Origin of the sequence: Lentzea sp. NPDC058436 (assembly GCF_042721515.1) — a bacterium.
In the GTDB taxonomy this organism is placed as follows: Bacteria; Actinomycetota; Actinomycetes; order Mycobacteriales; family Pseudonocardiaceae; genus Lentzea.
Map to the genome: position 1 here is coordinate 110206 of NZ_JBHXLF010000010.1, position 55865 is coordinate 166070.

Here is a 55865-nt window from a genome sequence, read left to right on the forward strand (position 1 = left end):
TACGTCCCGAGCACGCCGAACGCGGCGACGACAACGCCGACGACAGCCCCGGTTGCGAGCCGTGCAGGTCCACTCATCGCCGCGAACACTCGGATTGAGTATCTCGTTCACTCGATCGGGTCAAGCAAACCCGTGTTTTTCTACTCGTTCACACCTTTGTCACGGTGACGCCGACTACGCCCTGTGACAGGGTCGCGATCGTCTTGAACGCCTTGGGAGTCAGGTCGACGCACCGGCCGGAGATGAACGGGCCGCGGTCGTTGATCCGCACGGTCACGGTCTTGCCGTTGGACCGGTTCTTCACCTTGACCTTCGTGCCGAACGGGAGCGTCTTGTGCGCGGCCGTCAGCTTGTTCGGGTCGAAGCGCTCGCCGCTGGCCGTCGTGCCGCCGCCGGAGTAGTAGGAAGCCTTGCAGGTCTCGGCAGAAGCCACGGGGGAGAAGAACACGGCGGTGGTGAGGAGCGACGCGAGCGTGAGGCCGGCGGCCGCGAGGGTCTTTGTCATGTTGCAAGCAACTCACCCCGCGGCAAAGAGGCGCCTAACGCTCGCCTAACCGGGGAACTGCTCGGCCGCGGACACGAGCAGCTGCCAGTCGCCGTCCGGCAGGGTCCGCAGCCGGTCCAGCAAAGCGGACATCCTGGACAGCAACTGAGGGTGATCGGTCCAGAAGGAGTGATCTACTCTCAGTAGAGCCGCGAGCAGGTCGCCGGGGTACAGCGCGAACGACCGCAGCGGGTCGCCCTCCACGTGTTCCAGGGCCAGCAGCGCTGTCACGTCCAGCCCCACCTGGTGCGTCACGAGCAGGTGCAGCGACGTCGGCGTCAGCTGTCCCACCGGCAGGTCGCGCAACGCGCACAGGTCCCGGTAGAGCTGGGTCGACGACGAGTCGGGGCTGCCCCAGTCGTCCTCGCTGAGGTGCGCCAGCGTTCTGTCGCGGTCCACGCACCCATGGTCCCCGCAAACCGTCGCGCTAGCGGGCCGACGGAGGCAACGGTTCGGCATTGGGCGACTGCCAGCCCACCCGGACGAGCACCTCGCCCTCGTGCACCAGTGCCTGGGACGCGAGGCCCCACACGGTCGAGGCCAGCAGCACGGCGCTCACGGCCTCGCCCGCGCTCAGCCAGTCAGGCCCCAGCACCCGCAGCAGGACCCCGTTGCGCCGCGCCACGAGCTCCAGCTCGCAGTTCTCGGCGCGGGCCGCGTGCAGCAGCCACGTCAGCGCCGAGTCCGGCACCTCGCCGGGCAGGTAGGGCCGCGGATCGGCCCTGCGCAACGAGATCGCGGCCGCCGAGGCCACCTCGCAGCGGAACGCGTCGAGCTCCCAGCGCGGGTGCACCGACGCGACCTGGCCGTCCGGCTGGGGCGTGCGCAGCACGTGGCAGTCCCAGCCCATCGCCGACAACGCGACCCGCACGTGGTGAAGCACCGCACCACACGCGAGCAACGCCGTCTGGTCCGTGCGTGTGGTCACGAGCTCAAGGCACTCGTTGCCGTTGCGCCATCGCCACGGCGGAACGATGTCGAACGACGGTGCCCTGGCGGCGAGCTTCAGGACTTCTTCCACGGTTCCCGCGTCTGGTGTGCGCACGCTGGTCCTCATCCGGCCAGCCTGTTCCCGCCCGGTTGCACGGCGCCTGCGTCACGACTGCGCCGCGGCGATCACCGAGGCCACGGGCATCGCCGCACCGCGCGAGAAGTGCTCCTCGTACTCCTCGGGGCTCAGAGCCTGACGGCACAAGGCCACGCATTGGTCGTGCGACGCCGCGAAGTTCGCCGACCCGAACAACGGCAACCCGACCGACTGCCACACCCGGTCCGCGCCGCCCAGCAGCAGCGCGGCGTGCGACGCGGAACCGGTGATCACCGAGATCAACGCCAGCAGTTCGACGGACACGGCGATGCCCAGCAGGTCGTGGAACTGCTCCTTGATGCGCAACGCGGTGGTGGCGAGCTCGCGGGCCTCGGCGACGTCACCGCGTCCCATCGCGACGAAAGCCAGTACGTACAACGCGAACGCGCGCGCCCACAGCTCACCGTTCTCCTCACACACGACCCGCGCCTCGGTGCAGATCTCCGCCGCACGGTCCAGTTCGCCGCCGAACGCCACGGTGATCGCCAACGCCACCCGCGCCATGACCACGTTGCTGTCCAGGTGTCCGAGCTCGGCGTGCCGGCGGTCGGCCTCGGCCAGCAGCCGCGCGCCCAGCGGCAGGTCGTCGTCGAACACGGCCGCCGCGCCCTGCACGTAGGTCGCGTAGACGTCGGCGTCCTCGTCCTCCAGCGCCGCGGCCTCGGTGCGGCACGTCTCCAGCAGTGCCGGCACCGCGGACGTGTTGCCCTGCAACGTCGCCAGGTACCCGGTGACCCACAACGCCTTGCAGCGCGCCCGTGACGGCTCGGTCTCCAGCGACAGCGCCCAGTTCAGCCAGTGCCGTCCCTCGGCGAACCGCCCGCAGCCGACCCAGTAGAACCACAGCGTCGACGCCAGTCGCAGGCCCGAGTCGGCCTCGCCCGGCGTTGTCAGCGAGTGCTCCAGCGCAGCTCGCAGGTTGCCGCGTTCGGCCGCCATCGCGCCGACGGTCGCCGCCTGCCGCGGCGTGAACCAGGCCCGTTCCCCTTGCAGGGCAACACCTGCGTACCAGTCACGATGGCGCGTCTTCAGCCGTGACTCGTCATCGCTCGCACGCAACCGCGTCTGCCCGAACTGGCGCATGGTCTCCAGCAACCGATAGCGCGCCACGCCCGCGTGTTCTTCGCGCTGCAGAACGGACTTGTCGACCAGTCCGTCGACCGCGTCGAACATGTAGTCCGCGGTCAGCGCGTCGTCCGAGCACACCGCCTCGGCCGCCGCGAGGTCGAAGCCCCCGGCGAAGACCGACGCGCGCGCCCACAGCAGTTGTTCACGCGGCGAGCAGAGGTCGAAGCTCCACTCCATGGTCGCGAGCAGCGTCTGGTGCTGCGGCAACGCGGTGCGCCCGCCGTCGGTCAGCACGCGGAACCGGTCGTCCAGCCGTTCCAGCAGCTGCGCCGGGGTCAGGGCGCGCACCCGCAACGCCGCCATCTCGATGGCCAGCGGAATCCCGTCCAGGCGGCGGCACAGGTCCGTGACGGCCTGCTCGTTCGCCGTCGTGATGACGAACGAACCGGGAATTGCCGCATCAGCGCGTTGGGCGAACAACGTCGCCGCCGGATACGGCACGGACAAGGGAGACACGGACAGGACCTGTTCGCCGTAGACGCGGAGCGCGCGCCGGGACGTGGCGATGACACGGAGATCCGGCGCCATCCGCAGCAGCGTGTCCACCAGGACCGCGCAGTGGTCCACGACGTGCTCGCAGTTGTCCAGCACCAGCAACGCGTCCTTGCCGGCCAGGAAGTCCGTGAGCACGCTCAGCTGCCCGCGGCCCGTCTGGTCGACCACGCCCAGCGCCTCGGCGACGGCGTGCGGCACGAGGGCCTTGTCGCGCAACGCCGCCAGCTCCACCAGCCACACGCCGTCCGGTGGCTGCTCACCGCGCGCCACGTGCATCGCGAGCCGCGTCTTGCCCACACCGCCGACGCCGATGAGCGTGACCAGCCGGTGCCGCCCGATCAGGTCGGTGACGTGCTCGGTCTCCGGGCGGTCCACGAAGCTCGACCGGTCGGCCGGCAGGTTGCCGCGCACCGGCACCGGCACCCGTTCGGGCAGGTCGAGGCGGGGGTCGGCGGTCAGCACGGCCTGTTCGAGGTCTTTGAGCCGCGGCCCGGGGTCGATGCCCAGCTCGTCGACCAGGACGCCGCGCGCCCGTTGGAACGCGGCCAGCGACTCGGCCTGCCTGCCGCAGCGGTAGAGCGCGATCATCAGCTGCTCCCACAGCCGTTCGCGGAACGGGTGCTGCTCGACCAGCGCGTTGACCAGCGGCGCCACCGCGGCGTGCTCGCCCAGCGCGAGCGAGCACTCCATCAAGTCCTCGGTCGCGTCCATCCGCAGGTCCGTGAGCCGCGCGGACTCCTGACGGGTCCAGTCACCCGGACGGCAGTCCGCGAAAGCGTCGCCCGTCCACAACGCGAGGGCCTCGCGCAGCATCTTCGCGGACTCCAGCGGTTCGTTGCTGTGCCGTGCTGCTGCGACCAGCGCCTCGAACCGTGCGACGTCAACGGTGTCCGCGGAGGCGTTCAGGACGTAGCCCGGCTCGCGGGTCGTGATCAGCTCACCCAGTCCGGCGTCGCGGATCTGGCCGCGCAGCCGCGCGAGCAGGCTGTGCAGGGTCTTCGTGGCGGTCGCCGGCACCTCGTCCGACCAGAGCGCGTCCACGAGCGCACTCCTCGGCACCGTCTCTCCCGGCTTCAGGGCCAGCCGCGCGACGAGAGTCCTCTGTCCCGCACTGCTGAGCTGCACTGCTCCGTTCGGACCGGTGAGTTCGAGCGGTCCGAGCAGCCGGATGATCACGTATTTGGTCCTGTCGTCAGCCCCCGACAAAGGCCATAACCGCGCCAAGATAGCGCAATGGAATTCGACCCGAGAATCAACGCCCAGCGAGTCACCGCCTATGCCGAGCTGCGTGCGGTGCTGGCTGATCCGGTGACGTTCTCCTCCCGGAACATGGCTGGTCCGCAGGTCGCGGCCGTAGCGGCGCTGTTGCCGCCGGAACAGCGACGATTACTCGAATTGATGTCGTCGTTGAACGCGGCGGACGGCACCAGGCACGCCCGAATTCGTGCGGCAGCGAATCAGAAATTCACTCCAACGGCCGTGCGCCGAATGGCTGACTCAATTAGGGAACGTGCACGTCTTCTGCTGGACGAACTGCCGGAGGAGGCCGACTTCGTCAGCGGGTTCGCCGCCCCGTTCGCACTGGGCGTCGTCGGGGACGTGCTCGGCGTGCCGGAGGCGGACTTCCCGCTGTTCCGCGAGTTCACCGCGCCGGTGCTCGAACTGACCAGCGGCGAGGAGGTCAGCGAGCGCGTGCTCGGCTCGTACTTCGCCGCGATGAACGAGTTCTGCGCCTACTTCGGGCGCTCGGACGCGTTCCGCGGCGGGCAGCTGTCCGAGCAGGAACGGCTGTCGCTGTGCCTGGCGGTCGTCGTGGCCGGCACCGACTCGACCACGAACCTCCTGTCCAGCACGCTGCTGAGGCTCGATCCCCGCGAACGCAGGCTGGGCGGCGTGGTCGAGGAGGTCGTGCGGCTCGACGCGCCGTTCATCGGCTTCTTCCGGACCACGACGTGCCCGGTGACCACGGGCGGCGTGAAGATCGCCGAGGGCGAGCACCTGTTCCTCGACTACGCGGCGGGCAACCGCGACCCGAAGGTGTTCACCGAGGACTTCGACCCCGGCAGGCCGTCCGTGCCGGGCCACCTGGGCTTCGGCCACGGGCCGCACTACTGCCTGGGCGCCCAGCTGGCGCGCCTGGAGGGCACGATCGTCGCCGAGGAGCTGCTCGACCGCTCAGCGGAGCCGGTCGAGCAGCCCGTGCGCCTCCGCAGGCACCTGATCAGTCACGGGCCCGCGGAGCTGCGGTTCAGACCAGGGAGGCGTCGAGCGTGATGTTCTCGACGGCCGCGAGAGCCTTGGAGACGGGGCAGTTCGCCTTGGCGCCCTCGGCGGCCGCGACGAAGTCCTCCTGCGACAGACCCGGCACGTTGGCGCGGACCGTGATGTGGATGCCGGTGATGCCGACGCCCGCCTGGAAGCTCACCTCGGCCTTGGTGTCGATCGAGGTGGGCGGCGTGCCCGCACCGGTCAGGCCGTGCGAGAGCGCCATCGAGTAGCAGGACGAGTGCGCGGCGGCGATGAGCTCCTCGGGGCTGGTCTTGCCGCCCGCCTCCTCGGCACGCGCCTTCCAGTCGATGTCGAAGCTGCCGGCGTTGGAGGTGGCGAGGCTGACGTTCCCCTTGCCCTCGACGAGGGAGCCTTCCCAGTGAGCGTTTGCCGTCTGCTTGATGGCCATGATCTCGAGGTCCTTAGGTCGAAGCGAGCTGTCCCGACCACCTTTTCACGGGTGGGCCCGGAGATCACCCCGAGAACCACGTGCCGGGACTGCGAGAGTCTGTCGTGTGAACGTCTTGCTGCCCCCATGTGTCGTTGCCGGAGATCGGGTTCGCCTCGTGTCACCCGCGAGCTTCCCGGAACAGGAGGACCTCGCCGAGTCCGTGCGGGTGCTGGAGAGCTGGGGACTCGTCGTCGAGATCGGCGAGCACGCCCTCGACCGGCGCGGGTACATGGCGGGCCGCGACGCCGACCGGCTGGCCGACCTGAACGACGCCTATCGCGATCCCGGAGTGCGAGCGCTGTTCGCCACCCGAGGAGGCGCGGGCGCCTACCGCATCGCCCACGACCTGGACTTCGACGCCGTGCGAGCAGACCCCAAGCCGTTGGTGGGGTTCAGCGACATCACCAGCCTGCACCTGGCGCTGTGGAAGCACTGCCGGGTCACCGGGATCCACGGCTTCCTGTCCGGCGCCCGCTCGGCCGCTTCGACGCGGTCGTTGCTGATGGAGACCGAACCCGCCGTGCTGCACCGGGATCCCTCCGCGTTCACCGCAGCCGTCCGGGTGGGCGGAGCGGCCACGGGCAACGTCGTCGGCGGACATCTCGGCACGCTCGCCTGGTCCGTGGGCACCGGACTGCTCGATCTGGACGGCACGATCCTGTTCGTGGAGGCACCGCGGGCGGTCGGACTGGGCCACGTCGACCGGCAGCTGACGCAACTCATCCGCTCAGGCTCGTTGCGCGGCGTGCGAGGGGTGGCGCTCGGCCGGTTCCCGGGGTTCGAGGACTACACCGACCGCGACTGGTCCGTGCTCGACGTGCTGCGGGACCGGCTGGAGGCGCTGGACGTGCCCGTGGCCGGTGGCATCGACGTAGGCCATGGGGACCAGCCGCTGTCGCTCGCTCTCGGACCAGTCGCCGAGTTGGACGCGGACGCGGGCACGCTCACCATCGACCAAGCGGTCACGTGACTGCGGGGGGTTTGGGGGGTCGTCCCCCCAAAAATCATGGCGAAACGAGAAAGGCCCATGCTCTCCATGAGCATGGGCCTTCCCGAGTGGAGCGGATGACGAGACTCGAACTCGCGACCCTCACCTTGGCAAGGTGATGCGCTACCAACTGCGCTACATCCGCACTGCCTTACGGGGAGAACTATACAACAGGGGCTAAACGGCATCTTGCGAGGGGGGCTGTAAACCGGCCAGCAGTTGATCTACCTCGTCCAACTGCTCCTTCGGCCACCGCCACTCCCACAGCGCCCGCACCTTGGGCAGCACGTCGACCGGCAGCCACGCGGCCACCTCCTCGCGGAGGTTCCAGTCGTCGAACACGTGCTCGTAGAAGCTGATCAACGCCGCGTTCTCCAGGAACTGCTCCGGCTGGTGGAAGCACCAGTGCGCGAAGCCGTACACGCGCCGCAGCACGTCGTCGTCCTGCTCGCGGTGCGCTTCCTGGGCCAGCTGGTACAGCTCGGAGAAGAAGACGTGGCAGGACCATTCCTCGGTCTCGGCGACAGCCTGAAGTTCCGGCACGAGGGCCGAAGCGCGTTCTCGCCAGTCCACCACGTGCGTGACGATAGTCGCTCGATCTTGTCCGGCCGACCGTCCGACGCCCACCTGTGACCGTCCTGTCACCGATCACGTTGCGCTGATCAGCCCACTACTAACGGATGGTCTTGTATATCGACCTGTACTCATCCAGCGGCAGGTCTGGCCCCTTGTGGCATGTTGAGGCCTGTGATGGTCGACGAGAACGAGGTCGACCGGGACCTGCTCGCCAGGGTGCGCGAGGGAGACGACTCGGCCTACGGCGAACTGTTCTCCCGGCATGCGGACGCGATCCGCCGCTTTTCCCTCAGGCACGTCCGCGAGGCGGCCGAAGCTGACGATCTCACCGCTGAGGCGTTCTTCCGCATGCTCCAGGCCATCCGGCGTGGCAGCGGGCCCACGGACCACGTCCGCACGTACCTGCTGACCGTCGCCCGCCGCGTCGCGTGGGAGTGGAGCGGACGGCGCCGGGACGTGCCGGTGGAGGACGAGGAGCTGGGCCGTCGCGTCGAGCCGGTGAGCGACAACGCGAACCGCCGGGTCGAGCACAACCTCATCACCAGGGCTTTCTCCAGCCTGCCCGAACGCTGGCGGGTCGTGCTGTGGCGCGTCGAGGTGGAGGGCGAACGCCCCGCCACCGTGGCACCGCACTTCGGACTCTCGCCGAACGCCATGTCGGCGTTGGCCCGCCGCGCGCGCGAGGGGTTGCGTGCGGCGTACCTGCAGGCTCATCTCGCGGCCGACGACGGGCGTTCGTCGTGCGCGGCGATCCGGTCGAAGCTCGGCACCTACACCGCCGGCGGGGTGCAGGGGGTCGAGGAACGCCGCATCGGTGCCCACCTCGACACCTGTTCGTCCTGCTCACAGCTCTACACCGAGCTGAACGAGGTCTGCGCGACGCTGCGCGCCAACGCCGGGTTCCTGGTCGTGCCGGCCACGCTCGGGCTCGCGTTCGCCGGGAAGGTGTTCTTCACGAAGGCCAAGCTGGCGTTCGCGGCGGCGAGCGTGGCGACGGTCGGCCTGTTCGGGACGATGGCCGCGGTGTTCAACGGCGGCGCGGGCGTCGCGGTGGTGCAGCCGGACCAGAACCCGGTGATCGCCATGGAGACGTCCGGCTCGGCGAGCTCCCAGCACAGCCAGGAGCTGGTGGCGGCCCCGCCGCCCGCCGACGGGCAGCGCCAGGTGAAGCCGCAGGAGAACGTGGTCAACCCCGGTGCGGCACGGCACCAGGAGACCGTGCGCAGGACGGAGTCGTCCGTGCCGCCGCCCAGCAGCAAGCAGGACAAGGCGCCTCCGGCTGAGCGGGCAGAGGAGGTCACTGCGTCGTCTGGCCAGTCCGACCAGGTGAGCACGGCGCAGACCACGTCCCGCGACATCAGCTCGCTCGACGTGCAGTCGACCACGTCCGAACCGCCGACCTCGCAGCCGTGCTCGTCGCCGCAGACCACGGCCACGACGATCACGCTCTACCCGAAGCCGGCCTACGAGAACTGACGGTGACGATCAAGCCCGGCCGAGTTCACCCACAAGGCTCGGCCCGCGCCAGGTACGGTTTGTCCAAGACCGACCGAGCGTGGGAGACGGGTACATGACGCGGCTGGTGCGCGGTGCGGACGGGCGGATGTGGACGGTCCACAGCCGCATCGAGTGGCGCAACCCGGTGGAGTCCGACGACTTCGAGCACGACGTGAGCGGTGGAGCGCTGCCGGGGATCATGATGGCGGGCATGCTCGCCGTGATGGTGGTCGTGCTGATCGCCTGGACGCCGGAGCAGGTCGTCGTGCCAGCGTGGCTGATCCTCGCGCTGATCTTCCTGTTCGCCTTCTTCCCGGTCCGCTGGGCGCTGCGCCGCCCGCACACGCTGGTCGCGGAGAGCAAGGCCACGGCCGACGAGCTGCCGCCCGAGCGGTGGATCGGCTCGGTCCGCGGCCCGATGGCCGTGCGTCAGGAGGCCTCCAGGGTCGCCCGCACGATCGAGATGCACTCGCTGCCGGACGTCGAAGGCCCGTTGCAACCCGTCGACTGATGCGACACTGGACCGGTGCCCGAGCTACCCGAGGTAGAAGCGCTGGTCCACCACCTGCGTGAGAACGCGGTGGGCCGGACCGTGCACCGCGTCGACGTGGCGTCGCTCCAGGTCCTCAAGACGTTCGACCCGCCGTGGACCGCGCTGCACGGCCAGGAGGTCGTGGCCGCGCACCGGCACGGCAAGCACCTCGACCTGGAGGTCGCGGACGGCCTGCACCTGGTCGTCCACCTCGCCCGCGCCGGCTGGCTGCGCTGGGCCGACAACATGTCCGCACCGCCGCCCAAGCAGGGCCGCGGACCACTCGCGTTGCGCGTGCACCTCGGTCCGCCCGGTCAGGGTCCGGGCTTCGACCTGACGGAAGCGGGCACGAAGAAGGGCCTCGCGGCGTGGATCGTGCGCGATCCGCAGACGATCGCGAGCATCGCGAGGCTGGGTCCCGACGCGTTGGGGATCACCCGCACGCAGCTGGAGGACCTGTTCGCCAAGCGCACCGAACGGCTCAAGACGTCGCTGACGGACCAGAGCCTGATCGCGGGCATCGGCAACGCCTACTCCGACGAGATCATGCACATGGCGCGCCTCTCGCCGTACGCGACGACGGGCAAGCTCAACGACGAGCAACTCGACCACCTGCACGAGGCGATGCTCACGACTCTGACGGATGCGGTCGCACGGTCCGTGGGCCAGGACGCGGCTCGGTTGAAGGGCGAGAAGCGGTCGGGGCTGCGGGTGCACGCGCGTACCGGGCTGCCGTGTCCCGTGTGCGGCGACACGGTTCGTGAGGTGTCGTTCGCGGACAAGGCGTTCCAGTACTGCCCGACGTGCCAGACCGGTGGCAAGCCGCTGGCCGACCGCCGGCTGTCCAGGTTGCTGAAATAACCACTGCTTAACCGGGCCGGACCACCCTGGGCGACATGACTCGTCTGGGCAAAGCCATTGCCGTTCTCTCCATCGCCGCGGCCGCCTCCGTGATCGCGCCGATGAACGCCAACGCCGCCGAGTACGGGTGCTCCGGTTCGCTGATCGACACCTACAAGGTGAAGTCCAACGTGGGCAACCACCTGAGCACCATCCGGCTCTACTACAACGCCAGTTCCGGCTACAACTGCGCGGCCAACGTGAAGACGGCCTACTACTCGCAGTTCAAGCACGACGCCTCGATCCAGCTGCTGAACTCGGACTGGGCCGAGGACAACCACCGTCCCGGCTACAACATCGACACGGACAGCGGGAAGTTCCAGTACTACGCGGGGCCCGTGAAGGTGTACGGCAAGGGCAAGTGCATGTCCGTCACCGCCCACACCTGGTACTACGACGAGGTCGGTTACGGCCACGGCAGCGGCCACTGCGGCTAAGCCTCAGCCGACTATCAGCACCTCCAGGGTGCGCGGGCCGTGGACGCCCTCCACCCGGTTGAGCTCGATGTCGCTCGTCGCCGACGGGCCGCTGATGAACGTCAGCGGCCGCGTCGGTTCCAGTCGCCGCAACGCTTCCGGCACCGACGCCGCGATCTGGTCCACCCGCACGACGCACAGGTGGTAGTCGGGCAGCAGGGTGAGCGCGCGGCGGCCCTGGGCCTCGCCGCCGTCCAGCACGATCGTGCCGGTGTCCGCGATCGCGACCGCGCACCCGGTCAGCACGCCGTCGGACTGGTCCAGCTCGTCGATCGTGAGCGGCTCGTGCAGCCACGTGACGCCGTCGATCAGCCACTCGGGCGGAACGTCCTGGGGCACAACGATTCTCTTGCCCATCAGGCGTTCCAGCGCTGCGGGCACGTCGGTGACGGTGTGCACGATCGCGCGGTAGTCGGCGACCCGTTCGGCGAACAGGTCGACGCCGCCGGTGCCCTTCTCGTTGTAGCCGCGGACGACGGGTCGCGCCTTGGGCACCTGGGCGTTGCGGATGCGGTTGAGGATCTCTTCTTTGGCGCTAGCCACGGTTCTTCCTCCACCAGGCGCGGAACGACTCGGACGGCGGTGCGGGCACGTCGCGGGAGGCCGTCCACTTCGAGCCCGGCCACGGCAGCGACGAGATCCTGCCGTCGCGCGCCAGGAAACGGGCCAGGGAACCGGCTTTCTGCGCCTTCTCGTAGCGGGAGGCCTCCTTGAACATCCACGCTGCCGCCGCCATCGCGACGGACTCCGCCGTGCGTCCCTTGGCCTCCACGGCCTCGGCGCGCAGGTGCGTGAGCACGGACGGGATGTCGATCCGCACCGGGCAGACCTCGAAGCAGGCGCCGCACAGCGAGGACGCGTAGGGGAGCGAGGCCGCCTGCGGGTCGTGCATGTCGCCGACCAGTTGCGGCGTCAGGATCGCGCCGATCGGACCGGGGTAGACCGAGCCGTACGACTGGCCGCCTGTGCGTTCGTAGACCGGGCACACGTTGAGGCACGCGCTGCACCGGATGCACCGAAGTGCCTGGCGCCCCACGGAGTCCTCCAGCGTGGCCGTGCGACCGTTGTCGAGCAGCACGAGGTGGAACCGCTGCGGCCCGTCGCCTTCGGTGACCCCGGTCCACACGCTCGTGTACGGGTTCATGCGCTCCGCCGTGGACGAGCGGGGCAGCAGCTGCAGGAAGACCTCCAGGTCCTGCCACGACGGCACGAGCTTCTCGACGCCCATCACGGTGATCAGGGTCTCCGGCAGCGTCAGGCACATCCGGCCGTTGCCCTCGGACTCCAGCACCACGATCGACCCGGTGTCGGCGACGGCGAAGTTCGCGCCCGAGACGGCGACCTTGGTGGTGAGGAACTTCTCGCGCAGGTGGACTCGTGCGGCCTCGGCGAGGTCCGCCGGTTCGTCGGAGACCTCGACCCCCATGCGGCGCTGGAAGATCTCGCGGATCTCCGAGCGGTTGCGGTGGATCGCGGGCACCAGGATGTGCGACGGCCGGTCGTCGCCGAGCTGCACGATCAGTTCGGCGAGGTCGGTCTCGATCGCGTGCACGCCACCGGCTTCGAGCGCCTCGTTGAGCCCGATCTCGGCCGTGGCCATGGACTTGACCTTGACGACCTCGTCCGCGCCCTCGGCCCGGCACAGGTCGAGCACGATCCGGTTGGCCTCCTCGGCGTCCCGCGCCCAGTGGACGACGCCGCCGCGGGCCGTGACCGACTCCTCCAGTTGCAGCAGGAGCTCGTCGAGGCGGGACAGGACATCGTCCTTGATCTGCTCGCCGGCGACCCTGAGCTGCTCCCAGTCGGTCATCTCCCCGACCGCGGCCGCCCTGCGTCCGCGGATCGTTCCGGTGGCCTTGCGCAGGTTCTGCCGCAGCTGGGTGTCGGCCAGGGCCTTGTGCGCGGCCTTGGGGAACGTCGGGCTGCCCAGCCACGTCACCGGGTTGCGAGCCACGGGTCCTCCTCCGTCGAAGCCAGGATCTCCGCCAGGTGCACCGGTCGCACGCCCGCGCGCAGCCGCGAGAGCCCACCGCCGATGTGCATGAGGCAGGAGTTGTCGCCCGCGCTGAGCACCTCGGCGCCGGTCGAGAGCACGCAGGTCATCTTGTCCGCGAGCATCGCCGTGGACGTCTCGGCGTTCTTCACCGCGAACGTGCCGCCGAAGCCGCAGCAGTGCGTCGAGTCGGGCAGCTCCACCAGATCGAGTGCCTTCACCGCCCTGAGCAGCGCCAAGGGCTTGTCACCGACGCCCAGCATGCGCAACGAGTGGCAGGTGGGGTGGTAGGTGACCCGGTGGGGGAACCAGGCGCCGACGTTCGTCACGCCCAGCACGTCGACGAGGAACTCGGCGAGCTCGAAGGTGCGCGGCGGGGACACGCCCAGAGTGGGGTGGACCTCCCGCACCATGCCCGCGCATGACCCGGATGGAGCAACCACGTAGTCGTAACCGCCGAAGACGTCGGTGTACTTGCGCGCCAACGGCTTCGAGTGCTCGCGGTAGCCGGTGTTGAAGTGCATCTGGCCGCAGCACGTCTGATCCAGCGGGAACTCGACCGAACAGCCGAGCCGCTCCAGCAGTCGCACCACGGCACGGGCGGTCTCGGGGAAGAACGTGTCCGTCAGGCAGGTCGCGAACAGTGCCACTCTCACCCGCACACCCTCTCCCTGAAATCATCGGATGTCTACCCGGATCGGTGGACCGTACGGGGGTACGCCGGGCGCGCCTCTTGCTATAGGGGTGCCCCACAGCACAGCATGTGCACCGTGGGCGACCTGTTGACCGAGCGCGCCGTGCTCGGTGTCATCGCGACCCTGGCCGTTCTGGGCCTCTTCGTGATGCTCTGCCGCGCTCGACGAGTCAGCACCTCCGTCGAGGATGCTGTGATGGACATGCTCGACCGCATGTCCAGGGCGTCGAGCGACCTCCGCGCGGGCCTGACGGAGGACGCCGCGAACAAGGCGACACCCCACCTGCGAGAGATGCTGCGGTGCGTCGCGGTCGCCATCACCGACGAAGAGGGCACCGTCCTCTCGTGGGACGGCGGCGCCAACGACCACTACGAGTACCTCCGCGACACCGTGGCCCGAGCCATCAACAACTGCCACAAGGAACACGTCGACCACCGCAAGCTCGGCTGCGAGCTCCAAGGCCCGTGCTCCCTGCACAGCGTCGTCGTGGTCCCCCTGGTGGTCGAGGGCGACGTGGCCGGCACGTTGATCGTGGTCTCCGGCGTCGCCTCGAAGCGCCAGATCCGCATGGCCGAGGAGACGGCCCGCTTCGTCTCGACCCAGCTGGAGCTGGAGGTCGTCCAGAAGCAACGGCAGGCACTCGCCCAGGCCGAGGTGAAGGCGCTGCGAGCCCAGATCTCGCCGCACTTCGTCTACAACGCCCTGAACACCATTTCGTCGCTGATCCGCACCGACCCCTCGCACGCCCGAGAGCTGCTGCAGGAGTTCGCGGAGTTCACGCGCTACTCGTTCCGCACCGACGGCCTGTTCACGACCCTCGCCGACGAGCTGACCAACATCCACCGCTACCTGACCATCGAACAGGCCCGCTACGGCGCCCGCCTGAGCGTGCGCCTGCGCATCGCACCCGAGGTCCTGCAGGTGGTCCTGCCGTTCCTCGTCCTGCAGCCGCTGGTCGAGAACGCGGTGCGCCACGGCCTGGCCAAGAAGCCCGGCGGCGGCATGCTCACCATCACCGCCGAGGACAACGGCAACGAGGCCCTGATCAGCGTCGAGGACGACGGCGTCGGCATGGACCCGGACCGCCTCGACGACATCAAGGACGCCCACCAGACCGGCGCGCACGTCGGCATCGGCAACATCAACGACCGCATGCGCACCGTCTTCGGCGCGGAGTACGCGCTGGTGGTCGAGACGGCGCCCAACGCGGGCACCAAGGTGATCCTGAAGGTGCCGAAGTTCGCCCGCAACGTGCTGCCGAACCTGAACATCGGGTCGCAGATGACGGACGAGCCGATGACGAACGAGCAGCCGGCGATCCGCGCCTGACCTCGCGCCTGAACTTTCCGAAAGTTGCAAGGTCAATCATGCTCAACCCCGGCCCGCGCCGTGCCGATTGTGGTGGTGACCAACGAACAGCCGGTCGTTTGAGCAACCAGAGGCCGGCCGCGAGCAAAGGCCATCAACCAGTGCAGGAACAAACAGCACCCGAGCGCGTCCGCGTCTGCATCAAGTGCACCGCCAAGGGGTTCAACAGCTGCAAGTGCTGATCAGCGCGCTGCCACGGCCAAGGTCGTGATCAGCACGACGGCGCACACGCTCCAGCTCACCCACATCCAGTAGATGTGCATCGGCGTCGGCCCGGCGGCGTTCTGCCTGCCCCGGTCGTCCCACCACTCGACGTACCGTTCGAGCCAGCGGATCGGGTTGAACGTCACTGCCCGAACCTAACATGTTGTGTTCCAGGTCACGCGGGAGCAACCGACCACCATCGAGGCTCCCGCGTGTCCTCGAAACGCACGTACTGTCGAGTGCATGAGCGTCACGGACAAGATCGCGGCCCGGCTCCCCAGGGTGATGGACCGGGGCGAGCGGCCCCCGGTGGTCGCGGCGGTGCGGTTGCACGGGGTCATCACCCCGCAGTCCTCGCCTGTCGCGCGCAACACGATCAGCCTCCAGAACGTCGAGTCCGCGATCAACCGGGCGTTCGACAACGAGCGGCTCATCGCCGTGGCGCTGCTCATCAACTCTCCCGGCGGCGCGCCTACACAGAGCGCTCTCATCGCGGAACGCATCCGTGAGCTCGCCACCAAGAAGCACGTGCCGGTGCTCGCGTTCTGCGAGGACGTGGCGGCGAGCGGTGGCTACTGGCTGGCGTGCGCGGGTGACGAGATCTACGCGCACGGCACGAGTCTTGTCGGGTCCATCGGTGTCGTGAGCTCCGGGTTCGGGCTCAACGGCCTGCTGGAGAAGGCCGGCGTCGAGCGCCGCGTCTACACCGCGGGCGAGAACAAGGTCCGGCTCGACCCGTTCCAGGAGGAGAAGCCCGAGGACGTCGAGTGGCTCAAGAGCCTGCACGCCGATCTGCACGAGCAGTTCAAGGCGTGGGTGACCGAACGGCGTGGCGCCAAGCTCAACACCGAGACCGAACTCTTCAGCGGTGAGGTGTGGACCGGTAGCCAGGCGCAGCAGCTCGGGCTGGTCGACGGCATCGGCACGATCCGCAGCGTCATCGCCAAGCGCTTTCCCGACGCCGAGCTGACGATCGCCGAGCCGCGCAAGCCGTTGCTGGCCAAGCTCGGACTGGCCGGAGCGTCCACCCGATCGGGCGATCTCGTGACGCAGGTGCTCGCGAGCGTCGAGGAACGTGCTCGCTGGTCCCGATTCGGGCTCTGAGCATCAGTTCGGTTTCACAAGGCGTGTCGAGTCCTACCCCGGCGTAGACATGACCGCACATTGGTGGGCAAGATGCCCGACACAGTGAGTACCCAAGACAACGCCGGTCTCCTCGTCCTCGCAGTCGATGACGAGGCTCCTGGCCTGAGCGAGATCAAGTTCCTGCTCGAGAGCAGCCCTCACATCCGGCGCGTCCTCACGGCCTTCGACGCCGCCGAGGCACTGCGCATCCTGAGGGGCGACTACGAGCAGGAGGTCATGGCGAGGACCAAGGCCGGCCTGCCGCCGGTCGACGCGGTCTTCGCGGACATCAACATGCCCGGGCTGTCCGGCATGGATCTCGCACGGGTGCTCAGCGCGTTCCGGTACCCGCCCGCCCTCGTGTTCGTGACGGGCGTCGAGGAACGGGACGCGCTCGTCACGGCGTTCGACGTCGGTGCGCTCGACTTCATCAACAAGCCGATCAACGAGGAGCGCGTCCTCAAGGCGATCTCGCGCGTCGCGGACCGGGTGGGACGCACGGCAGCGCCCGCGACTCCCAGCGCGCAAACGAGCCAGAACCCCGCCGAACCGACCGACGACGAGGTCATCCCCGTCGAGCTCGGCGGCACCATCAAGCTCGTGCCGCGCGCGTCCGTGCGGTACGTCGAGGCGCAGGGCGACTACGCCCGCCTGCACACGCAGGACGGCAGCCACCTCGTCCGCATCCCGCTCGCGCAGCTGGAGGAGCGCTGGGCGAACGCGGGCTTCGTGCGCATCCACCGCTCGTTCCTGGTGGCGTTGCCGCTGGTGAGCGAGCTGCGGATGACGGCGAACGGCTACGCGGTCGTCATCGGCACCGGTGAGGGCGCCAAGGAGCTCCCGGTCAGCCGCCGGCACACCAAGGAGCTCAAGGAACGGATCGTGCGGCCGCCGAAGAGCAGCTGGTGAGCAGGCACGACGCGGGGAAGCCGGAGCAGCCCGCACGGGAGGCGTGGCTCGGTGAGCAGGGCAGCAGGCCGCGTCGTCGCAGGGTCGTGCTCGCCGACTCCACCAAGAAGAGCGGCAAGGCGTTACGCACGATCATCGAGCTGGAGGAGCAGACCAGCGTCGGTGAGAAGCTCGTCCGCGACCTCATCCGGCAGCAGCTCAAGTCCGCGTTCGGGCTCGCGTTCGCGGTCCTGATCGGCATGTGCCTGCTGCCGATCACCTTCTACCTGGTCCCGTCCATCGGTGACCTCAAGATCCTCGGCATCCCGATCCCGTGGCTCGTGCTCGGCCTCGCGCCCTTCCCGATCCTCTACGGCGTCGGGTGGGTCTTCCGCAGGCAGGCAGAACGGCACGAGAAGGACTTCGTGAACATGGTCGACCGCTGACGTGGACGCCACCTACTGGAGCCTCAGCGCCATCGTCGCCGTTGCGGCCGTGACCTTCCTGCTCGGCTACGTCGGGTCGCGCAAGGCGAACACCACGCCGGACTTCCTCGTGGCGCGCCGCGCGATCCCCGCCACCCGCAACGCCGCCGCGATCTCCGGCGAGTACCTGTCCGCTGCCTCGTTCCTCGGTGTCGCCGGGCTCGTTCTCAAGGACGGCGTCGACGCCCTCTGGTACCCGGTCGGCTTCACCGCCGGCTACCTCGCGCTGCTGCTGTTCGTGGCGGCCCCGCTGCGCCGCTCCGGCGCTTACACGCTGCCGGACTTCGCCGAGGCGCGGCTGGGGTCGGCGAACGTGCGGCACTTCAGCACGTTCTTCGTGGTGTGCATCGGCGTGCTGTACCTGGTGCCGCAGCTGCAGTCGGCTGGTCTGACGCTGACCACGATCACCGGCCTGCCCGCCTGGTTCGGCGGCATGATCGTGACGGCCATCGTGGTGATCAACGTGCTGGGCGGCGGCATGCGCGCGATCACGCTGGTCCAGGCGTTCCAGTACTGGGGAAAGCTCTTCGCGATCGCCGCGCCCACGTTCGTGCTCTTCGTGGTGTTCCTCGCCTCACCCGATCGCGGCACGCAGCCGATCAGCGACGACGGCGTCGTCAAGTTCCCGAAGGCCGAGTCGGTCACCATCGCCGAGCAGGTCGTGAAGGTCCGCGTCGACGAGCCGCTGACGCTGAAGGTGCGTGGCCAGATCGACGGCAGGGACGCGGACGGACCGGTTTTCTGGGGCCGCGGCGTCTACGAGCTGAGCCCCGGCACGACCATGGAGTTCACCGCGGGCAGCCCGGTGCCGGTCATCGACGGCTCGCCGACGTCGAACTACGACTGGACCCGGCCGCAGACCGGTGGTGTCTCCGAGCTGATCAGGACGTACTCGCTGATCTTCGCGACGTTCCTCGGCACGATGGGCCTGCCGCACGTCCTGGTCCGCTTCTACACCAACCCGGACGGCAAGGCGGCCCGCCGCACAGCGCTGCACGTGCTCTACCTGCTGGGCCTGTTCTACATCTTTCCGACGGTGCTCGGCGTGCTGTCGCGGCTCTACCTGCCGCAGTTGCTGGTGAACGGGAAGACCGACGCCGCGGTGCTGATGCTGCCGGAGACGATGCTGCCGAACCTGGGTGGTCAGATCGTCGGCGCGATCGTCGCGGCGGGTGCGTTCGCGGCGTTCCTGTCGACCTCGTCGGGCCTCGTCGTGTCGGTCGCCGGGGTGGTCTCGACGGACATCATGCCGGGCAAGGTTCGTGACTTCCGGTGGGCAACCGTGTTCACGGGACTGGTCGCGATCGGTCTCGCGCTGCTGTTGCCGCGCTCCGACGCGTCACTGACGGTGGCGATGTCGTTCGCGTTGGCGGCATCGACGTTCTGCCCGCTTCTGGTCCTCGGCATCTGGTGGCGCGGACTCACGTGGGTGGGCGCCGTGTGCGGGCTCGTGGTCGGTGGTGGCCTGGTGATCAGCGCTCAGGTCGTCAGCGTCGTGAGCTCCTACACCGGCCGCTGGGCGCCCGCGTTCATCACCCAACCTGCGCTGATCACGGTGCCGGTCGCGTTCCTCACCATGATCCTCGTCAGCAAGGCGACCCGCAGGCGGGTGCCCGCCGACGTCAGCCAGATCCTGCTGAGGCTGCACGCCCCCGACCCGCTGGGCTTCATCCGGGACCGCGACATCGCCCGGTTCGGGACCGCCGAGGAGAAGGCCAGGATGGCCGACGACAAGCGCAGGGGAGCGGGTCGAACACGTTGAGTAGCCATCGTTTCGAATGGGTGAAAATTGGTCACTCGAATCGGTGAACGGTGAACTAGGTCACGCAGAGTGCTGTTCGTCTACGCATACCGACCGTTCATCGCATCACCCGACTGCTGGGCGCAACGGCACGAACGGGGTCTTACCTGAGTGACTCAAGTCTCCATACGGTTCCTGACCAAGAACAGGACCGCACCTGGAGGCATTACGTGCACGTCACGTTGCTGACACCTACGACGAGTACCGCGAGGAGGGGCCTGTGAGCACCGTCGATCACACCCCGTCTGAGTCGGCCCCAGACGCGCAGAAGTGGGCCGACGTCCAAGCGAGCGCTGACTTCACCGAGCTGAAGCACCGACTGCGAAAGTTCGTATTCCCCGTCTCCGGCCTGTTCCTCGCGTGGTACCTGCTGTACGTGCTGCTCGCGGACTACGCGCACGGCTTCATGTCCACCAAGGTGTTCGGCAACATCAACGTCGGGCTCATCTTCGGCCTGCTGCAGTTCGTGTCGACGTTCGTCATCACGACGCTGTACGTGCGGCACGCGAACAAGAACCTCGACCCGCTCGCGGAGAAGCTCCGCAACGAGATCGAGGGAGACGGCAAGTGAACGAGTCCAGCCCGATCCTCAACATCAGCATCTTCGGTGTCTTCGTCCTGATCACGCTGTTCGTGGTCATCAGGGCGAGCCGCAACACCAAGACGGCTGCCGACTACCTCGCCGCCGGCCGCGCGTTCACGGGCCCGCAGAACGGCATCGCGATCGCGGGCGACTACCTGTCCGCCGCGTCGTTCCTCGGCATCGCGGGAGCCATCGCCCTCAACGGCTACGACGGCTTCCTGTACTCGATCGGCTTCCTGGTGGCGTGGCTCGTCGCGCTGCTGCTGGTCGCCGAACTGCTGCGCAACACCGGCAAGTACACGATGGGCGACGTGCTGAGCTTCCGGATGCGCCAGCGTCCGGTCCGCGCCGCGGCGGCCACGTCGACCATGGCCGTGTCGTTCTTCTACCTGCTGGCCCAGATGGCCGGTGCCGGTGGTCTCGTCGCCCTGCTGCTCGGCATCACGGGCACCGGCGGCCAGGCCCTGGTCATCGCCGTGGTCGGCGCCCTGATGATCGCCTACGTCCTCATCGGCGGCATGAAGGGCACCACCTGGGTGCAGATCATCAAGGCGGTCCTGCTGATCGTCGGTGCGGGCATCATGACCCTCTGGGTGCTCGGCAAGTACGGCTTCAACCTCTCCGCCCTGCTCGGTGCCGCGGTCGACAACGCGCCGAAGGCCGGCGAGAAGCTGCTCGGCCCCGGCCTGCAGTACGGCAAGACCGGGACGTCGAAGCTCGACTTCCTGTCGCTGGCCCTCGCGCTGGTCCTCGGCACCGCGGGTCTGCCGCACATCCTGATGCGCTTCTACACCGTGCCGACGGCGAAGGAAGCCCGTCGCTCGGTCGTGTGGGCGATCTGGCTGATCGGCATCTTCTACCTGTTCACGCTGGTCCTGGGCTACGGCGCCGGCGCGCTCGTCGGTCCGGACGCGATCAACGCGGCACCGGGCAAGGCCAACTCGGCCGCACCGCTGCTCGCGCTGGAACTGGGTGGCCCGATCCTGCTGGGTCTCATCGCGGCGGTCGCCTTCGCGACGATCCTCGCGGTCGTGGCAGGTTTGACGATCACGGCGTCGGCGTCGTTCGCCCACGACATCTACGCCAACGTGATCAAGAAGGGCAACGGCGACGAGAGCAAGACCGACGAGGTCAAGGTCGCCCGCATCACCGCGATCGTGATCGGACTCGTGTCGATCGGCGGCGGCATCATCGCCAACGGCCAGAACGTCGCGTTCCTCGTGGCACTGGCGTTCGCGGTGGCGGCGTCGGCGAACCTGCCGACGATCCTCTACTCGCTGTTCTGGAAGAGGTTCAACACCTCGGGCGCGCTGTGGAGCATCTACGGCGGTCTGATCGTGACGATCACCCTGATCATCCTGTCGCCCGCCGTCTCCGGCACGCCGACCTCGATGTTCAAGAACGCCGACTTCGACCTGTTCCCGCTGTCGAACCCCGGCATCGTCTCGATCCCCGTCGCGTTCCTGCTCGGCTACGTCGGCACGATCCTCTCGAAGGACAAGGCCGACCCCGCCAAGCAGGCCGAGATGGAGGTCCGCTCCCTCACCGGTGCGGGCGCCGAGAAGGCCATCGCGCACTAGCGGTCGTTCGACGAGAACGGGCCGTCCTTCACGGGGCGGCCCGTTTTTCGTGCGTGCAACCCTGGGCCCGCTGTCCGCGTATTGAACGCGACCGCAGCAGAGGTTGGGGGACCGGAGTGCGACGAGACGAAGAGTTCTCGGAGTTCTTCACGAACAGATTCGACTGGGCCCGGCGCACGGCGTACGCGCTGTGCGGCGACTGGTCGGAGGCTGAGGAACTCGCGCAGAACGCATTCGTGAAGGCGTATGCGAAGTGGCCGAGCGTCCGGCGTGAGAGCGCGGACGCCTACGTGCGAACCATCGTGACGCGTCTGTTCCTGGACAGCAGGCGACGGGTCCGCGGACGCGAACACCCGGTCGCCGACGTGCCGGAACGAGGTGTCGCCGGCGGTTTCGGCGAGCCCGACTCCGAACTGCACGTCGCTCTGCAGCAGGTGCCGCCGAAACAGCGGGCGGTGCTCGTGCTGCGGTACGTCCACGACCTGTCCATCGAGCAGACGGCCGTTGAGCTGGGCTGTTCGACGGGCAACGTGAAAAGCCAGTCAGCGAGGGGGTTGTCGACGCTCCGCGAGGCGTACGGCCGCCCGGTCGAATCGGAGAGTGCCTCATGAGGATCGAAGACGAGCTGCGCGGAGCTCTCGACGTCGCCGCGCCACCCACGTCGACCCGGTTGGAGGACGTGCTCGCGCGCGGCCGGCGCGAGATCGGGTTCCGGCGGGCGAGGATCGCGGGAGGCGCGCTGGCGGCCGTGCTGGTGGTCGCGGTGGGCGTCCTCGCCTGGCCGTTCGGGGTGCGCAGCGGGTCGGACCCGGTGAACTGGGCCCGCGCGAACCAGGAGCCGGTGCAGCAGGCCGACCCGCCGCGGGACAGCAGGGCCTGCCGCGACAACTCGAACCCACCGCCCCTCCTCAGCCAGGGAGGCGAGTCGCTGGTGCCCGCGCAGACCGATGTCTGGCTGGACCTGACCCGGTCGATGCTGCCGCGCGAGCGAGTCACCTCGCGGCCCGGCGGGTACGAACTCGTCCGCGTGTTCACGGTCGACGTCGGAGACCTGAGCTCCGTGCGGTTCACCAGGACGCGGTTCGACGGCTACACCCCGACCGCCGCGGCCGACAGGGCGCTGTGGGTGACCGGAGGGTGCACCCCGCCCCGCCGGACCACCGGCACCGACGGCACCGTGTACCAGCTCTACGACGCCGCTCCGACCGGGCAGGCCCTGCTCGTCTTCCGCCCTGACGGCCGCTCGTTGCGGATGGAGCAGGTCAGCGTCAGCAGTGTGGCCGGCTCGTTGCCGTTGACCGAGGCGGACTTCGTGGAGCTCGGGGCAGCCGTCGCGGAGGTGCTCTGAGGGTGGACCCGTGCCGGAGGTTCACGTGAGTGCAACCTCCGGCATGGGAACATCTGGGGGTGACTGTTCCAAGCGTGGAGATCGCCGACGTTCCGGCGCAGCTGCCCGAGGGCGCCGTTCTGCTGGACGTGCGCGAGCAGGACGAGTGGGACGCCGGCCACGCGCCCGGCGCCGTGCACGTCCCCATGAGCGAGATCGGTGCCCGTCTCGGTGAGGTGCCGAACGACGTGCAGCTCTACGTCGTGTGCCGCGCGGGCGGCCGTTCCGCCCGCGTGACCCAGTACCTCAACGAGAACGGCTGGGAGGCCGTCAACGTCGAGGGCGGCATGCAGCACTGGGAGGCAGCCGGGCGTCCGCTCGAAGGCGGCACCGACGGCGCGGAACCCCAGGTCATCTGATCGTGCAGCCGCTGCAGCCGATGCGCGTGGACTGGGTGGCGACCCCGCCACCCGGTGCCTACCCGCCGCCGCAGGGCCGGTCGCAGCGGCTGTCCTACGGCGGCCCGCCGAACTACCCGGTCCCACCGCGCTGGGGCTTCCCGCTGCTCGCGTGGCGCTGGCCGACGGCCGTGCCGGGCACGGTGGAGCAGGCCGACTCGGTAGACGGCGTGCGCCGCCTGGGCCGAACCGCCCAGAACGCACTCTGGCTCCTCGCCGCCGTCGCGGTGTGGGGCGCGTTCTCCGAGATCTGGCGCTACGTGCTGGTGGCGATGAGCCGCTTCGGCGCGCTGTCGGCCGGCGTCGTCAGCGCGTCCGACGCCATGGTCGTGTCGTCCTCGGCGATCACCATCACCGGCTGCTTCCTGGCGCTGCTACTCGGCCTCGTGTGGGTGCGCCGCGCGCGCAACGTAGCCGCCACCCTCGTGGGCTACGGCCCATCGCGCTCGGACAGGGACGTGCTCATCGGCCTGATCGTGCCGGGCATGAACCTCGTGGTGCCGGGCTCGGTGCTCGCCGAACTCGAACACGCCGTGGCCCGCAGGCCGGCCGACGAACGTCCCGTTCCGTCTCGGCTCCTGCGCTGGTGGTGGGGCCTGTGGGCGGCCTCGGGCCTGACGGTCGTGGTGGTCGTCCTCTGGTCGTTCAGGTCCAGCACCCAGGCCATGGCGGACGGCGTGCTGCTGCACGCGTTCGCAGACCTGGTGCTCGCCGGCGTCGCGGTCACCTCGGCACTGGTCGTGCGCCGGATCACCACGCTGCTGCTGCCGGTGGACGCCGCGTCCGTGCGGCTGATGCGCGTGGTGGAGGTCAAGGACGCCCCGGAACCGCCGCTGCGGTCCGTTCGCGCGTCGGGCTCGCCCCGGTAGCCCTTTGGAGTGATCTTCGCTGAGAATCTCACTTCCGGGGTCTCACTGACGATCATCAGAGGATGCGCAAGCGCCACCCGCCGTTCCGCCGCCGCAAGCTGGCTAAGAAACTGCGGAAGATGCGCCTGCGCGCCCTGATGAGCACCGCGGAGGCCGCCTGGGCGTTGGACAAGGACGTCCAGGCGCTCTACCGCATCGAGGCCGGTGAGACTCGGGTCGACGTGCACCTGGTGCGGTCGATGATGGAGCGCCTTCGGCGTCGAAGACCATGCGAGCGCTGTTCGAGGCGCACCACCGCCAACTCAGCGCCGAGAAGCTGGCCAACGACGTGGCGGTGCGAACGATTCGCCAGCAGCGCTTGACCGATCCCGACAATCCGCTGATGTTGCACGCACTCATCGACGAAGCGGCGCTGCGAAAGATGGTCGGCGGGCTTGAGGTCATGCGCAGACAGCTGAGGCATCTGCTCGCCATGGCCGCCTGCCCAATGTGACCGTGCAGGTGTTGCCCACCGACTTGGGCGCTTACGACGCGATGAGCGGAAGCTTCACGCTCCTGAGCTTTCCCGACCCCGATGACCTCGATGTTCTCTACGTTCCCATGTCACGGGCGCTGTTCACGTGGAGAACCAGGCGGAGTTGAAGGAGTCTAGGCTTTCGTTCGACCGCTTGGCCGTGAAGGCCTTGAGCCCGACTGAGTCAGCGGCTCTGATCGGGCGGATCCTGGCCTGGTGAAAGAGGTGTCCACTGTGGACCTTTCTGCTGCGGTGTGGCGCAAGAGCAGTCGAAGTGGCGGAGCGGGCAACGACAACTGCGTCGAGGTGGCCTTCTCCGGCCCGGCCGTAGCCGTCCGAGACTCCAAGAACCCGGACTCCGCCCACCTCGTGTTCTCGTCTGTTCAGTGGGCGTTCTTCCTCAGGGGCTTCCAGGCCTGACCGGTCGGTGCCAGGTTGGGTGCATGCGGACACTCATCGGGGCTCTGGTGATCGCGATGGCAGCACCAGGTGCCGCCCAGGCGCACCCGAACCGGGACTTCGACCTCCAGGCGCACCGCGGCGGCATCGGCCTGACCGTGGAGAGCACGCTCAAGGCGTTCGGCAAGGCGCTTGAACTCGGCGTGACGACCTTGGAGCTCGACCTCCAGATCACGCGCGACGGCCGTGAGGTCATCACCCACGACCGCAAGACGAACCCGGCGAAGTGCCTCGACACCAAGCCCGCGTTTCCGGACGACCCCGAGTTCCCCTACGCCGGCAAGTACGTGAAGGACCTGACGTTCGCCCAGGTCAGGACCCTCGACTGCGGTAGCACGCGGTGGTCGCAGTACCCGGAGCAGGAACTGTCGCCGGGTGCCCGCATGCCCACCCTCGCCGAGCTCTTCGACCTGGTCCGCGAGCACCGCGCGTGGGGGATCCGCTTCAACATCGAGACCAAGGTCGAGGCCGCCGCCCCGCACGAGACCGCGCCGCGCGAGCAGTTCGTGCAGCGGGCGGTGCGGGAGATCCGGCGCTCGGGCTTCATGCGGAACATCACCGTCCAGTCGTTCGACTGGGGCACGTTGATGCGGCTGCGCGAGGTGGAGCCGCGCATTCCGCTGGTCGCCCTCACCCAGCCCGAGATGTTGCGGCCGGGGTCGCCGTGGACGGGCGGTCTCGAACTCGCGGACTTCGATGGAAGCGTCGCGAAGATGGTGAAGTCCTTCGGCGCCAAGGCTTTGTCGCCCGTGCACGGCAACCCGCAGAACGGCAAGGTCGGCGATCTGGACTACGTGCCGTTCACGACGAAGGCGCTCGTGCAGGACGCGCACCGGCAAGGGCTGAGGGTGGTCCCGTGGACGCAGAACGACCCGGCCACCATGCACAAGCTGATCGACGACGGGGTCGACGGCATCATCACCGACTACCCCGACCGGCTGCGCGAGGTCATGGAGGAACGCGGGTTCAAGCTCCCGAAGCGGTACCCGAAGCGCTAGTCGTTGCCCAGGGACAGCGAGTGCAGGCCGCGGATCACGAACTCGGCGCGCCGGTTCGGTTCCTCGGCCAGCACCGCGCCGGGAAGCTTGCGGTGCAACGACGACAGCGCCGCCTCCACCTCGATGCGGGCCAGCGGCGCGCCCAGGCAGTAGTGGATGCCCATGCCGAAGCCGAGGTGCGGGTTCTTCTCCCTGCCGACGTCGAAGACGTCCGGGTTCTCGAACACCAGCGGGTCGCGGGCCGCGGCGCCGAGCAGGGCGGCGATCTTCTCGCCCGGTTCGACGACGTGGCCGGCGATCTTCACGCGTTCGGTGGCCGTGCGTTCGAAGAGTTGCAACGGCGAGTCGTAGCGGATGAGCTCCTCCACGGCCGTGGGCATGATCTCGGGTGAGAGGCGTTCCCACTGCGAACGGTGCTGCATCAGGGCGTAGACGCCGTTGCCGATGACGTTGACCGTCGCCTCGTGGCCCGCCATGAGCAACAAGACCGCTGTGGCAACGAGTTCGTCCTCGGTGAGCCTGGCGCCGTCGGTGTCGGTGACGGCGACCAGGTCGGAGACGAGGTCGGAGCCGGGGTTCTTGCGGCGCAACGGGATCAGCTCGCGCAGGTAGGCGACGAACTCGGTGGCGGCGCGCTCGGCCACGTCCTGCTGCTCGGCGGGCAGGCCGTACTCGTACATCTTCACGATGGCGTTCGACCACGGCTGGAGCAGGTGGCGGTCGGGTTCGGGGACGCCGAGCAGCTCCGCGATCACCTCCACCGGCAGCGGGCCGGCCACGTGGGCCAGCAGGTCGGCCTGGCCCTGGTCCTTGATCTTGGTGACGAGGTCGTCGACGAGGCGGTCGGCCAGGTCGGCGACCCACGGGCGCAGGCGTTCCACGTGGCCTCGGCCGAACGCGGCGGCGACCAGGCGGCGCAGGCGGGTGTGCGTGGGCGGCTCGTTCTCCAGCAGTGAGTTGCGGTGCAGGAGGTTGAAGGCCGTGAACCGCTCGACGGGCTTCACGTCCGACCAGATCCGTCCGAACGAGCGGTGCCGCAGGACGGCCGAACAGGCCGCGTGCGAGACCGCGACGGCGACGCCCATCTGCTCGTGGTGATGCACCTCACCGGCTTCGCGCAGTGCGGCGAAGGCCGGGTAGGGGTCGGCGATGAAGGCGGGATCGCGCTGGTCGAACGTCACAAGGCGGACGGTAAGTCGCGATCGGCGATTCGTCCACGTCCATTTGATTGATGACTCAAATTGTTGCGGAGACACTATCGTTCGGCATGTGCAGCAGCCAGCCGTCGTCGCGCACCGAGGCGCGTCCACCGACCGTCCCGAGCACACCATCGGGGCCTACGAACTCGCCCTGAAAGAGGGAGCCGACGGGCTGGAGTGCGACGTCCGGCTGACGAAGGACGGCGAGATCGTGTGTGTGCACGACCGCACGCTCGCACGCACGTCGAACGGTCGTGGCACGGTCAGCGCGCTCACGCTCGAAGAGCTGCGGAAGTTCGACTACGGCAGCTGGCACGGTCATCGCCAGCCGGCCGAACTGCTGTTGCTCGACCAACTGCTGGAGCTGGTCAAGGGCACGAACGTGCAGCTCTTCGTCGAGACCAAGCACCCGGTCCGGTACCGCAACGAGATCGAGCGCAAGCTGGCCGAGGCGTTGAAGAGGCACGGACTCGCGAGCCAGATCGTCATGATGTCGTTCTCGGCGACCGCGGTGAAGGCGTTCCGCGAGCACGCGCCGGACATCCGCACGGTGCTGCTGCTCGACCGACTCGGCAGGCTGAGGAGCGGCGCGCTGCCGCCGTTCGCCGACTACACCGGGCCGGGCGTGCACCTGCTGCGCAACGACCCCGGTTACGTCGATCGGGCGAGGCGTGCGGGTCACGAGACCTACGTGTGGACCGTGGACACCCCCGAGGACGTCGCACTGTGCCGTGACCTGGGGGTCCGCTACCTCGCGACGAACGCCCCGGCGAACACCCGCCGCCTGCTGACGGCTAACTTGGCGACCTAGAACACGCCTGAGCACGAGGAGGGCCAAGGTGGCCAAGCGGACCGCGGTCAAGGACGCACCGAAGGACGGGATCAACCCGAAGCAGCCCTGCCCGTGCGGGTCCGGCAAGCGCTACAAGGCCTGCCACGGCGCACCCGGCGGCGCGACGGACGTGATCGTGTCCCGGCCGTTCGAGGGCCTCGCCGCCGAGTGCGAGCTCATCGCGCTGCGCGAGTTCGTGCCGTCGGCGATCGTGAAGCTGCCGACCAAGGACGGTCGTGAGGTCACGCTCGCCACCGTGCTGCCGATGGCCGCCGCCGGTCTGATCCGCGGCGACGACGTGCCGTTCGTGGGCCTGCAGGTGCAGACGCGCTCCGGCGACATCAGCCGCGACCTGGCGCGGGCGCTGCAGTGGGCGCAGCAGGCGAAGACCGGTGACGTGCTGCCCGTCGTGGGCCCGGACGCCGGCGAGAACCCCGGCCGTCTGCAGGACCTGCTCGACGCCGACGCCGAGCTCACGCCCGTGCTGCACACCGACTTCATCTGGTGGATGCCGGAGGGCACCGAGCCGACCGGTGACGTCGCGCTGTCGCTGGAACGCGCGAACGCCGCCATCCTGCCGACGGAGCGCCTCGACGCCCCTGGCGTGAAGGCCGCCTACTGGGTCGACGCGGGCGACAAGGCGCACCTGCGCTGGGTCCGCCCGGAGCCCGAGGAGAAGTTGCTCGACGCGATGGCCCGCCTGTCCGCGCGCGGCGAGCTCGACCTCGGCGAGGGCTCGCGCTACGCCGGTTCGTTCCGCGCGCACGGCCTGCTCGTGCCGGTCTGGGACCTCGACCGCGAGATGCACGCCCGTGAGTGGGCCGAGCCGGCCGAGGCGCTGGGCAAGCGGCTGCTGGAGGCGCTGGCCTCCGACGAGCAGCTGTCCGACGCCGAGCGTCGCGCCCGCGAGGGCCTGCGGGGACGCCAGATCACCCTGCGGTAGTCCACAGGGTTGTCCACATAGTTGTGCACAGGGAGCTGTGGATAAGTGCTGCTGCACATCATCACGGAGGCCGGCTGGGCTGCTGCCCGGTCGGCCGGCTCCATCGCCCCCGCTGAGGGCGAGGAGTTCGTGCACTGCTCCGACCGCGGAGTCGTGCACGTGACGGCCGGCAAGTTCTTCCTCGGGCAGAGCGGGCTGCTGCTGCTCGTGATCGACCCGAAGCTGCTCGACGTGCCCGTCCGGTGGGAGGCCGTGCCGGACTCGCCGCTGTGGTTCCCGCACGTCTACGGGCCGATCCCGGTCGCAGCGGTGGTCGAGGAACACGACTTCCCGACCCGCCCCGACGGCTCGTTCGTTCTGCCGGAAGCCGTTGCCGTTCTGTGATTTAGTGGGGCAACCGTTCGGCGCGCTCAAGCGTGAACCCCCTCGAAGCCAGTTCGCTGCTTTGGGGGAGGGAGCGTGCCGTGACGGCGGTGCTGCAGCTGGGGACAGCCGCCGAACGTGGTGGGGGAAGAGCGGAAACCGTGGGGGATTTCGCTGAGTTCGTACGCATGTCCATGCCCGGACTGCTGCGGTACGGCCATGCGCTGACCGGGAATCCGCACGACTCCGCCGACCTGGTGCAGGCCGTGCTGGAGAAGGTCGGTTCGCGCTGGGTCTCCGTGCAGGGCAAGGGGGACGACCCGCTCGCGTACGTGCGGCGGGCGATGGCCAACACGCACATCAGCATCTGGCGCCGGCGCCGCCGCGAACGTCTCGTGGCGGACTTCCCGGACAGCGGGGCCGTGGCGCCGGAGCTGAGCAGGCTCGAGAACGAACCGCTCTGGCAGGCGTTGCGCGAACTGCCGCCACGGCAGCGCGCGGTGATCGTGCTGCGCTACTACGAGAACCTCTCCGAGGCCGAGATCGCGCACGCGCTCGGGATCTCGTGCGGCACGGTGAAGAGCCAGAGCAGCAAGGCGATGGCGACCCTTCGAACACGCCTGGGAAAGGAGTGACCGTGGACGATCTCGACGACGACCTGCGCAGGCTCTTCAGCGATGACCGGCTCGACGTCCACTCCGAACCGGTCGCGGTGGAAGCGGTCGTCAGCGGTGCGCGCCGGCGCCGCCGCCGACGAACGGCCGTCACCGGGGCGTTCGTCGTGGTGGCCCTGGTCGGCGCCGGTGTCGGGTTGACGCAGCTGAACGCGCTGAAGTCGGAGGACACGACAGGCGCGTTGCTGACGACAAGCGCCTCCGCGCCCCCGCCGTCACCGTCGACCAGCACGGTCGTGTCGACGGTGACCCAGACCGTGAACGCGCCGCCGCCCACGGGTGGCAGCTCACCCGGCACCGGCAACCCGGGCAAACCGAGCTCGAACCGGTCGTCCACACCGCCCACGCCGGAGTCCCTGCCGGGCAGGTACGGGACGCTCGCGCTGGGCATGTCCGAGGCCGAGGCGCTGGCGACCGGATCGCTGCTCGAATCGAGTCCGGCCGACGCGGAGAACCGCTGCAAGGCGTACGCGACGAAGTCGGTGCCCGATCCGAACGCGGTGATCGTCTCGCCGGCCAAGGGAATCGTGCGGATCACGATGCCGAGCTACGCCAGGACACCGAAGAACGTCGGTGCGGGCTCGACGGTGAACGACGTGAAAACCGCCTACGCCAATGCGACGCAAAGCGGTTCCAGCGTCACGGTGCAAATGACTGCGTCTCCGCCGTGGTCGTATGTCTTCGAAAGTGATGGGACCACGGTCACCACTGTTTTCCTCTGGTCGGCCGCCTACGACTGTGCGTCTGGGTGACCGGCCTGGATTTGGCATACCCGCAGCTCAGCGCTGGTGGCGTTACCTTCTTGTGATTGACTGACTCGCAACCGGAATCGCGTGCGGGCGTCTTTAGAGATGTTCAGGACGAACTTCTCTGGGGGAAGAAATGAAGCGCTCTGCCGCACTCGTCACCATTGTCGCCGCATTCGGTCTTTCCGTGTGCACGTCCACTCCCGCGCCGGAGCAGAAAGCCTCGCCCACCACCCCGCCCGCCGAGGTGGTGACGGAGGTCGTGACCGCGACGGTGACGAACCCTCCGCAACCGGCCGCGGAGGTGGACGGCCGCCTCGGGTACGGCGCCCTCAAGCTCGGCATGTCGCTGGAGGAGGCGCGGGCGGCCGGCCTGACGGACCTCACCTGGAACGACGAGGCGATCTGCGTCGCCGACGACGAGGTCGCGATCTCGAAGAAGCACGGCGTCGTGCGGATCACGCTGCCGCTGGACGCCAGGACCTCCAAGGGGATCGGGGTCGGCTCGACCTTCGCCGAGGTGAAGGCCGTCTACCAGGGCGCCTCCGAGTACCGCGCGGGCTGGTCGGCGCCCGTCGACGACAACGCCGGCTACGCGTTCATCGGCAGCACGAAGCTCGACCACTTCGCCGACACCGACAAGGTCATCCTCATCAAGCTGGGCTCGGGCAGCGCCGACTGCGACATGGCCGACCTCTGAGCCTCACGAACCACCGTGCCCGCCCCGCTGGGGGTGGGGCGGGCACGGTACCCGCACGTCACGACATCCCTGGGGGGACACGAAATGAACCGCTCGCTCGCCTTCGTCACGATCGCCGCCGCACTCGGCCTGGCCGCCTGCACGTCCACGCCGGACACCGCGGCCCCGCCCACCTCGTCCACGACCACCACCGCGCCGTCGACCCCGGTGGTCACCGAGGTGGTGACCGAGACCGTCACCAAGCCGATCGCACCGCCCGTCAAGCCCGTGATCGACTCGTTCGGCTACGGCGCACTCAAGCTCGGCATGACGCTCCAGCAGGCGCTCGACACCAAACTGGTCGGCCCGAACCTCTACGGCGAGCCGAACGCGCCATGCAGCTTCCACGACGTCATCGGCACCGGCGGCAAGGTCTACATCTCCAGGGCGAAGGGCGTCTCGTCGATCTTCTTCACCTCGCAGATGTCGTCCGACGGCGTCGGGCAGGGCGTGACCGAGGCGAAGCTCAAGTCCGAGTACACCAATCTCAAGGACTCCTACGGCACCGCCTACACCGCCGCGCCGGACGGCAACCCGAACGCCTACTTCCACTTCTCCCTCGACGTGGAGGGCAAGGTCGGTTCGGCCGCCCTCAACATCAACGGACAGGACTGCCACAGCTGAGCGAAAAGTTCTTCGCCGGCGATGTAGAGATCCGCGTTTCGGCTCCGTCCCCGAGGTGGAACGTGACCATGATGGGTCGCACCAGCACCGAGGGAGACATCAGAGATGGCGAAGTACCTGCTGCTCAAGCACTACCGCGGCGCCCCTGAGCCGGTGAACAACGTGATGATGGACCAGTGGTCCCAGGACGAGATCACCGCGCACATCAAGTACATGAACGACTTCGCGGACCGGCTCAGGGCCAGCGGCGAGTTCGTCGACGAGCGGGCGCTCGCGCAGGAGGGCACGTGGGTCCGCTACGACGGTGAGGGGCGGCCGCCGGTCACCGACGGTCCGTTCGCGGAGACGAAGGACCTCATCGCCGGCTGGATGATCATCGACACCGACACCTACGAGCGCGCGCTCGAACTGGCGGGCGAACTGTCGGCGGCTCCCGGCAAGGACGGCATGCCGATCCACGAGTGGCTGGAGCTCCGTCCGCTCTACGGCAACGCGCCGACGATCACGGAGTGACGGTGGACGAGGCGCTGCTCAGGAGCCTCACGCCGGCCGTGCTCGGCATCCTCGTCCGCCGCGGAGCCGACTTCGCGGCGGCCGAGGACGCTGTGCAGGACGCGCTGGTCGAGGCCGTCCGCGTCTGGCCGGACGATCCGCCGCGGGACCCGAAGGGCTGGCTGGTCACGGCGGCCTGGCGGAAGTTCCTCGACGCGACGAGGGCGGACACCGCGCGGCGCCGGCGTGAGGACCTCGTCGACGCCGAACCTGAGCAGGGCCCCGCGCAGGACGCCGACGACACGTTGCGGCTCTACTTCCTGTGCGCGCACCCGTCGTTGACGCCGTCGTCGGCGGTGGCGCTCACGCTCCGGGCCGTCGGCGGACTGACCACGCGCCAGATCGCCCAGGCCTACCTGGTGCCGGAGGCCACGATGGCCCAGCGCATCAGCCGGGCCAAGAAGACGGTCGGCGACGTGCGGTTCGACCAGCCCGGCGACGTGGCCACGGTGCTGCGCGTGCTCTACCTGGTCTTCAACGAGGGCTACTCCGGCGACGTCGACCTGGCCGCCGAGGCCATCAGGCTCACCCGGCAGCTCTCGGCCGCGATCGACCACCCCGAGGTCGCCGGCCTGCTCGCGCTCATGCTCCTGCACCACGCCCGCCGCGACTCCCGCACGGACGGCGGCAGGCTGGTGCCGCTCGCCGAGCAGGACCGCTCCCGCTGGGACACGGGGCTGATCGCCGAGGGCGTCGAGGTCCTGCAGGCCGCACTCGCGCGGGACCGGCTGGGGGAGTTCCAGGCGCAGGCGGCCATCGCGGCGCTGCACGCGGACGCACCCGTGGCCGAGGAGACCGACTGGGTGCAGATCGTGGAGTGGTACGACGAGCTGCTGGAGCTGACCGGCAGTCCCGTCGTCCGGCTCAACCGCGCGGTGGCCGTGGGCGAGGCCGACGGACCGCGCGCGGGGCTGAAGGCATTGGCGGAACTTGACGATTCCTTGCCCCGCTACTCGGCGGTGTCGGCATACCTCCACGAACGCGACGGCGACCGTCGAACGGCCGCACGGCTCTACGTCGAAGCGGCGGACAAAGCGTCGAACCTGGCGGAGCGGGAATACCTCACGCGACAGGCCGCGCGGCTCAACAACTGAAAAGGCCCGCCACCCGAACGGGTTAGGCGGACCTTTGTGATCAGGCACTCAATCGTGCGAAGAGAAAAGTCAGAGCTTGCCGCCCGCGGCGGTCGGGGCGCCCGAGTCGCCACCCTCGTCGCCCACGCTCTCGCGGGTGAGGAAGGTCTCCACGTAGAACATGTTGCCGTCGGCGCGGTCCATGATCGTGAGGAGCGTCTTCATCGAGGAGACCTCCTCGACCTGCTCCTTCAGGAACCACTGCATGAACTGCTCGCCGATGTAGTCGCTCTCCTCGCGAGCGGCCTTCGCGAGCGCGATGATCTGGTCGGTGACCTGCTGCTCCTGGCCCAGGGCGAGGGCGACGAGGTCACGCGGGGACTTGAACTCGTTGATCGGCGTCTCGACACCGGGAATCGCGACCGGGATGTCGTTGTCCATGAGGAACTGCACGATCATCATCGCGTGGTTGCGCTCTTCGAGAGCCTGCTTGTAGAAGTGCGATGCGAGGCGCGGGAGGTCCTCGTTGTCGAACCACACGGCGAGCGCGATGTACTGCTGCGAAGCGGAGAACTCGTTGCCGACCTGGGCCCGCAGGAGCTCGCGGAAGTTCGACTTTCCGGACAGGATCTTCTTCACGTTCGAGGCCATGGGGAGTACGTTAACCCAAAACAGCTATTCCCGCATTCCAGGAAAAGCTAACCTTTGTTTGGAAAGGTGAACCAAACAAAGGTTAGGCATTCCTAACGATCTACACCAATGGCGCGCGGTCGATCGGGCACGACATGCAACGGGGTCCGCCGCGGCCGGAACCCAGTTCCGAACCGGCGATCCGCAGCACCTCGACGCCCTGGTCCTCCAGGCGCGCGTTCGTCTCGACGTTGCGCTCGTACGCGACGACGAGACCGGGCGCCACGGCGAGGGTGTTGTTGCCGTCGTCCCACTGCTCGCGCTCGGCGGTGACGACGTCGAGGCCCGTGTCGATCACCCGCAGCCGCTCGATGCCCATCGCCTCGGCCGCCGCCTCCAGGAACGGCACGGGTCCGTCCACGCGCACGCCGCCGTCACCGTCGGACCGCAGCGGGTAGGCCGTCAGCGAGTCGCTGATCGCCGGGTACATCACCACGGCGTCGCGGTCGACCATCGTGCAGACGGTGTCGAGGTGCATCGTGGCGCGTTCCTGCTTGATCGGCACCGCCAGCACCGTGTGCGCGAGACCGTCCGCGAGAGCGGAGCGCGCGAACGACTCCGCGCCCGCCGGGGTGGTGCGTTCGCCGACGCCGATCGCGATGACGCCCGGCGCGAGCAGCAGCACGTCGCCACCCTCCAACGGCGCCGAGTGCGCGCCGTACGCGCGGCCCGTGCGGCGGAACCGCGGGTGGTAGGCGTAGATCAGGTCGGTCAGCGTCGTCTCGCGGTCGCGGGCGGGCAGCGCGAGCGACGTGATGGCCACGCGGTCGCCGACCCAGACCGACGAGTCGCGTGTGAAGAGCAGGTTCGGCAGCGGGTCGACGGCGAAGTCGATCGGCAGGTGCATCTTGCGCACCAGAGACGCGCCCTCGGCGGCCGGCAGCTCCTCGAACGTCATGCCGGTCATCAGCACCTGCGCGAGCTGCGGCGCGGGCAGCGAGGTGAGGTGGCTGCGCAGCGCGTCGGCCAGGTCGATGCCCAGGCGGCGCTCGTTGACGGCGCTGTGGATGCCGGCGATGCGCGCGCGGTTGTCCTCCAGCGCCTGCACCAGCACGTCGGCCAGCAGCAGGACCTCGACGCCCTTCGAGGTCAGCGTCGCGGCGAACGCGTCGTGCTCCTCCTGGGCCCTGCCGACCCACGGCACCCCGTCGAACAGCAGCTGGTCGTTGTTGCGCGGGGTGAGCCTCTTGAGCTCGTTGCCCGGCCGGTGCAGCAGCACCGTGCGCAAGGGGCCGACCTCGCTGTCCACGCGGGGCGCGGCGTCCGGAAGTGCTTCGGTCTCAGCGATCGTGTGCGCAGTCACCGGTCGAGCGTAACCCCGAACAGCACAAATCGCCGCTTGTGAGCTTCAACAGGCAATGAATCGTATGTGAATCCGGATCCGAGCAACGATTTGTTAGGGCAACCAGCTGACTTTGCCGCGCAACATTGTGTAGCCGACGAACGCGACGACGTCGAGGATCGTGTGAGCGATCACCAGCGGCCACAACCGCTTGGTGCGCTGCCAGTAGAAGCCGAAGACCAGCCCCATGACCAGGTTGCCGACGAACCCGCCGAAGCCCTGGTAGAGGTGGTACGAACCGCGCAGCACGGCTGCCGCGAACAGCGCCGTGTACTGCCGCCAGCCGAGCTGCTCCAGTCGCGTGATCAGGTACCCGACGACGAGCACCTCCTCCGCCCACGCGTTGCCGGCGGCGGCGAGGATCAACGCCACGCTCATCCACCACTGGTTGTCCAAAGTGGACGGCTGGACGGCGAGGTTGAGCCCCAGCGCCCAGGCGGCGAAGTAGAACGCGAGCCCCGGGATGCCGATGATCGCGGCCAGTCCCAGGGCCCCCAGCGAGTCCGCGAGCTTGCGGGTGCCGTCCAGCCCGATGACGCGCAGCTTGATCCCGGTGCGCCACAACAGGTACAGCCCGATCCCGCCCCACGCGGCGAGCTGCAGAACGCCGAGCAGCTGCGCGACCAGGTCCAGCAGGTCGGCGCGCGCCTGCGGGACGTTGATCGCGACGGACTGCTGGTTGAGCGGCGTCGGCTGCAGCAGGCTGTCGATCAGCCGCACGAGGCTGCGCAGACCGGACAGCCCCAGCGTCATGCTGAAGACGATCAGCAGTTCGAGCTGGTAACCGCGCTTCTCGTCAGCGGGAATCAAGGTCACCCGCGCGAGGCTACCTCTGGGACAGGAACGGGCAGCCCATCAACCTGCGCAGTTCCGCCGCCAGTTCCTGAGGAGTGCTGACGGGCTTGGAGAACGCGATCCGCACGTCGTGGTCGTCGCACTCGGCCTCGACCCGCAGCCGCAGCCCGAACCGGTCGAGCCCGAGCGGCCGCACGTGGCCGTTCTGCAGCTCCTCCGGCAGGTGGCGCGCGAGTTGGCCGACGACGTCGTGGTGCGCGGCCTCCAGGTGCCGCAGCCAGTTGTCCTCGTTGCCGCAGAACGGGTCCGGCGCCGCGCTCGCGAACTGCTCCGGCCTGATCGACGACGTGCCCTCGGCGTCCGCGATCACCATCGACGCCGGCGTGAGCCGCAGCACCGAGGCGCCGTGACCCGCGTCGAGCAGCCGGTGGTCGGGACGCACGTCGGCGACGGCGAGGATCTCGTCGCGCGCCTCCTTGCCGTCCAGGGCCGTGACCCAGCCGGTCAGCCACAGCAGGCCGCGGACGGGTTCGCGCAACGCCACCGGCGCCTGGTCGGCGATCTCCAGCATCGCCGTCACCTCGGCCCGGGGGGTCTGCCACAGCTGGCCGACCAGCGGGTGCTCGTCGGCCAGCAGCAGGATCGTGGTGCCGCACGGGTGCACGTGGTGGAACAGCGGGCTCGTGCGGGAGCCCGACTGAGGAAGCAGTGCGGCCGAGCCGTGGCGGGCCGCGATCGTGCGGGCGCGTTCCGCCGCGTGCGGCGCCGGCGGGCGCTTGGTCTGGGTGTCGGTCACCGCTCCACCTCCTCGGAAGGTTAGGCAAGCCTAACTTAGCTTCGCTCGGGAAGGGAAGCACCAGAAACATCACCTGTACGGTGGACAGGTGGTCGTGCCCAACAAGCCGTCCACCGAGGTGACGGCGCTCGACGATCGGTGGACCCGGCACTGCGCAGACCGGGCGAGCAGACGTGCCCTGGTGTGGACGATCGCCGCCGGCGCGGCCTTCGTGCTCCAGTTCGTGCTGGTCCTGGTGTGGTCGTGGTCCTCGCCGGTGGCACTGGTGCTGCTCTTCTTCGCCGCCGCCGTGCTCTGGGTGGTCACCCGTCGGCGTCCTGTGCGTTTACCGGAAGGTGAACCGTGGCATTTCGCTCATGTGCAGTGGGAGGGAGGGCGTCTGGTCGTGCTGTCGTCACCGCCTCTGTTGCTGACCTTGAGCGTCGGTCCTCTCCTGCGCGGACGGATCGCACGTCATAAGCGCGCGTGGTTCGTGCCGCCCGACTCGGCGGGGAACACCGTCGTGACGTTCCGCGGTGTGCCGCGCCTGATCCCCGCGCGCGTGGCCAGATGACGACGATGATCGAGAACTGGAGCGGCACCTGCCTCGCGCGGGCAGATCGGCGCGCCGCAGGCCACATCGTGTTCGGTCTCGCCGTGCTCTGCCTCGTGCTGCTGATCGGCTGGATCTGGCTCATCGTCCTGTCGGTGCCGGTGGTGCTGGAGCTGGCCGCACCGGGGCTGCGGCACTTCTTCCAGCGGCGCGGCACCGTCGAGCTGATCGAGCGGTTCCCGTGGCGACCGGTGTCGGTGAGCTTCGTGGCGGGCAGGCGCATCGGGCGGCAGGCGTACCTGAGCGTCGCCGACTCGGAGAAGAACCTGCGGCTGCCCGAACTCCCCGAACGGGCGCGCGTCCTGGTCCGGCACACCGGCAGGATCTGGATCGCCGGACCGGACGAGCGCGGACGGGTCGTGGCGATGACGCGCGGCCTCGCGTTCCTCACCCGAGGCCGGGTCATCGACCGTTGATCAGGCCGTGAAGAAGCGGTCGAGGACGTCCGCGGTGGCCGGTGGGTTGTCGGCGGCGTAGGTGTGCGCCGCGTCCGGGACCAGCCCGTCGCGCACGTCCGTCGCGGCTTCACGGGCGCCCTCCAGCAGGATGTGCGCCGGCAGGCCGTTCTCGCCGTGCAGCACCAGGACCGGCACCTCGATCTTGATGCCCGCGCGGGCGTTCCTGCCGTCCTCGGGGATCGAGGCGTAGTGCTCGAACCCGCCGCGCATGCCGTCCGGCCGGGTGAGCGTCCGCAGGATGTCGGTCTTGTCGTCGCCGGTGATGCCGCCGCCGATCATCATCTGCCAGAACCAGCTGACGTACTGCTCCTCGTTGCCCTTGACGACCTCGGCGGCGAACTCGCTCATCGCCTGGAACCCGAAGTGCCACCACGCCGCGAAGTGCTCCTCCAGGCCGAACCCCGGCAGGTAGCACTCGCTGAGCACGAGCCGGGTGATGTCCTCGGGGTACCGCTGGGCCCAGGCGTGCACGGTCATCGTGCCGACGTCGGTGCCGAGCACGTACGCCTCGTCGTGGCCGAGGTGGTGGATCAGCGCGTGCAGGTCGTCGGCCTCGTCCTGCTTGGTCCAGTGCCCGGCGGGGATCGCCGAGTCGCCGGAACCGCGCAGGTCCGGCGCGAGCACCCGATACCCCCTGGCCGCCAGCAACGGCAGCAGTTCCCGGAACTCGATCCAGCTGAACGGCCAGCCGTGCACCAGCACGACCAGTGGTCCTTCACCTCCGATGACGTAGTGCAGGCGCACGCCGTTGACCTCGGCGTACGCGTGTTCGAAGCCCTTCGGCGCGGGTGCGGGAGTGGTCATGTCCATCAGCTCCTCGGTTTTGCTTGCCCAAGCAAGAAATACTCTTCATTGCTTGCCCAGGCAAGTAAGCTGAGAGCATGGACGCGTTGAACCACGACGAACTTCAGCTCTGGCGCAGCCTGGGGCGGCTGGTGCACGCGTTGCCCCGCACGCTGGAGGACGACATGTCCCGCACCGGCGTGACCATGACCGAGTTCGCCGTCCTGCTGCTGCTCAGCGAGGCGCCCGACCGGCGGCTGCGGATGTCCGCGCTGGCCTCGGCCGCCGGGCTGACCGCGTCCAGGATCACCAGGGTCGTGGACGGACTGGCCAAGCACGGCCTGGTGCGCAAGGAACGGCACGGCGAGGACGCGCGCGGCAACGACGCCATCGTCACCGAGGAAGGCGTGCGGACGATGCGTGCGGCGCAGCCCACGTACCTGGCCAGCGCGCGGAACCGGGTCCTCGACAGGATTCCCGCCGAACTGCTGCCGGACCTGGCGAGGACGGTGGAGCTGCTCGCGGACGCGCTGGCGGACTAACGCCCCGTCGCGATGCCCTCGGACTCCGCCCACTGCGTGAGGTCGTCCTTGCGCAGTGCGGCAGCCATCAGCTCGGGGAACTTGTCCGGCGTGCAGGCGAACGCGGGCGCGCCCAGCGCGGAGAGCTTCGCGGCCAGTTCGTGGTCGTAGGCGGGCGTGCCGGAGTCGCTGAGCGCCAACAGGTTCACGACCGTGACGCCGCTCGCGACCAGTTCGCGGACCCGTCGTTGCAGCTCGGTCTCCGAACCGCCCTCGTAGAGGTCGCTGATGATCACGACGACCGTGTCGGTGGGCCTGCGGACCAGCGTCTGCGCGTAGGCGACCGCGCGGTTGATGTCCGTGCCGCCGCCGAGCTGGGCGCTGAACAGCAGGTCGACCGGGTCGCTGAGCTGGTCGGTCAGGTCCGCGACCTCGGTGTCGAACACGACGAGCTTCGTCGAGATCGACCGGATGCTCGCGAGCGCCGAACCCAGGACCGCCGCGTGCACCAGGGACTCCGCCATCGAACCCGACTGGTCGACGAGCAGGACGACGTCCCGCATCGCCGAGGCCCGGCTGCGCCTGCGGTGGCCGATCAGGTCCTCGACGATCACGGTCCTGTGCTGCGGCTGGTAGTTCTTGAGGTTCGCCCTGATCGTGGTCGCCCAGTCGACGTCGGGCAGCTGCGGGCGGCGGGTGCGCCTCGACCTGTCGACGGCGCCGCGCACGGCCTCGACCAGCCGGTCCTGCAGGCGCCGTTCGATGTCCTCGACCACCTTGCGCACCACGGCTTTCGCGGTGTCGCGGGTGCGGGCGGGGATGGCGCGGGAGAGCTGCAGCAGGGTGCTGACGAGGTTCACGTCCGGCTCGACCGACTGCAGCAGTTCGGGTTCGAGCAGCAGCTGCTTCAGGCCCAGCTTCTCGACCGCGTCCCGTTGCATGACCTGCACGACGGACGTGGGGAAGTACTTGCGGACGTCGCCGAGCCAGCGGTGCAGCTGCGGGGAGCTGGCGCCGAGGCCGGCACCGCGATCACCACCGCCGCCGTACAGGCCCGTGAGCGCGCCATCACGCCGTTGGTCGTCCTCGTCGAGATCGGACACGTCCTCCGCGCTCGGGCCCAGGAGCAGCCGCCAGCGCCGTAGCCGTTCATCGCTCATCGGAGAGCTGCCGCCACTTCTTCGGCCGCACGCACGACGTGAGGGCCGACGATGTCCGCGTCGAGCTTCTCCAGCGCCACAACACCGACGGACGCCCTGAGGCCGGGTACGCCGCGCACGGGTGCCGCGACGCCGTAAGCGTTCGGCTGCAGCTCACCGGCCGAGACGACCCACTGCTCGTTCGGGTGCGAGATCGCCCTGCCGGCCGCCCCGCGGTGCACCGGGTGGCGCGATCCCACCCGGTACGCCACGTGGAAAGCGGTCCACGACGGTTCGACGACGGCGACGGCCTGGGCCTCGCTGCCGTCCGCGACCGTCAGGTGCGCGGTGGCGCCGACCTTCTCGGCCAGCTCGCGCAGCGCCGGGTTGGCCGCCATCCGCAGCTGGGGCAGCACGTTGGAGGCGAGGCGCAGCACGCCGAGGCCGAGCCGGACCTTCGAACCCTCCCTGCGCACGAGACCGCGCGCCTGGAGGGGGACGAGGAGCCGGTAGACCGCGGCCCTGGACGCGCCGATCGCCACGGCGAGCTCCGAGATCGACGGTGCCTCGGACTCCGCCTCAGCGACAGCCTGGAGGAGCGCCAGACCCCGTTCCAGGGTCAGCGAACTCTCCTTCGTCGCTCCGACCATCACGCACTCCGAACTGTGCCCACCACCTCGGCGAGACCGACCACGGAGCCGCCTTCACCGGGAGCCGTCGCGGTCAGCCTGACCGTGTCGCCGTCCTCCAGGAAGGACCTCGTGGAGCCGTCGTCGAGCTTGAACGGTTCCTTGCCGCCCCAGCTGAGTTCGAGGAACGAGCCGCGCTCGTTCTTCTCCGGTCCCGAGACCGTGCCGGAGGCGAACAGATCACCTGGGCGCACCGTAGCCCCGTTCACCGTCATGTGCGCCAGCTGTTGCACAAACGACCACGACATTTCCCGGAACGGAGGCCTCGCGACGATCGTGTCGTTGAGCTCGACGGTGATCGTGATGTCCAGGCCCCAGGGCTGGTCGCAGGTCAGGTAGTCGTGCAGCTTGTTCGGCAGCGGCGGCGTGGGGACGCGTGCAACTGAGAACGCTTCGAGAGGCGTGATCCACGCGCCGATCGACGTGGCGAACGACTTGGCGAGGAACGGCCCGAGCGGCTGGTACTCCCACGCCTGGATGTCGCGCGCCGACCAGTCGTTGACCAGAGCGACGCCGAAGACGTGCTCGGCGGCCCTGCTGGTGCTCACGTTGGCCGCCTTCGGACCGCCGCAGACGAAGCCGACCTCGGCCTCGATGTCGAGGCGTTCGGAGGGACCGAACTTCGGGCCCTCACTGCCGCGCTTCTGGCCGTTGGGACGCTTGATGTCCGTGCCCGAGACGTACACAGTGCCCGCGCGGCCGTGGTAGCCGATCGGGAGGTGCGTCCAGTTCGGCGTGAGCGCGTCGCCGTCGGGGCGGAACATCCTGCCGACGTTCTCCGCGTGGTGCCTGCTGGAGTAGAAGTCCACGTAGTCGCCGACGGTGAACGGCAGCCTCGCGGACTCGATCCCGACGAGCTCGGCGCCCTTGGGGGCGGAGCTCGCCTGGACGATCTCCCTCAGCTTGGCGCGCAGCACGCTCCAGATCGGGCGTCCTGCCGCCAGCAGCGGGTCCAGCGAGTCGCCCTGGACGAACTCGCTGCACTTGCCCAGGGCGAGGCTCTTGAGGAGCAGAGCCTGATCGCCGACGCGGACGGCCACGCCCCCGTCGACGACGCCGTAGGGCAGGGTCTGCGGTCCGAACGGCTGGTCCTCGGTGAAGTTCGGGTCGCTGATCCAGCTCACAGCAGTCCAAGCCCCTCGAGGTCGGCGACAGGTTCGGCGAGCGAGCACGAGCCGTAGCTCGCGAACACACCGCGGACGGCGTGCGCGGCCTGGTCGCTGAGCGCCTTGGCCTCGGCGGTGAGAGCCTCGGCGTCGGTGCTCGCGAGCGCCTCGCGCACGTCGCGGCCGCTCAGGCTGCGAGCGGTGGCCACGAGGAGGTTCAGGAAGCCGTGGTGGGTGAAGCCCTGCTCGTCGGTGTAGCGGACGGCCTTGTGCAGGCCCGCCGTCGCCTTGAACGCGACGCCGCCGCCGCTGACGACGCTGAGGAAGTCACCGACCTCCTCGACGCTCGGGAAGTTCTCCTGGCTCAGGCCTCCGCAGCGGAGCTTGGGCCAGCTGCCGTGCTCGATGACCCTGCGGACGCCGTCGAGCCACTCGGCTCCACCGCGGCGGGGTTCCACGACGCGGATGACGTCCTCCGGGACGAACTCCGACACGCGTTCGAGCCACACCTCGTCCACATCGGACGGTGCGGGCATCTCGACCATGCGCAGCGCGAGGAGCTCACTGCGGCTCTCGACGATGGACACGGCCTTCGGCACACCGCCGAGACCCGTGTCGATGACGAGGCTCAGCGCGATCGGCTTCGGTGGCTTGACCTTGATGAGTTCGGTGATGAGTTCGGCGAGACGCGAGGCGGGACACAGGAAGAGGCCCATGACGCCGGACCACTCGCCGACGCGTCCGTCGAGGTGACCGCGCACCGCGTCGGGCATCGACGCGTTCCCCGGAGGGAACAGCGCGGCATCGTCCACAAGCCTCGCGAGCAGGGGCGGAGTACCGCGCGGACCGGGCGCACGGAGTTCGACAGCGCTTGACACGGCTGACACGCTAGCTGGGTATCGGTAAGTGAACAAAGATGTCCGATAGTCGAACGCCCTCGGAGAGGTCATGGCTTACTACCGCCAGGTCGGGGAGATCCCCCGAAAGCGCCACACCCAGTTCCGCAAACCGGACGGTGGGCTCTACGCGGAAGAGCTCATGGGGGTCGAGGGGTTCTCGGCCGATTCGGCGCTGCTCTACCACCGCCACCTGCCCACCGCGATCGTCAACGCGGAGACGGTGAAGGACGAGCGCGGGTCCGTGTCGCCGAACCTGCCGCTGAAGCCGCGGGCGTTCAAGACGCAGGACCTGACCTGGGCGTCCGACGAGGTCGACGCGGTGACCGGGCGCCGAAAGCTGTTCGGGAATCCGGACGTGACCATCGGTTTCGTGGTCGCCACCGTGCCGTCGCCGTTGTACCGCAACGCCTTCGGTGACGAGCTGCTGTACGTGCAGGGCGGTTCCGGCGTCATCGAGACGATCTACGGGGCGTTGGAGGTCGGTGACGGCGACTACGTCGTGATCCCGACCTCGTGCACGTACCGGGTGGTGCCGTCGTCGCCGATGTCGGTGCTGGTGCTGGAGGCGACCGGGCACATCGGGCCTCCTCGTCGCTACCTGTCGAAGGCCGGCCAGTTCCTGGAGCACTCGCCGTACTGCGAGCGGGACATCCGCGGTCCGGTGGAGCCGTTGCTGGTCGACGGGACCGACGTCGACGTGCTCGTGCGGCACCGGGCGGGCCTCACTCGTTTCACCTACGCGAATCACCCGTTCGACGTCGTCGGCTGGGACGGCCACCTGTACCCGTGGGTGTTCAACATCCGCGACTTCGAGCCGATCACCGGCCGCGTGCACCAGCCGCCGCCCGTGCACCAGACGTTCGAGGGCCCGAACTTCGTCGTGTGCTCGTTCTGCCCGCGCAAGGTCGACTACCACCCGCTGGCCGTGCCGGTGCCGTACAACCACGCGAACGTCGACTCGGACGAGCTGATGTTCTACGTCGGCGGCAACTACGAGGCGCGCAAGGGCTCTGGCATCGGCGTCGGCTCGATGTCGCTGCACCCGTCCGGCTGCACGCACGGACCGCAGCCGGGAGCGGTCGAGGCGTCGCTCGGAGTGGACTACTTCGACGAGACCGCGGTCATGGTGGACACGTTCCGCCCCTTGGAGTTGGGCGAGGCCGCGGAGGCCTGTGAGGACCCGGCTTACGCGTGGACGTGGGCCCGACGCGGTCCGGCCTGATTTTCTGTCGGAGGTCCTCGCTACTTTGGTCTGGTGAGGACACGAGCCGTACCGACGCGCTGGCAGGGCCTGGGCAAGGCCCTGCCGGTGCTGTGGGGCCTCTACACGGGCTCCGGCTCCCTGCCGTACCGCGTGTGCGTCGACCTGGCCGCGGGCTCGGCGAAGTGCACCTGCCCGTCCCGCAAGTTCCCGTGCAAGCACGCCGTCTCGCTGCAGGAGCTCGACCTCCCGGACGCGGCGCCGCCGGAGTGGGTCGCGGAGTGGACCGAGCGCCGGGCGACCCGTGAGCTCGACTCGTCGCCCGAGGCCGTGGCCCGCCGTCTGCGCGCCCGCGAGAAGACGGCGGCGAACAGGGCCTCCGCGATGTCGTCCGGCATCGACGGCCTGCGCGACTGGCTGCTCGACGTGGCCTCCGCCGGCATCGCCTCCCTGCCGGGCCGCCCGGCCTCGTGGTGGCAGGCGTTCACGGCCCGCATGATCGACGCCCAGGTCCCCGGCGTCGCGGCGGCCGTCTTCGAGATCCAGGAGATCGTTTCGAGGTCAGGCCCGCGCTGGACCTCGGACGTCGCCGACCGCCTGGGCGGCCTGCACCTGCTGTGCTTCGTGCAACCGCGCTCCCGCCTGGGCGTCACGATCCCCGAGGAGACGGTCCGGGCCGCACCGGGCATCTCCGACCGCTGGGTGGCCCTGCTGCGCCTGGAGACCGACGACGGCAGGGTCCGCACGGTCCGCCAGTGGTGCTGGGGCCGCCAGACGTCCCGCTGGGTCGTCGCGATCCGCCACTCCGCCGTCGGCGCCCCCGTGCCGCTGCTGCCGCACGGCCTGGAGTCCTCGGCCCTGGTCCACCCCTACCCGGCCTCGGACAGGGTGGCCCTGGGCGAGCTGGAGGGCTCCCGAGCCCCGGACCCGGTCCCCGCCCCGTCCTCGTGGCGCGAGGCCCTGTCGTCCCTGGAGCCGATGCTGGTGGCCGACCCGTGGCAACGCCTCTTCCCGCTCGGCTGCGCCACCGTCCGGCTGCACGGCGGGGCGCTGGTCGACACCTCGGGCCACGGCCTGCCGGTCCGCGACGACACGGGCCTGGACATGGCGCTGGCGCTGAGCGGCGGCGTGCCGTTCGACGCGTGGGGCCTGTGGGACGGCCACGCCCTGCGGCTGGGCGCGGTGTCGATCGACGGCACGCTGGAGGTGGTCGCATGACCGCGCCGCCTCGCTTCGCCGCACCGCGACTCGCCACGCCCACCCGCCGCGCCTCGCGCACCGCGGCCGCGCCTCCCCACCACTCCCACGGAGGCCTGCCGGCGGCACTGCTCGCTCGCCTCCACGGCTCCCAACCCACGCCCGGCTTTCCGGCGGTCCATCTCGCTCGCCTCGACCGCACCCCGTCCACGCCCGGCTTTCCGGCGGCCCATCTCGCTCGCCTCGACCGGACCCCGCCTACGCTCGGCTTTCCGGCGGCCCATCTCGCTCGCTTCCACGGCTCCCCGCCCACGCCCGGCTTCCCGGCGGCCCGTCCCGCTCGCCCCGACCGAACCCCGCCCATGCCCGGCTTCCCGGCGGCCCATCTCGCTCGCCCCGACCGCACCCCGCCCACGCCCCCCACCCACCTCCGCACCACCCCGGCGCCTCCCCGCACCCCCCTCCCCACCCCGGAGGTGGCGGCGTGAAGGCCGACTGGTCCCAGACCGTCCAGAACCTCCTGATCGGCACCACCCGCGGAGGCGGCGACCCCACCACCCTGCTGGCCGACTGCGCCGCCCTGGGCGTGGCCGCGTTCGGCGCCACCCTCCCGCAGGAGGCGCAGACCGACCCCCTCCCACCGGCCCCGCCCGAGCCGGCCGACTTCCCCAGACCGGCGGCCAAGGCCGTCCTCGAAGCGATCATGAGCCTCGACGACGAGGTCCTGCTCACCGAGTGGTGCGCCCTCGCCAAGGCCGGCAACGTCGTCGCCGAGCACCGCATGCTCCCCGCCCTGCTCGCCCTCGGCACCGCCCGCCCAGGCCTGCGTGCCGCCGTGGTCGAGGTCCTCGGCACCAGGGGCCGCTGGCTCGCGAGCACCCGCCCCGGCTGGTCCTGGGCGAGCGGCGCCACACCGCTCGTGGACGAGGTGCCGCTCGACGAGATCCTCGACCTGCCCAGCGCCCAACGCGTCCGCGCGCTGCGCCGCAAGCGCAAGGCGAACCCGGCCGAGGTCGGGGCGTTCATCGCGCGGGAGTTCGTCGAGTCCCGCCGGTCGTCCGACCGCCAGGTGCTGATCAGCGCCCTGGAGACCGGTCTCAACCTCCAGGACGAACGGCTCCTGGAGGCGGCGCTGGACGACAAGGCCGCGGGCGTGCACGACGAGGCGCTCCGGCTGCTGAGGCACCTGGGGCGCACCCGGCTCGCCGCCCGTGCCGCCCACCGGCTGCGCCACGGGCTGCGGCTGACCCCGGACGGGCTCGACGTGCGGCCGGACGACCTGTGGACCGGTCCGCCCGACGAGGCGGAGCTGCGCGACCTCATGCGGGACGGGTCCGAGAAGGGCATCGCCGGGCGCATCCGGGCCGCGGCCGCGAGCGTGCCGCCGTCGTACTGGACGTCGACGCTCAAGGCCGACGACGAGAAGGCCGCCGGGATGCTCCGCAGGGGGCCGTGGGCCGGGGCGCTGCTCAGGGGTGTCGCCGACCAGCTCGGCGCGGCGAAGGACCCGCGGCCGTGGGCCGTCGCGGCCGCCGAGACGCTGACCGGCATGGAACAGCTGGAGATGCTGGCGGCGCTGCCCGCCAAGGTCGCGGAGCTGGCGGTCGTGGCGGTGTCGAAGAACTGGCACTACGACCTGCTCGACCACGCCTGTGCTCAGCTCCCGGCGCCGTGGTCGCCTGAGACCACCCGCGCGCTGCTGCACCGGTACGCCGCGTTGCCCGACCCGCGCTGGCGGGCGGGGCGGCCGCCGTCCGTGCTGCTCGCCAGGGGTGACGCGGACCTGCTCGGGGAGAGCTGGGAGGCTCTGACCCGCCGCTGGCCGGAGAACTCCCTGGAGCTGGAGGTCCTCCGCCTCCGCATCCGACTGCGCGAATCGTTCGCACCACCGCAACCGCCCCAGGAGGCACAGTGACCGCCGTGCTCAGGCCGACGGCCGAACAGCAGTACGCCGCCGAGCTTGAGGCCGTCGCGGCCCAGGACGACCGGCAGCGGCCGCCGAACTGGCGCCTGTCCCCGCAGGCCGTCGTCACCTACGTGCTGGGTGGCACGCTGCCCGACGGCACCGTCATCACGCCGAAGTACGTGGGCGCGCGCCGTCTCGTCGAGGTCGCCGTGGGCACGCTGGTCACGGACAGGGCGCTGCTGCTCGTCGGCGTGCCCGGCACGGCCAAGTCGTGGCTGTCGGAGCACCTCGCGGCGGCGATCACCGGCGACTCGACGCTGGTGGTCCAGGGCACGGCCGGCACGAGCGAGGACCAGGTCCGCTACGGCTGGAACTACGCCCGCCTGATCGCCGAGGGCCCGAGCGAGAACGCGCTGGTGCCGAGCCCTGTCATGCGCGGCATGCAGCAGGGCGCGGTCGTGCGGGTCGAAGAGCTGACGCGCATGCCGTCCGAGGTGCAGGACTCGTTCATCACGGTGCTGAGCGAGAAGTCGCTGCCGGTGCCGGAGCTGAACACGCAGGTCCAGGCCGTGCCGGGCTTCACGGTCATCGCCACGGCCAACGACCGCGACCGGGGCGTCAACCAGATGTCGTCGGCGCTCGCGCGGCGCTTCAACACCGTGGTGCTGCCGCCGCCCGCGACCGAGGACGCCGAGGTCGAGATCGTCATCACCCGCGCCCAGCAGCTCGGCAAGGCGTTGCAGCTGCCGGCCGAACCGCCCGCGCTCGACGAGGTGCGCCGTGTCGTGCGGATCTTCCGCGAGCTGCGCAACGGCTCCACTGTGGACGGTCGAACGCAGCTGAAGAAGCCGAGCGGCAGCCTGTCCACGGCCGAGGCGATCTCGGTCATCGCGAACGGCATGGCGCTCGCCGGCCACTTCGGCGACGGCACGCTCGGCGCCGACGAGCTCGCGAGCGGCCTGATCGGCTCGGTGATCAAGGACAGGGTGTCCGACGCGACGGTGTGGCAGGAGTACCTGGAGACGGTGCTGAAGGAGCGCTCCGAGTGGCGCGACCTCTACCGCGCCTGCCTGGACGCCAGCGGTGACTGAGCCCGTCCTCCTGGGCATCCGGCACCACGGTCCCGGGTCGGCCCGGATGGTCCAGCGGGCGTTGGAACAGGTGCGACCGGCGGTGATCCTCATCGAGGGGCCGCCGGAGGCCGACGCGCTCCTCGACCACGTCCACGCCCTCACGCCGCCGGTCGCGATCCTGCTGCACGACGAGACGGAACCCGAGAACGCCGCGTTCTGGCCGTTCGCCGAGTTCTCCCCGGAGTGGCAGGCGCTGCGCTACGCCGACGAGAACGACGCCACAGCGCGCTTCTTCGACCTGCCGGCGGCGGCGTCGATCGGGGACGACGGCCCGAGCGGGAACGTAGACCCCATCAGCCTGCTCGCCGAGGCCGCGGGCTTCGACGACCCGGAACGCTGGTGGGAGGACGTCGTCGAGCACAGCGCGTCCGACCCGCTCGACCTCGCGGACGCCATCGCCGAGGCCATGGTCGCCGTGCGCAAGGAGTTCGAGGCCGAAGTAGGCGAACGCACTCTGCGCCGAGAAGCGTTCATGCGTCAGACGATCCGCAAGGCGCGCAAGGAGACCGACGGCCCGATAGTCGTCGTCTGCGGCGCGTGGCACGTACCGGCGTTGCTCACCAAACCGACGGTCGCCAGCGACACGGCGTTGCTGAAAGGCCTGCGCCGCCGCAAGATCTCCGGTACGTGGGTCCCGTGGAGCCACGGCCAGCTGGCCGCTGAGTCGGGCTACGGCGCCGGTGTCGACTCGCCCGGCTGGTACGCGCACCTCTGGCAGCACCAGGCCGACGTCGTCCCGCGCTGGTTCGCCAAGGCCGCGGCCGTGCTGCGCGAGGAGGACCTGCCGGCCTCGACCGCGAGCGCCGTGGAAGCCGTGCGTCTCGCGGAAACCCTTGCGGCACTGAGAGAACGCCCCTCAGCAGGCCTGAGCGAGGTCAACGAGGCGGCGCTCGCCGTCCTCTGCGGCGGCGAGGAGATCCACCTCCGGCTGGTCCACCGCAAGCTCGTCGTGGGGGAGCGGCTCGGCGAGGTGGGCGAGGCCGTCCCGCGATCCCCGCTGGCCGCGGACCTCCAGCGCCTGCAACGCAAACTCCGCCTCCCCGCGGACGTCCAGCCCAAGCAGCTCAAGCTGGACCTCCGCAAGGACAACGACCGAGAGCGCTCGAAACTCCTGCAACGCCTGGAAGTCCTCGGCGTGCCGTGGGGCAAGCAGGACAGGTCCAACTCCATCGGCACCTTCGCCGAGGTCTGGCAACTGCGCTGGGACCCGGTCTTCGCCGTGTCCGTCGCGGTCGCCGCCCGCCACGGCACCACCGTCCACACGGCGGCCGAGACCGTCCTGACCCAGGCGGCAAAAGACGCCCAGCGAGTGGCCGACGCCGCCGCGACGCTGACCAAGTCGGTCGGCTGCGAGCTGCCGAAGGCCGTCAACGAGGCCCGCAACGCCCTCGACCGCTGCGCCGCGATGGCCACCGACGCCCTCGAACTGCTCGCCGCACTGCCCGACCTGGCCAGGACGGTCCGCTACGGCTCGGTCCGCGGCACCGACCCGGAACTGCTGCGCGTCGCCCTGCACGGCCTGCTCACCCGAGGCGCGGTCGGCCTCCCGCTGGCCTGCCGCAACGTGGACGACGACACCGCCGAACACGCGCTGCAGGTCGTTGACGGCGCCCACGAGGCCACCCGCCTCGCCGCCGACGACGACCACCAGAAGACCTGGTGGCGAGCCCTGCACGCCCTGGTCAAGGCGGAGGCCCACGGCCTCCCGACCGGCAGGGCGACCCGCCTGCTCTGGGAAGCGGGCGAGCTGACCAGCGACGACGTGGCCGCCCGCCTGCACCGCAGCGTCGCCACGGCGTTCGTGGCGGGCTTCCTGCGGGGCAGCGCGACACTCCTGGCCGCCGACCCGCGCCTCTTCGGCCTCATCGACGAGTGGCTGAGCGGCCTGCGCGGCGAGGCGTTCGACGACGCCCTGCCCCTGCTCCGCCGAGCGGTCACCGACTTCACCCCGGCCGAACGACGGCTCCTCGGCGAACGGGTCGTAGCGGGCGAGACCCCACAACCGGCCGCCGGCGACGAGTGGGACCTGGAGATCGCCGAACGCCTGGCCGCGCACGTCCGAGGCCTGCTGGCCGGAGTTTCACGACCGCCGGAAGCGCCGATCCCAGAGGCGTGACCGCACCAGGAGAAGACCGCGTGACCGTGCAGGACGAAGACCGCCCCGTCGCGCCGGTGGAGGACCGCGCCGTCGTACCGGACGGGGAGCGGCCCGTCTCGCTGGAGGAGGAGCCGGCCAGCGCGGTGGACGAGCAGCCAGGCGTGCCGGACGGCGAAGCCGCCGTGCTGCCGGACGGGCAGCCGGTCGCGGTGTCGGGCGAGGACCGCGCCACTGCGCCGGGAGGCGTGACGCTGGCCGAGCGGCCCACCGAACCCGCCGGTGACCTCACGCCACCCGACGAGAGCCGCCTGGACGAGTCCCAGCGACTCATCGACGAGGCGAAGAAGATCGCCCACGACCTCCGCGAAGAGGTCCCGGACACCGCACCCGAGCCTCCGCGCGAGGAAGGCTCACCGGCGAACTGACGCGCGCCGGCCCGCCGGACCAGGCGGGCCGGACAGTCATTCCCGCCTGCTCAATCGCAGGACCAGCGCCACCGCCTCCTCCGAACAGGCCCCCGGCGTCAACACCTCCTGCAACAGCAGCCCACGGATCGCGGCCACGGCCACGGTCGCCGTGGTCAGAGCCTCCCCGGCGTCGAGCCCTTCGCGCTCCGCCAGCGAGGCCAGCATCCCGGTCAGGTCGTCCAGCGACTCGACGAACTCGCGGAAGTCCTCCGGGCTGTACGCGGCCAGCCCCACGACGTGGAAGAACCCGCGGATGCGCGACAGCCGCTCGGGGCTGGTGTACGTCCGCCAGATCGCCAGCACCAGATCCTCGAAGGTGCCCTGACCGGCGTCCCTGAAGAGCACCTCGTTGTCCCGTGCGCGCTGTGCCCTGAGCATCGCCACCAGCACACCCGTGAGCGACCCGAAGTGGTAGCGCAGCAGTGCGTGGCTGGTCTCGGTGCGGGCGGCGATCTCGCGGAGCGACGTCTCCGGTGACGGAAGGCCCTCGTCGAACGCGTCGAGGAGCCGCGCCAGCAGACGCTCGCGGGCATCACCGTGGGTGCTTGACAGGGACACGCCAGCAGTTTATCCATTGGACAAGACATTTATCCAATGGAAAAGAGGGGCTCGTGGGACGTTTCCAGGTGGTCGGCGCGACGGTCGTCGACGGGTCGGGCCGCGACCCCGCGGACACGGTCGTCACGGTCGAGGACGGGCGCATCACCGACCTCGGCGCCTCCACCGAGCAAGGCGAGCGCCTCGACGCCGACGGGCTGACGATGACGCCCGGCCTGATCGACGCCCACGTCCACCTGGGCCTGTCGAGTCCGATCCAGCCGCAGTTCTCGTTCCAGATCAGTGCCGCCGAGATCGCGGCGGACATCTTCGCCACGGCCGGCACGGCGCTCGACGCCGGGTTCACGACCCTCCGCGACACCGGCGGGATCGACGGCGGTGTCGTCACCGCGATCGCGAAGGGCAAGGTCAGGGGGCCGCGTGTGCTGTCGTGCGGGCCTGTTCAGTGCCAGACCGGCGGCCACGGCTACTACGGGGCCGAGTGGGAGCCCACCGAGCTGTGGAGCAGTCATCACGTGCCGGGCCTGGTGGCGTTGTCGATGATGGCGGGCAACGCGAACGAGCTGCGCGGCAACGTGCGCGAGGCGTTCCGGCGCGGGGCGTCGTTCCTCAAGCTCTGCGTGACCGGCGGAGTGGTTGGCCGCCACGACCGGCTGACCGACACGCAGTTCACCGTCGAGGAGATCGCCGTCGCCGTCCAGGAAGCCTCGGCGCGCGGCACCTACGTGACGGTGCACGCCCACAACAACGAAGGCATCCGGAACGCGGTCGAGGCCGGCGCGCGCTGCGTCGAGCACGGCACCGACATCGACGAACCCACGGCCGCGCTGATGGCTGCTCGCGGGGTCGCGCTCGTGCCCACGTTCGCCGTGGTCGAGCAGCTGCTGCACGACACGGCCGGTGCCGGCCTCGGCGAGGCGACCCGCGAACGCGTGACGGGCGTGCGGGAGCGGATGGTCACCGCGCTGGCCATCGCCAAGGCCGCCGGGGTGCGGATCGGGCTGGGTTCCGACCTCATCGGACCGGCTCAGGACCGTCGCGGCGAAGAGCTCCGGTTGCGCGCGCAGATCGAGTCGCCGATGGACGCCCTCGTGGCGGCCACGAAGACCAACGCCGAGATCCTCGGCCTGCCCGAGGTGGGCCTCATCGCCCCCGGGATGCAGGCGGACCTCGTGCTCTGGAACGGAAATCCGCTCGAAGACCCCGCCCTCTTCGCCGACCCCGCCAACGCCGTACTCGTCGTCCAAGCCGGACGTGTTGTGAAGGACCTCCGATGAGCACCATGTGGCACGGCTGCCTCGCCGACACCGACTACTTCGAGATGCACTCCAGCAGCGGGTACGACTACGGCGTCTGGGTCACCACGCCGCCCGGTTACGACCCTGCCGCACCGGCGCCCGTCGTGTACGTGCTCGACGGCAACTGGACCGTGGGCATGACGGCCCCGCTCATCGTCACCCAGCGGGACCCCATGCAGCAGATCAAGCCGTACGTCCAGGTCAGCATCGGCTACGCGGGCGAGGAGGCGCAGCACTGGGCGCGGCTGCGCAACAGGGACCTCGTGCCTCCCGGCGAGCCGGTCGCCCAGGAGTTCCTCGACGCCGTGGAGATGGGAGTCGAGTCCGGTGCGATGACCCGCGACCAGGCCGACGCCTACCTCGCCGAGCTGAAGGACACCCGCGCGGACGCGTTCCTCGGCTTCATCACCGGGGAACTGCACCCGCGGATCGAACGCGACCACGGCACGGCCCCGACAGGTCACGGCCTCTTCGGCTACTCCTACGGCGGCCTCTTCAGCCTCTACGCCTGGCTCACCGGCACCCCGCTCTTCGAGAGCGTCGGGGCGGGCAGCCCCGGCGTCGCCGGCGAGGACAGCCAGATCTTCGCCCGGCTCCGGGAGCTGGACGACAACCCGAAGGCCAGACTCCACGTCACCGTCAACGACCGCGAGCTCTTCGGGGACATCCCGATCTACCAGAACCTCGCGAAGAACGCGGCCACCGTCCTGCACCGCCTCACGTCCCGGGGCGGCGCGGTCACGAGCGAGGTGCTGCGCGAGACGCACGTGACCGGCCTGCAGGCCTCGTTCCTCAGCTACCTCAGGACCTGCCGCAGCTAGAGCGACCAGGGCGGCGTGATCGTCTGCCCGTCCGCCAGCGTGCCCTCGATCCCCACCGACGTGGCCACCAGCACCCGTGCCGGCCCGCCGGTCAGCGACAGCTCGGTGTCCGGCGGCACCACGATCGCGTCGCCGGCGCCGGCCGTCTGCCCCTGGATCGTCACCGACCCGGACAGCACGTAGAACACCTCCTCCTTCGACGCGCGGTGCGGCGTGCCGTCGCCTCCTTCCGGCACGTCGACGGTCCACAGCGCGATCTCCGCACTGCCGCGCGACGGCACGGCCAGGGAGCGGAACTCGAAACCGCCGAACTCGTGGAGCCGGGCGGAATCCCCCGTGATCAGCAAGGCAACCTCCAAAGTAGTCAACCAGGTTGTCTAACCTTAGAATAAGGTCAACCAGGTTGTCTACCTTGGAGACGTGATGGAACCGGTGCCGATGCTGCTGGCGATGACGTACCGCGCCATGGGCGACCAGTTCCACGACCGGCTCGGGCAGATCGGGCTGGAGCCGCTGCGGCCCGCCCACGGCTACGTCTTCCGGTTCCTCAAGGAGAAGCGCGCCACCACCGTCGACGTCGGACAGCACCTCGGCGTCACGAAGCAGGCGGCGGCGAAGATCGTCAACGAGCTCGACGAGTGGGGTTACGTGCTCAGGGAGCCGCACCCCACGGACAAGCGCGCGCAGTACGTCACGCTGACCGCGAAGGGGCGCGACTACCTGAAGCTCGCCGACAACCTGTGGTCCGACCTCGAAGCCGAGATGGCCGAGGCGATCGGGAAAGACGCTTTGACCACCATCAAGTCGGGCCTCGCCGCGTACCTGCGACACGTGCACGGCGAGGACCAGCCAGGGCTCCGTCCGGTCTGGTAGCTAGAACACCTGGGTCAGGGCGACCACGCCGAACACCGCGAAGACCACCCCGGCGACCCGCTGGATCCAGTGCGTCGGCAACCGCCCGGCGAGCTTGCGACCCACCAGCACGGCGAGTCCGGCCACGGCGACCAGGGCCAGCCAGGCACCGAGACCGACGGCCAGCGGCGCGCCGTAGCGGGCGGTGATGCCGGCCGTCGCGAGCTGCGAGGCGTCGCCCCACTCGGCGGCGAACAGCACGCCGAACGACGTCAGGGCCGCGCGCCAGAACGGCACGGTGGTCTGCGTCCCCGCCTCGTCAGCGGAGTCCTCGTTCCGCGAGAAACCCTCGCGCAGCAGCATGAACGCGCCGACGCCGAACAGCACGGCGACCACGCCCGCCACCACGCGGTCGGGGAGCAGGGTGATGGCCGACCCGAACGCGGCGGCCACCACGCTCTGCACGGCGAAGGCCGCGACGACGCCGACG

64 protein-coding genes, 1 tRNA gene and 1 pseudogene (2 of these 66 only partly in view) are annotated in these 55865 nt (G+C 69.7%); 42 read left to right on the forward strand and 24 right to left on the reverse strand.

Annotation, left to right across the window (positions count from 1 at the left end; all coding sequences use genetic code 11):
* Nucleotides 1–168 carry the end of a hypothetical protein gene (locus ACFWN2_RS29880; RefSeq protein ID WP_382432994.1) on the forward strand. It extends 282 nt beyond the left edge of the window, so the window shows 168 of its 450 coding nt (coding positions 283–450); the start codon falls outside the window, past its left edge; its stop codon occupies nt 166–168.
* Here ACFWN2_RS29880 and ACFWN2_RS29885 read toward each other — a convergent pair.
* From ACFWN2_RS29885 to ACFWN2_RS29900, 4 genes are read right to left on the reverse strand one after another with little or no spacing between them, the layout of a single operon-like run.
* On the reverse strand, nt 149–505 hold the full coding sequence (locus ACFWN2_RS29885; RefSeq protein ID WP_382432996.1) for a septal ring lytic transglycosylase RlpA family protein: 357 nt from the start codon (nt 503–505) through the stop codon (nt 149–151). The genes ACFWN2_RS29880 and ACFWN2_RS29885 overlap by 20 nt on opposite strands.
* 45 nt (nt 506–550) lie before the next feature.
* Nucleotides 551–943: a contact-dependent growth inhibition system immunity protein gene (locus ACFWN2_RS29890; protein ID WP_382432998.1), complete on the reverse strand. Its 393-nt coding sequence runs from the start codon at nt 941–943 to the stop codon at nt 551–553.
* 28 nt (nt 944–971) lie between these two features.
* Nucleotides 972–1601: a hypothetical protein gene (locus tag ACFWN2_RS29895; RefSeq protein ID WP_382433000.1), complete on the reverse strand. Its 630-nt coding sequence runs from the start codon at nt 1599–1601 to the stop codon at nt 972–974.
* A gap of 39 nt (nt 1602–1640) precedes the next feature.
* Entirely contained in the window at nt 1641–4430 is a 2790-nt protein-coding gene (locus ACFWN2_RS29900) for a BTAD domain-containing putative transcriptional regulator (protein ID WP_382433002.1), read from the reverse strand.
* A gap of 312 nt (nt 4431–4742) precedes the next feature.
* Between ACFWN2_RS29900 and ACFWN2_RS29905 the strand changes: the two genes are divergently transcribed.
* Nucleotides 4743–5528, forward strand: a complete 786-nt coding sequence (locus ACFWN2_RS29905) for a cytochrome P450 (protein WP_382433004.1) — start codon at nt 4743–4745, stop codon at nt 5526–5528.
* Here ACFWN2_RS29905 and ACFWN2_RS29910 read toward each other — a convergent pair.
* Nucleotides 5503–5931 (reverse strand): OsmC family protein, encoded by a 429-nt coding sequence (locus tag ACFWN2_RS29910; protein ID WP_382433006.1) that lies wholly within the window; start codon nt 5929–5931, stop codon nt 5503–5505. The two genes, ACFWN2_RS29905 and ACFWN2_RS29910, sit on opposite strands and share 26 nt — an antisense overlap.
* A gap of 157 nt (nt 5932–6088) precedes the next feature.
* Between ACFWN2_RS29910 and ACFWN2_RS29915 the strand changes: the two genes are divergently transcribed.
* Nucleotides 6089–6943 (forward strand): LD-carboxypeptidase, encoded by an 855-nt coding sequence (locus ACFWN2_RS29915; protein WP_382433008.1) that lies wholly within the window; start codon nt 6089–6091, stop codon nt 6941–6943.
* An 87-nt stretch (nt 6944–7030) separates the two neighbouring features.
* Here ACFWN2_RS29915 and ACFWN2_RS29920 read toward each other — a convergent pair.
* Nucleotides 7031–7106: transfer RNA gene (locus ACFWN2_RS29920), tRNA-Gly, on the reverse strand.
* Nucleotides 7107–7138: 32 nt separating this feature from the next.
* Nucleotides 7139–7537 carry a hypothetical protein gene (locus tag ACFWN2_RS29925; RefSeq protein WP_382433010.1) on the reverse strand — a complete coding sequence of 133 codons (399 nt, stop codon included), beginning with the start codon at nt 7535–7537 and terminating at the stop codon, nt 7139–7141.
* 159 nt (nt 7538–7696) lie between these two features.
* Here ACFWN2_RS29925 and ACFWN2_RS29930 point away from each other — a divergent pair, with 159 nt between their 5' ends.
* From ACFWN2_RS29930 to ACFWN2_RS29945, 4 genes are all read left to right on the forward strand, one after another.
* Complete coding sequence (locus ACFWN2_RS29930) at nt 7697–9013, forward strand: sigma-70 family RNA polymerase sigma factor (RefSeq protein WP_382433012.1); 1317 nt, start codon at nt 7697–7699, stop codon at nt 9011–9013.
* A 94-nt stretch (nt 9014–9107) separates the two neighbouring features.
* A complete protein-coding gene (locus ACFWN2_RS29935; RefSeq protein ID WP_382433014.1) occupies nt 9108–9545 on the forward strand; it encodes a DUF983 domain-containing protein in 438 nt (145 codons plus the stop codon).
* Between the two features lie 15 nt (nt 9546–9560).
* The gene (locus ACFWN2_RS29940) at nt 9561–10427 is read left to right on the forward strand and encodes an Fpg/Nei family DNA glycosylase (protein ID WP_382433016.1); all 867 of its coding nucleotides are present in this window, start codon (nt 9561–9563) and stop codon (nt 10425–10427) included.
* A 35-nt stretch (nt 10428–10462) separates the two neighbouring features.
* Nucleotides 10463–10903, forward strand: coding sequence for a hypothetical protein (locus tag ACFWN2_RS29945; RefSeq protein WP_382433018.1), 441 nt, complete (start codon nt 10463–10465; stop codon nt 10901–10903).
* A gap of 3 nt (nt 10904–10906) precedes the next feature.
* Here ACFWN2_RS29945 and ACFWN2_RS29950 read toward each other — a convergent pair whose 3' ends face one another.
* The 3 genes from ACFWN2_RS29950 to ACFWN2_RS29960 are packed head-to-tail and all read right to left on the reverse strand — an operon-like array spanning nt 10907 to nt 13585.
* Complete coding sequence (locus ACFWN2_RS29950; protein ID WP_382433020.1) at nt 10907–11485, reverse strand: lactate utilization protein C; 579 nt, start codon at nt 11483–11485, stop codon at nt 10907–10909.
* Nucleotides 11478–12896, reverse strand: coding sequence for a LutB/LldF family L-lactate oxidation iron-sulfur protein (locus ACFWN2_RS29955; protein ID WP_382433022.1), 1419 nt, complete (start codon nt 12894–12896; stop codon nt 11478–11480). The genes ACFWN2_RS29950 and ACFWN2_RS29955 overlap by 8 nt, the downstream gene beginning before the upstream one ends.
* The gene (locus tag ACFWN2_RS29960) at nt 12878–13585 is read right to left on the reverse strand and encodes a (Fe-S)-binding protein (protein WP_382433310.1); all 708 of its coding nucleotides are present in this window, start codon (nt 13583–13585) and stop codon (nt 12878–12880) included. Before ACFWN2_RS29960 ends, ACFWN2_RS29955 begins: the two co-directional genes overlap by 19 nt.
* 111 nt (nt 13586–13696) lie before the next feature.
* Between ACFWN2_RS29960 and ACFWN2_RS29965 the strand changes: the two genes are divergently transcribed.
* Nucleotides 13697–14959 carry a sensor histidine kinase gene (locus ACFWN2_RS29965; protein WP_382433024.1) on the forward strand — a complete coding sequence of 421 codons (1263 nt, stop codon included), beginning with the start codon at nt 13697–13699 and terminating at the stop codon, nt 14957–14959.
* A 221-nt stretch (nt 14960–15180) separates the two neighbouring features.
* Here ACFWN2_RS29965 and ACFWN2_RS29970 read toward each other — a convergent pair whose 3' ends face one another.
* A complete protein-coding gene (locus ACFWN2_RS29970; RefSeq protein ID WP_166048541.1) occupies nt 15181–15348 on the reverse strand; it encodes a hypothetical protein in 168 nt (55 codons plus the stop codon).
* Between the two features lie 97 nt (nt 15349–15445).
* Between ACFWN2_RS29970 and ACFWN2_RS29975 the strand changes: the two genes are divergently transcribed.
* The 13 genes and pseudogenes from ACFWN2_RS29975 (at nt 15446) to ACFWN2_RS30035 (ending at nt 26289) form a co-directional block, all read left to right on the forward strand.
* On the forward strand, nt 15446–16306 hold the full coding sequence (locus ACFWN2_RS29975) for a S49 family peptidase (protein ID WP_382433026.1): 861 nt from the start codon (nt 15446–15448) through the stop codon (nt 16304–16306).
* Between the two features lie 72 nt (nt 16307–16378).
* Nucleotides 16379–17236, forward strand: coding sequence for a LytR/AlgR family response regulator transcription factor (locus ACFWN2_RS29980; RefSeq protein ID WP_382433028.1), 858 nt, complete (start codon nt 16379–16381; stop codon nt 17234–17236).
* Nucleotides 17233–17661 (forward strand): hypothetical protein, encoded by a 429-nt coding sequence (locus ACFWN2_RS29985; protein WP_382433030.1) that lies wholly within the window; start codon nt 17233–17235, stop codon nt 17659–17661. Before ACFWN2_RS29980 ends, ACFWN2_RS29985 begins: the two co-directional genes overlap by 4 nt.
* A gap of 1 nt (nt 17662) precedes the next feature.
* The gene (locus ACFWN2_RS29990) at nt 17663–19462 is read left to right on the forward strand and encodes a cation acetate symporter (RefSeq protein WP_382433032.1); all 1800 of its coding nucleotides are present in this window, start codon (nt 17663–17665) and stop codon (nt 19460–19462) included.
* 259 nt (nt 19463–19721) lie between these two features.
* Entirely contained in the window at nt 19722–20072 is a 351-nt protein-coding gene (locus tag ACFWN2_RS29995; protein ID WP_382433034.1) for a DUF485 domain-containing protein, read from the forward strand.
* Nucleotides 20069–21664 (forward strand): cation acetate symporter, encoded by a 1596-nt coding sequence (locus ACFWN2_RS30000; protein ID WP_382433036.1) that lies wholly within the window; start codon nt 20069–20071, stop codon nt 21662–21664. Before ACFWN2_RS29995 ends, ACFWN2_RS30000 begins: the two co-directional genes overlap by 4 nt.
* Before the next feature lie 116 nt (nt 21665–21780).
* Nucleotides 21781–22275 (forward strand): SigE family RNA polymerase sigma factor, encoded by a 495-nt coding sequence (locus ACFWN2_RS30005; protein WP_382433038.1) that lies wholly within the window; start codon nt 21781–21783, stop codon nt 22273–22275.
* Entirely contained in the window at nt 22272–23012 is a 741-nt protein-coding gene (locus ACFWN2_RS30010) for a hypothetical protein (RefSeq protein ID WP_382433040.1), read from the forward strand. Before ACFWN2_RS30005 ends, ACFWN2_RS30010 begins: the two co-directional genes overlap by 4 nt.
* A 59-nt stretch (nt 23013–23071) precedes the next feature.
* Nucleotides 23072–23410 (forward strand): rhodanese-like domain-containing protein, encoded by a 339-nt coding sequence (locus tag ACFWN2_RS30015; protein WP_382433042.1) that lies wholly within the window; start codon nt 23072–23074, stop codon nt 23408–23410.
* 2 nt (nt 23411–23412) lie between these two features.
* Nucleotides 23413–24318 (forward strand): DUF4328 domain-containing protein, encoded by a 906-nt coding sequence (locus ACFWN2_RS30020; protein WP_382433044.1) that lies wholly within the window; start codon nt 23413–23415, stop codon nt 24316–24318.
* Nucleotides 24319–24586: 268 nt separating this feature from the next.
* Nucleotides 24587–24960, forward strand: a pseudogene (locus tag ACFWN2_RS30025) (DUF5753 domain-containing protein).
* Between the two features lie 106 nt (nt 24961–25066).
* Nucleotides 25067–25252 carry a DUF397 domain-containing protein gene (locus tag ACFWN2_RS30030; protein WP_382433046.1) on the forward strand — a complete coding sequence of 62 codons (186 nt, stop codon included), beginning with the start codon at nt 25067–25069 and terminating at the stop codon, nt 25250–25252.
* A 23-nt stretch (nt 25253–25275) separates the two neighbouring features.
* Nucleotides 25276–26289: a glycerophosphodiester phosphodiesterase gene (locus ACFWN2_RS30035; protein ID WP_382433048.1), complete on the forward strand. Its 1014-nt coding sequence runs from the start codon at nt 25276–25278 to the stop codon at nt 26287–26289.
* Here the strand turns inward: ACFWN2_RS30035 and ACFWN2_RS30040 are convergent.
* Complete coding sequence (locus tag ACFWN2_RS30040; RefSeq protein WP_382433050.1) at nt 26286–27470, reverse strand: cytochrome P450; 1185 nt, start codon at nt 27468–27470, stop codon at nt 26286–26288. The two genes, ACFWN2_RS30035 and ACFWN2_RS30040, sit on opposite strands and share 4 nt — an antisense overlap.
* An 88-nt stretch (nt 27471–27558) precedes the next feature.
* Here ACFWN2_RS30040 and ACFWN2_RS30045 point away from each other — a divergent pair, with 88 nt between their 5' ends.
* The 9 genes from ACFWN2_RS30045 (at nt 27559) to ACFWN2_RS30085 (ending at nt 34055) form a co-directional block, all read left to right on the forward strand.
* Nucleotides 27559–28299: a glycerophosphodiester phosphodiesterase gene (locus ACFWN2_RS30045; protein ID WP_382433052.1), complete on the forward strand. Its 741-nt coding sequence runs from the start codon at nt 27559–27561 to the stop codon at nt 28297–28299.
* A gap of 28 nt (nt 28300–28327) precedes the next feature.
* On the forward strand, nt 28328–29263 hold the full coding sequence (locus tag ACFWN2_RS30050; RefSeq protein ID WP_382433054.1) for a DUF5926 family protein: 936 nt from the start codon (nt 28328–28330) through the stop codon (nt 29261–29263).
* 45 nt (nt 29264–29308) lie between these two features.
* Nucleotides 29309–29647, forward strand: coding sequence for a DUF952 domain-containing protein (locus ACFWN2_RS30055; protein WP_382433056.1), 339 nt, complete (start codon nt 29309–29311; stop codon nt 29645–29647).
* Nucleotides 29648–29739: 92 nt separating this feature from the next.
* Nucleotides 29740–30261 carry a SigE family RNA polymerase sigma factor gene (locus ACFWN2_RS30060; RefSeq protein ID WP_382433312.1) on the forward strand — a complete coding sequence of 174 codons (522 nt, stop codon included), beginning with the start codon at nt 29740–29742 and terminating at the stop codon, nt 30259–30261.
* Between the two features lie 2 nt (nt 30262–30263).
* Complete coding sequence (locus tag ACFWN2_RS30065) at nt 30264–31052, forward strand: hypothetical protein (protein ID WP_382433058.1); 789 nt, start codon at nt 30264–30266, stop codon at nt 31050–31052.
* Nucleotides 31053–31182: 130 nt separating this feature from the next.
* Entirely contained in the window at nt 31183–31746 is a 564-nt protein-coding gene (locus tag ACFWN2_RS30070) for a hypothetical protein (protein WP_382433060.1), read from the forward strand.
* Between the two features lie 84 nt (nt 31747–31830).
* Complete coding sequence (locus ACFWN2_RS30075; protein WP_382433062.1) at nt 31831–32409, forward strand: hypothetical protein; 579 nt, start codon at nt 31831–31833, stop codon at nt 32407–32409.
* A 105-nt stretch (nt 32410–32514) separates the two neighbouring features.
* Nucleotides 32515–32922 (forward strand): YciI family protein, encoded by a 408-nt coding sequence (locus ACFWN2_RS30080; protein ID WP_382433064.1) that lies wholly within the window; start codon nt 32515–32517, stop codon nt 32920–32922.
* Nucleotides 32923–32924: 2 nt separating this feature from the next.
* Nucleotides 32925–34055: an RNA polymerase sigma factor gene (locus tag ACFWN2_RS30085; protein WP_382433314.1), complete on the forward strand. Its 1131-nt coding sequence runs from the start codon at nt 32925–32927 to the stop codon at nt 34053–34055.
* Nucleotides 34056–34124: 69 nt separating this feature from the next.
* Here ACFWN2_RS30085 and ACFWN2_RS30090 read toward each other — a convergent pair whose 3' ends face one another.
* The 4 genes from ACFWN2_RS30090 to ACFWN2_RS30105 all read right to left on the reverse strand — a co-directional run bounded on the left by ACFWN2_RS30090 (nt 34125) and on the right by ACFWN2_RS30105 (nt 37657).
* Nucleotides 34125–34685, reverse strand: a complete 561-nt coding sequence (locus ACFWN2_RS30090; protein WP_382433066.1) for a ferritin — start codon at nt 34683–34685, stop codon at nt 34125–34127.
* A gap of 100 nt (nt 34686–34785) precedes the next feature.
* Complete coding sequence (locus ACFWN2_RS30095) at nt 34786–35973, reverse strand: arginine deiminase (protein ID WP_177229569.1); 1188 nt, start codon at nt 35971–35973, stop codon at nt 34786–34788.
* Nucleotides 35974–36120: 147 nt separating this feature from the next.
* Nucleotides 36121–36819: a CPBP family intramembrane glutamic endopeptidase gene (locus ACFWN2_RS30100; RefSeq protein WP_382433317.1), complete on the reverse strand. Its 699-nt coding sequence runs from the start codon at nt 36817–36819 to the stop codon at nt 36121–36123.
* Between the two features lie 73 nt (nt 36820–36892).
* Nucleotides 36893–37657, reverse strand: a complete 765-nt coding sequence (locus tag ACFWN2_RS30105; RefSeq protein WP_382433068.1) for a DUF2470 domain-containing protein — start codon at nt 37655–37657, stop codon at nt 36893–36895.
* Between the two features lie 88 nt (nt 37658–37745).
* Between ACFWN2_RS30105 and ACFWN2_RS30110 the strand changes: the two genes are divergently transcribed.
* Nucleotides 37746–38210, forward strand: coding sequence for a hypothetical protein (locus tag ACFWN2_RS30110; protein ID WP_382433070.1), 465 nt, complete (start codon nt 37746–37748; stop codon nt 38208–38210).
* The gene (locus ACFWN2_RS30115) at nt 38207–38665 is read left to right on the forward strand and encodes a hypothetical protein (RefSeq protein WP_382433072.1); all 459 of its coding nucleotides are present in this window, start codon (nt 38207–38209) and stop codon (nt 38663–38665) included. The genes ACFWN2_RS30110 and ACFWN2_RS30115 overlap by 4 nt, the downstream gene beginning before the upstream one ends.
* Here ACFWN2_RS30115 and ACFWN2_RS30120 read toward each other — a convergent pair whose 3' ends face one another.
* Nucleotides 38666–39511: an alpha/beta fold hydrolase gene (locus tag ACFWN2_RS30120; protein WP_382433074.1), complete on the reverse strand. Its 846-nt coding sequence runs from the start codon at nt 39509–39511 to the stop codon at nt 38666–38668.
* 77 nt (nt 39512–39588) lie between these two features.
* Here ACFWN2_RS30120 and ACFWN2_RS30125 point away from each other — a divergent pair, with 77 nt between their 5' ends.
* Nucleotides 39589–40032 carry a MarR family winged helix-turn-helix transcriptional regulator gene (locus tag ACFWN2_RS30125; protein ID WP_382433076.1) on the forward strand — a complete coding sequence of 148 codons (444 nt, stop codon included), beginning with the start codon at nt 39589–39591 and terminating at the stop codon, nt 40030–40032.
* Here the strand turns inward: ACFWN2_RS30125 and ACFWN2_RS30130 are convergent.
* From ACFWN2_RS30130 to ACFWN2_RS30145, 4 genes are read right to left on the reverse strand one after another with little or no spacing between them, the layout of a single operon-like run.
* The gene (locus tag ACFWN2_RS30130) at nt 40029–41171 is read right to left on the reverse strand and encodes a VWA domain-containing protein (RefSeq protein WP_382433078.1); all 1143 of its coding nucleotides are present in this window, start codon (nt 41169–41171) and stop codon (nt 40029–40031) included. The two genes, ACFWN2_RS30125 and ACFWN2_RS30130, sit on opposite strands and share 4 nt — an antisense overlap.
* Nucleotides 41168–41800, reverse strand: coding sequence for an IclR family transcriptional regulator (locus ACFWN2_RS30135; RefSeq protein ID WP_382433080.1), 633 nt, complete (start codon nt 41798–41800; stop codon nt 41168–41170). Before ACFWN2_RS30135 ends, ACFWN2_RS30130 begins: the two co-directional genes overlap by 4 nt.
* Nucleotides 41800–42963, reverse strand: coding sequence for a fumarylacetoacetate hydrolase family protein (locus tag ACFWN2_RS30140; RefSeq protein ID WP_382433082.1), 1164 nt, complete (start codon nt 42961–42963; stop codon nt 41800–41802). The genes ACFWN2_RS30135 and ACFWN2_RS30140 overlap by 1 nt, the downstream gene beginning before the upstream one ends.
* A complete protein-coding gene (locus ACFWN2_RS30145) occupies nt 42960–43823 on the reverse strand; it encodes a hypothetical protein (RefSeq protein WP_382433084.1) in 864 nt (287 codons plus the stop codon). The genes ACFWN2_RS30140 and ACFWN2_RS30145 overlap by 4 nt, the downstream gene beginning before the upstream one ends.
* A 70-nt stretch (nt 43824–43893) precedes the next feature.
* On the opposite strand from ACFWN2_RS30145, the gene ACFWN2_RS30150 reads away from it, so the two are divergent.
* The 6 genes from ACFWN2_RS30150 to ACFWN2_RS30175 all read left to right on the forward strand — a co-directional run bounded on the left by ACFWN2_RS30150 (nt 43894) and on the right by ACFWN2_RS30175 (nt 51804).
* Nucleotides 43894–45066: a homogentisate 1,2-dioxygenase gene (locus ACFWN2_RS30150; protein WP_382433086.1), complete on the forward strand. Its 1173-nt coding sequence runs from the start codon at nt 43894–43896 to the stop codon at nt 45064–45066.
* A gap of 33 nt (nt 45067–45099) precedes the next feature.
* The gene (locus ACFWN2_RS30155; protein WP_382433088.1) at nt 45100–46263 is read left to right on the forward strand and encodes an SWIM zinc finger family protein; all 1164 of its coding nucleotides are present in this window, start codon (nt 45100–45102) and stop codon (nt 46261–46263) included.
* Nucleotides 46264–46726: 463 nt separating this feature from the next.
* Nucleotides 46727–48157: a DUF5691 domain-containing protein gene (locus ACFWN2_RS30160; protein WP_382433090.1), complete on the forward strand. Its 1431-nt coding sequence runs from the start codon at nt 46727–46729 to the stop codon at nt 48155–48157.
* Entirely contained in the window at nt 48154–49239 is a 1086-nt protein-coding gene (locus ACFWN2_RS30165) for an AAA family ATPase (RefSeq protein WP_382433092.1), read from the forward strand. Before ACFWN2_RS30160 ends, ACFWN2_RS30165 begins: the two co-directional genes overlap by 4 nt.
* Nucleotides 49232–51397, forward strand: a complete 2166-nt coding sequence (locus ACFWN2_RS30170; protein WP_382433094.1) for a DUF5682 family protein — start codon at nt 49232–49234, stop codon at nt 51395–51397. Before ACFWN2_RS30165 ends, ACFWN2_RS30170 begins: the two co-directional genes overlap by 8 nt.
* Before the next feature lie 20 nt (nt 51398–51417).
* On the forward strand, nt 51418–51804 hold the full coding sequence (locus ACFWN2_RS30175; RefSeq protein WP_382433096.1) for a hypothetical protein: 387 nt from the start codon (nt 51418–51420) through the stop codon (nt 51802–51804).
* Nucleotides 51805–51840: 36 nt separating this feature from the next.
* Here ACFWN2_RS30175 and ACFWN2_RS30180 read toward each other — a convergent pair whose 3' ends face one another.
* A complete protein-coding gene (locus ACFWN2_RS30180; RefSeq protein ID WP_382433098.1) occupies nt 51841–52404 on the reverse strand; it encodes a TetR/AcrR family transcriptional regulator in 564 nt (187 codons plus the stop codon).
* Between the two features lie 53 nt (nt 52405–52457).
* Here ACFWN2_RS30180 and ACFWN2_RS30185 point away from each other — a divergent pair, with 53 nt between their 5' ends.
* Both ACFWN2_RS30185 and ACFWN2_RS30190 read left to right on the forward strand, forming a co-directional pair.
* Nucleotides 52458–53681: an amidohydrolase family protein gene (locus tag ACFWN2_RS30185; RefSeq protein WP_382433100.1), complete on the forward strand. Its 1224-nt coding sequence runs from the start codon at nt 52458–52460 to the stop codon at nt 53679–53681.
* Nucleotides 53678–54523: an alpha/beta hydrolase gene (locus ACFWN2_RS30190; protein WP_382433102.1), complete on the forward strand. Its 846-nt coding sequence runs from the start codon at nt 53678–53680 to the stop codon at nt 54521–54523. The genes ACFWN2_RS30185 and ACFWN2_RS30190 overlap by 4 nt, the downstream gene beginning before the upstream one ends.
* Here the strand turns inward: ACFWN2_RS30190 and ACFWN2_RS30195 are convergent.
* Nucleotides 54520–54870, reverse strand: a complete 351-nt coding sequence (locus ACFWN2_RS30195; protein ID WP_382433104.1) for a cupin domain-containing protein — start codon at nt 54868–54870, stop codon at nt 54520–54522. The genes ACFWN2_RS30190 and ACFWN2_RS30195 overlap by 4 nt on opposite strands.
* 76 nt (nt 54871–54946) lie before the next feature.
* On the opposite strand from ACFWN2_RS30195, the gene ACFWN2_RS30200 reads away from it, so the two are divergent.
* Nucleotides 54947–55396 carry a MarR family winged helix-turn-helix transcriptional regulator gene (locus ACFWN2_RS30200; protein WP_382433319.1) on the forward strand — a complete coding sequence of 150 codons (450 nt, stop codon included), beginning with the start codon at nt 54947–54949 and terminating at the stop codon, nt 55394–55396.
* Here ACFWN2_RS30200 and ACFWN2_RS30205 read toward each other — a convergent pair whose 3' ends face one another.
* A protein-coding gene (locus ACFWN2_RS30205) for a TMEM165/GDT1 family protein (protein WP_382433321.1) crosses the window boundary here: on the reverse strand, nt 55397–55865 show its 3' portion. 110 nt of this gene lie beyond the right edge of the window; only the last 469 of its 579 coding nucleotides appear in the window; its start codon lies off the right edge, out of view; its stop codon occupies nt 55397–55399.

Coding starts and splice junctions, on each gene's coding strand:
- ACFWN2_RS30150 (WP_382433086.1), top strand. CDS start 43,894: ATGGCTTACTACCGCCAGGTCGGGGAGATCCCCCGAAAGCGCCACACC.
- ACFWN2_RS29905 (WP_382433004.1), top strand. CDS start 4,743: ATGGCTGACTCAATTAGGGAACGTGCACGTCTTCTGCTGGACGAACTG.
- ACFWN2_RS29930 (WP_382433012.1), top strand. CDS start 7,697: ATGTTGAGGCCTGTGATGGTCGACGAGAACGAGGTCGACCGGGACCTG.
- ACFWN2_RS30200 (WP_382433319.1), top strand. CDS start 54,947: ATGGAACCGGTGCCGATGCTGCTGGCGATGACGTACCGCGCCATGGGC.
- ACFWN2_RS29935 (WP_382433014.1), top strand. CDS start 9,108: ATGACGCGGCTGGTGCGCGGTGCGGACGGGCGGATGTGGACGGTCCAC.
- ACFWN2_RS30075 (WP_382433062.1), top strand. CDS start 31,831: ATGAACCGCTCGCTCGCCTTCGTCACGATCGCCGCCGCACTCGGCCTG.
- ACFWN2_RS29945 (WP_382433018.1), top strand. CDS start 10,463: ATGACTCGTCTGGGCAAAGCCATTGCCGTTCTCTCCATCGCCGCGGCC.
- ACFWN2_RS29975 (WP_382433026.1), top strand. CDS start 15,446: ATGAGCGTCACGGACAAGATCGCGGCCCGGCTCCCCAGGGTGATGGAC.
- ACFWN2_RS30080 (WP_382433064.1), top strand. CDS start 32,515: ATGGCGAAGTACCTGCTGCTCAAGCACTACCGCGGCGCCCCTGAGCCG.
- ACFWN2_RS29895 (WP_382433000.1), bottom strand. CDS start 1,601: ATGAGGACCAGCGTGCGCACACCAGACGCGGGAACCGTGGAAGAAGTC.
- ACFWN2_RS30130 (WP_382433078.1), bottom strand. CDS start 41,171: ATGAGCGATGAACGGCTACGGCGCTGGCGGCTGCTCCTGGGCCCGAGC.
- ACFWN2_RS30035 (WP_382433048.1), top strand. CDS start 25,276: ATGCGGACACTCATCGGGGCTCTGGTGATCGCGATGGCAGCACCAGGT.
- ACFWN2_RS29965 (WP_382433024.1), top strand. CDS start 13,697: ATGTGCACCGTGGGCGACCTGTTGACCGAGCGCGCCGTGCTCGGTGTC.
- ACFWN2_RS30100 (WP_382433317.1), bottom strand. CDS start 36,819: ATGACGCTGGGGCTGTCCGGTCTGCGCAGCCTCGTGCGGCTGATCGAC.
- ACFWN2_RS30125 (WP_382433076.1), top strand. CDS start 39,589: ATGGACGCGTTGAACCACGACGAACTTCAGCTCTGGCGCAGCCTGGGG.
- ACFWN2_RS30010 (WP_382433040.1), top strand. CDS start 22,272: ATGAGGATCGAAGACGAGCTGCGCGGAGCTCTCGACGTCGCCGCGCCA.
- ACFWN2_RS30070 (WP_382433060.1), top strand. CDS start 31,183: ATGAAGCGCTCTGCCGCACTCGTCACCATTGTCGCCGCATTCGGTCTT.
- ACFWN2_RS29980 (WP_382433028.1), top strand. CDS start 16,379: ATGCCCGACACAGTGAGTACCCAAGACAACGCCGGTCTCCTCGTCCTC.
- ACFWN2_RS30115 (WP_382433072.1), top strand. CDS start 38,207: ATGACGACGATGATCGAGAACTGGAGCGGCACCTGCCTCGCGCGGGCA.
- ACFWN2_RS30120 (WP_382433074.1), bottom strand. CDS start 39,511: ATGACCACTCCCGCACCCGCGCCGAAGGGCTTCGAACACGCGTACGCC.
- ACFWN2_RS30090 (WP_382433066.1), bottom strand. CDS start 34,685: ATGGCCTCGAACGTGAAGAAGATCCTGTCCGGAAAGTCGAACTTCCGC.
- ACFWN2_RS29885 (WP_382432996.1), bottom strand. CDS start 505: ATGACAAAGACCCTCGCGGCCGCCGGCCTCACGCTCGCGTCGCTCCTC.
- ACFWN2_RS30135 (WP_382433080.1), bottom strand. CDS start 41,800: ATGGTCGGAGCGACGAAGGAGAGTTCGCTGACCCTGGAACGGGGTCTG.
- ACFWN2_RS30190 (WP_382433102.1), top strand. CDS start 53,678: ATGAGCACCATGTGGCACGGCTGCCTCGCCGACACCGACTACTTCGAG.
- ACFWN2_RS29910 (WP_382433006.1), bottom strand. CDS start 5,931: ATGGCCATCAAGCAGACGGCAAACGCTCACTGGGAAGGCTCCCTCGTC.